Here is a 56,445-nt window from a genome sequence, read left to right as displayed (position 1 = left end):
AGCACGTCGAGCTTGGTAAGGCACATGCCCGACACGCCATTGATCTGGACCGAGCGGCGCAGCAGCGCGGCGTCGAACCAGCCGCAGCGGCGCGCACGGCCGGTGACGGTGCCGAATTCATGGCCGACCGACGACAGGTGATGGCCGACGCCGGCATCGGTTGGCAGTTCCGACGGGAACGGGCCGGAGCCCACGCGCGTGGTGTAGGCCTTGGTGATGCCCAGGATGTAGTGCAGCATGTTCGGGCCGACGCCGGCACCGGCGGCGGCATTGCCGGCCACGCAGTTCGACGAGGTCACGTACGGATAGGTGCCGTGGTCGACGTCGAGCAGCGAACCCTGCGCGCCTTCGAACAGCAGGTTGCCGCCGGCCTTGTGCGCCGCGTACAGCTGCGAGGAGACGTCGCCGACCATCGGTTTGAGGCGCGGCACCAGGGCCATCGCGTCGTCGAAGGTCTTCTGGAAGTCGACCGCGTCGGCTTTCAGGTAGTTGGTCAGCACGAAGTTGTGGTAGTCGAGGTTTTCGCGCAGCTTTTCGGCGAAGCGCTCTTCGTTGAGCATGTCGGCGATACGGATCGCGCGGCGTGCCACCTTGTCTTCGTAGGCCGGGCCGATGCCCTTGCCGGTGGTGCCGATCTTGTTGGCGCCGCGCGCCACTTCACGCGCCACGTCGATGGCGACGTGGTACGGCAGGATCGCAGGGCACGCCTCGGAGATCTTCAGGCGCGACACCACTTCCACGCCGATGGCCTGGAGCTTGTCGATTTCGCGCATGACGTCGGGAACCGACACCACCACGCCATTGCCGATGTAGCAGGCCACGCCTTCGCGCATGATGCCCGACGGGATCAGCTGCAAGGCGGTCTTCTGACCCTTGATGACCAGGGTATGGCCGGCATTATGGCCACCCTGGAAGCGAACCACGCCCTGCGCGTTATCGGTCAGCCAATCGACGATCTTGCCCTTGCCTTCATCGCCCCACTGGGTACCGATGACAACGACGTTCTTTGCCACGTTTTTCTTTGACATCACACTTAGCCTAAGTTTTTGAGAATCCAGTTACTGTTGTCGAGGACGAGTACGCGATCGCACTCGAACTCGTCCTGCTCATTGTCGTGACCCGGCAAACTCTGGATCACAACCTCGCCTGCTTTGCGCAGTTGAGCGATTTTTTCACGCAGCTCGGGGGCATTGCCCCACGGAGCACGGATCGAATGTTTGCGCTCGGCGGTCGGCAGGAGCCGCGCCAGTTCGCGCAAATCGAGCGAAAAGCCGGTCGCGGGCCTGGCCCGTCCGAATGCTTCGCCCACATGGTCGTAACGTCCGCCGCGCACCACCGCATTCGGCAGGCCGGGCACGTACAGCGCGAACATCGCGCCGCTTTCGTATTGGTAGCCGCGCAGGTCGGCCAGGTCGATCGCCACGTCGGCGCGGCCCAGGGCCGATCCGGCCAGCGCCGCCAGTTCGGCCAGCGCGCGCGTGATGCCCGGCAGCGCCGGCAGCACTTCGCGCGCCCTGGCCAGCACGTCGATGTCGCCGTACAGGCCGGGCAAGGCCTTGAGGGCGGCGCGGGTGGCCGGCGCGTACGCCGCGCTGATGGCGTCCAGGCCCGGGCTGTCCTTGGCGCGCAGCAGGGTGTACAGCGCCGCTTCGTCCTTCTTGGCGGCGCCGTCGTCGGCCAGCAGCGCGCGCAGGACGCCCGCGTGCGACAGGTCGAGGCGCACCTGGTCCGCGCCGAAGCCGGCCAGGGCCAGCGAGGCCAGCGCCAGTTCCTGCACTTCGGCGTCGGCTTCGAGGCCGGCGTGGCCGTAGATCTCGGCGCCGATCTGCAGCGGCTCGCGGGTGGCGTGCAGGCCGCTCGGGCGGGTATGCAGCACGCTGCCGGCGTAGCACAGGCGGGTGACCGAGTCGCGGTTGAGCAGGTGGGCGTCGATGCGCGCGACCTGGGTGGTCATGTCGGCGCGCAGGCCGAGCATGCGGCCCGACATCGGGTCGACCAGCTTGAAGCTGCGCAGTTCGGTGTCCTGGCCGGCGCCGGCCAGCAGCGACTCGACGTATTCGAGCAAAGGCGGCATCACCAGCTCGTAACCGTAGGAACGGAAGTTATCGAGCATCAGGCGGCGCAGCTCTTCGGTCTTGCGCGCTTCGGACGGCAGGACGTCGGCAATATTTTCAGGCAGGAGCCAGTTCGGCATGGGCAACGGGAGATAGTTAAAAATCGGACAATATGGCGCGCACGGTCGTGCTAAATGTAGCGCCGAATCAGCGATTTTACAGGAAAATGGTTTAAGAGCGCCAACAAATGTGCGGGAAGCAGTTGTGGGCTTGTTACGGTTGCTGCGGCCGCCACCCTTCCTGGCGTCGTTGCGCGCAGGCGCGAATCCAGGGCGCCGCGGGAGGCCCGGGCGTGCCGCACAAGGCAAACGGGCGTACCTGCAAGGCAGGCACGCCCGTCATTCATCCCGGCCGCTGCGATTACTTCTTGGCGGCAGCCGCGGGCGCCGATGCCCCGCCGGGCGCGCGGAAGTACTTGAAGAACTCCGAGTTCGAATCGAGCACCAGCACGTCGCCGTGGGTCTTGAAGGTCGCGCGGTAGGCTTCCAGCGAGCGGTAGAACTTGTAGAACTCCGGGCTCTTGCCGAAGGCTTCGGCGTAGATCGCCGAGGCGGCGGCATCGCCCTCACCCTTGATCTGCTCCGCTTCGCGGTAGGCCGCGGCCAGCAGTTCGATGCGCTTGCGGTCGGCCGCCGCGCGCAGCTTCTCGGATTCGGCCGAACCGGTCGAACGCAGCTCGTTGGCCACCTTCAGGCGCTCGGCGCGCATGCGGTCGTACACCGAGGCGTTGATCTTCTCGTCGTAGTCGACGCGCTTGAGGCGCACGTCGACGATCTGCACGCCGATCTGCCTGGCCTCGTCGACCACCTTGCGCTGGATCGCTTCCATCACCTTGCCGCGCTGGCCGGAAATGACTTCGCGCACCGTGCGCTTGGTGATTTCCTCGTTCAGGGCCGCCTTGACGATCTGGCCCATGCGCCCGCGCGCGCTCGCTTCGTTGCCGTTGAAGCTGATGTAGTACAGGCGCGGATCCATGATGCGCCATTTGACGAAGGCGTCGACCATGACGTTCTTCTTTTCGGACGTCATGAAGCGGTCGGCGTCGGGCGTGTCGAGCGTGAGGATGCGCTTGTCGAGGTAGATCACGTTCTGGAACGGCGGCGGCAGCTTGAAATGCAGGCCGGGCTCGCTGATCACTTCCTTCATCTCGCCGAACGCGAACACCACCGCGAACTTGCGCTGGTCGACGATGAACACCGTCGACGACAGCAGCATCAGCGCGATGAAGGCCGCAACAAAAAAGGATACGAGGCGGTTCATTAACGGGTCTCCCGATCACGTGAGGATTCGCGGCTGCGGCTGTCGCGCTGGCGCACTTGTTCGAGCGGTTGCAGCACGTCGGCCGGCAGGGCCTGCGGCTGTTGCGGCGCGGTCTGCGCCGGCGTCATCATCACCGGACCGGACTTGGAACCGATGGCGGCGTCGTTGGCGGCGGTCTGGGCGATCAGTTTGTCGAGCGGCAGGTACAGCAGGTTGCTGCCGGCCTTGACGTCGACCATCACCTTGCTGGCGCTGCTGAAGATCTGCTGCATGGTGTCGAGGTACATGCGGTCGCGCGTGACGCCAGGCGCCTTCTGGTACTCGGTCATCACCTGCGTGAAGCGGGCCGCGTTACCGGTGGCGTTTTCGGTCACCATCGAGCGGTAGGCGCGCGCTTCTTCCAGCAGGCGCACGGCATTGCCGGCGGCGCGCGGCACCACGTCGTTGGCGTAGGCTTCGCCCTCGCTCTTGGCGCGTTCGTTGTCCTGGCCGGCCTTGTTGGCGTCGTCGAAGGCGCCCTGCACCTGCTCCGGCGGTTGCACGCCCTGCATGGTGACATTGCTGATCTGCGCGCCCAGTGCGTAGCGGTCGATGATCTGCTGCATCAGCAGCTGCGTGTCGAGCGCGACTTTTTCACGGCCGACGTACAGCACGTAGTCCATCTTGCTCTTGCCGACCACTTCGCGGATCGCGGTTTCGGCGACCTGGCGCACGGTTTCGTCGGGTTCCAGGTTGTTGAACAGCCAGGCCTTCGGATCCTTGAGCGTGTACTGCACCGCGAACTGGATGTCGACGATGTTCTCGTCGTCGGTCAGCATCAGCGACTCTTTCAGGTTCTTCGAGCGCACATTGCCGCTGTAGCCGATTTCCATGGTCCGCACTTCGTTGACGTTGACCTTTTCATGGGTCTGGAACGGATACGGCATGTGCCAGTTCAGGCCCGAACCGGTGCTGTGGCTGTATTTGCCGAAGGTCGAGACGATCCCGGCCTGGCCTTCGCGCACGCTGAACACGCCGCTGGCCAGCCAGATGAAGCCGACCACCGCCACCGCGGCGCCGACCGTGATGCCGGCGCCCTTCATGTCGGGGCGGTACGGACCGCCACCGCCGTTGGCGTCGCCGCCGCCCGGGCCTTTGTTGCCGAACAGGCGATTGAGGCGCTGGTTGAAATCGCGCCACATCTGGTCGAGATCGGGCGGGCCGTCACCGGGACGTTTGCTGTCCTGCAGCAGGACAGTGGGCGGCGGCCGGATGCCGACGCGTTTGAGTAATGAAGCAAGCATGCTATCGAGGTCCGACGTTGGTGGAGGTTAGAATTTCGGCCGCTTGCGCGTCCTGCCGCTCGTGCGCATCGTCCGCGCCGGCGCCATCGTCGGCGTCGTACGCATCGTCCGCGTCGCCGGCGCCGGTCGCGTCAACCGGTTCGGCATCGTCCTGCTCGTCAAAAAGATGGCTGCGCGCCGGCGCGGCCCTGGCCGCTTCGACCACGGCATCGCGCAGCATGTCGAGCCCGGCGCCGGTATGGGCGCTGATGAAGACGCGCGCAATCCTGCCCGCTTCATCGCGCTCGACCGCAGGCTCCAGGCCGGCGGCGTCGATCTTGTTCCACACCAGGATCTGCGGAATGTGATCGGCGCCGATTTCCTTGAGCACCAGGTTGACCTGTTCGATCTGTTCCATGCGCACCGGGCTGGCGCCGTCGACGACGTGCAGCAGCAGGTCGGCGTGGATGGTTTCTTCCAGCGTGGCGCGGAAGGCCGCCACCAGCTGGTGCGGCAGTTCGCGCACGAAGCCGACCGTATCGGACATGACCACATTGCCCACTTCTTCGCCCAGGTAGACGCGGCGCGAGGTCGTGTCCAGCGTGGCGAACAACTGGTTGGCGACGTACACGCCGGCCTTGGTCAGGGCGTTGAACAGGGTCGACTTGCCGGCATTGGTGTAGCCGACCAGCGAGACCGAAAAGGTATGGCTGCGTCCGCGCGAACGGCGCTGGGTCTCATGCTGCTTGCGCAGCTTGGCCAGGCGCGCGCGCAGGGCCTTGACGCGCTCGCCGATCAGGCGGCGGTCGGTCTCGAGCTGGGTTTCACCCGGACCGCGCAGGCCGATACCGCCCTTTTGCCGTTCCAGGTGAGTCCAGCCGCGGATCAGGCGCGTGGCCAGGTGCTGCAGCTGGGCCAGTTCGACCTGCAGCTTGCCCTCGTGGCTCTTGGCGCGCTGCGCGAAGATGTCGAGGATCAGGCTGGTGCGGTCGAGCACGCGGATATTCAGGCGCTTTTCCAGGTTGCGCTGCTGGGCCGGAGACAAGGCGTGATTGAAAATCACGATCTCGATGTTCTGGTCCACGCAGGCCAGGCCGATTTCGTCGGCCTTGCCGCTGCCGACGAAGTAGGCGGCGTCGGGACTGGAACGCTTGGCGGTGATGGTGGTGATCGGCTCGGCGCCCGCCGAACGGGCGAGCAGGGACAGCTCTTCCACGCTCGCGTTGAAGTCGCCCGCGCCGAAATCGATGCCGACTAATGCTGCGCGCATAGGCCTCCCTGCGGGGCCGGGCGACCCGGGGTGGCGACGCCCATGGCCTTACTCAGCTTCGGAATCAAGATTGAGGTTGACCGCGCGTGCCGGAACAACGGTGGAGATTGCATGCTTGTAGACCATCTGGGTCACCGTGTTACGCAGCAAGACGACGTATTGGTCGAAGGACTCGATGTGGCCCTGCAGTTTGATCCCGTTGACCAGGTAGATCGAGACGGGAACATGCTCTTTGCGCAAGGCATTGAGGAATGGGTCTTGTAACAGTTGCCCTTTGTTGCTCATAACAGCTCCGTGATGTTGTTGTAGTAAAGAATTGGAGGCGACTCGCTGGTTTTTCAAGTGCCGGGACCATCATTCTGTGGGTAGAACGATGTCCCTAATGTACTGTAACCTGTTTTGCAATTGTCTGTCGGACGGCGGGCGCGCCCGCCGTGACATCCGGTGCTACTTTGACGTCCGGGCGAACGGGTTCTTGCCCATGCGCAGCTCGATCCGCAGCGGCGTACCGACCAGATTGAAGGTGTCGCGGAAATGCTTTTCGAGGTAACGCTTGTACGGCTCGCCGATCGCGTCGAGCGCATTGCCGTGGATGACGATGATCGGCGGATTCTGCCCACCCTGGTGCGCATAGCGCATTTTAGGACGGATCGAGCCCTTGCGGCGCGGTTCCTGCTTCTCGACCGCTTCGATCAGCGCGCGCGTCAGGCGCGGCGTGGACAGGTCGGCGGTGGCGGCGGCGTAGGCCGCGTCGACCGATTTCATCATCGGCGCGATGCCTTGCGACTTCAGGGCCGAGATGAAGTGGGTCTTGGCAAACGAGAGGAAATCGAGCTTGCGGTCGATGTCGATCTTGATTTCGTCGCGCTGGTCCGATTGCAGGCCGTCCCACTTGTTGACGGCCACCACCAGCGCCCTGCCCGACTCCAGGATGAAGCCGGCGATGTGCGCATCCTGCTCCGAAATGTCCTGCTGGGCGTCGAGCAGCAGGATCACCACGTGGGCTTCCGAAATCGACTGCAGGGTTTTTACGACCGAAAACTTCTCGATCGCTTCGAACACCTTGCCGCGGCGGCGGATACCGGCCGTGTCGATCAGGGTGTAATTCTTGCCGTCGCGTTCGAACGGCACCTCGATCGAGTCGCGCGTGGTGCCCGGCATGTCGAAGGCGATGACGCGCTCTTCGCCGATCAGGGTGTTGACCAGGGTCGACTTGCCCACGTTCGGACGGCCGACGATGGCGATCTTGATCCCGCGCGCGGCCGGTTCCAGCTCTTCCTGGTCGTCCGGACGCTGGGCGAAGGCTTCGTTCAGCGCTTCCTCGACCAGGTCGACCACGCCGTCGCCATGGGCGGCGGAAATGACGTACGGGTCGCCCATGCCGAGTTCGTAGAAGTCGGCCACGACCGAGCTGTACTTCATGCCTTCGGCCTTGTTGACGACCAGCATGACCTTGCGGCCCGACTTGCGCAGGAAGTCGGTGATGGTCTTGTCGTGCGGGGTCAGGCCCTGGCGGCCGTCGACGATGAACACGACCACGTCCGCTTCGGCGACGGCCTGCTTGGTCTGCAGGGCCATCTGGAACATGATGCCTTCCTTGGCGACCGGCTCGAAGCCGCCCGTGTCGATGACGAGGAAGGGACGTTCGCCGACCCGGCCTTCGCCGTAGTGACGGTCGCGCGTCAGGCCGGGCAAGTCGGCCACGAGCGCGTCGCGCGAGCGGGTGAGGCGATTGAAAAGTGTCGATTTCCCGACGTTGGGGCGACCAACTAATGCGATTACCGGCTTCATGGTGTTTTTATTCGACCGCGATAGCGGTCACTGTCCCAGATTGTGTTTGAAAGATCAGGTTCGAACCGGCCACCATGGGCGCGGCCGTGACGGCGCTCCCGTCGGTGGCGGCACGCGCCAGAAAGGAACCATCTTCCCGTGACAGGAAGTGGATGAAACCCTGGTAGTCGCCGACGGCCACCGTGCGTCCGTAGGACACGGGGGTGGACAGGCGGCGATAGCTCAATTTGTCGTTTTTCCAGGCGCTGGCGCCGCCTTCGCGGTTAAAGGCCGAGACCGCGCCCTTGTCGTCGACGGCGAACACGAAGCGCTGGTCGACCGAGACGCCGACGTCGGAGGAGAGCTCCTTGGTCCAGCGCGCCGCGCCGGTGGCGATGTCGAAGCAGCCGACGCGGCCCTGGTAGGACACGGCGCACACTTCCTGGTCGATCACGACCGGGGTGCCGCCGATATCGGTGACGCGTTCGAGTTCGGTGGCGCCGCGCGATTCGCCGACCGCCACTTCCCAGCGCGCGTTGCCGGTGGCCAGGTTCAGCGACAGCAGCTTGCCGCCCGGCTGGGCCACGATGACTTCCTTGCCGACCACCACCATGCCCGGCGCATTACGCAGGGTCAACGGCGGCGACACGCGCTGCACAGTCCATTTTTTCTCGCCGCTCCTGGCGTCCAGGCCGACGATGCGGTTGTCGACCGAGCGCACCACCACGATGCCGTCGCCCACCACGGGACTGGACAGCACTTCGCTGGAGGCTTGCGCCTTCCACAGCAGCTTGCCTTCGAGGTCGTAGGCCAGCACGCCGCCCTTGGCGCCGCCGAAGACCAGCATATTGCCGTCGGTGCCGACGCCGGCGGTCAGGCCTGTTGCGGCCTTGATGCGCCACAGCTGCTTGCCGCTGGCGGCGTCGACCCGCGCGATGGCGCCGTCGGCGCCGGCCACCACCAGCGACTGGTTCACCAGCGCCGGGGTGAAGGTGTAATCCTGGGCCTTGCCGATATCGAGCTTCCAGGCGGTGCGCACGGCCATCGAGCCTTTCAGCTCGACCAGCGGCGCAGGCTGGTTGCCCTTGGGTTTGGAGGCGAAGGGATTAAGCGAACTCAGGGTGGAGCAGCCGGCCATCAGGGCCAGCACACTCACACCGATAAGTTTCTGGGTAATACGCATAGTCATGACCTTGTTCTGGGTACAGAGTCCGCTCAGGCGGCTGCTTTGGTTTCCGGCACGGTGCCGCCGATGGCTTCGAGCTTGATCTGCACCAGCGCGCGGCCCGGATGCTTGGCGTCCATCGCGGCCAGGGCGGCCGCGTAGGCGCTGCGCGCTTCGGCGATCTTGTTCTGCGCCACCAGGATGTCGCCCTTGCGGTCGGCCACGGCGCCGGCGAATTGCGGCAGGAATGGCGTGGCCAGCAGTTTCAGGCCGTCATCGTAGGCTTTTTCGTCGAGCAGCACGCCGGCCAGGCGCAGCTTGGCGATCGACTTGTATTCTTCGTTGCCGTTGTCGACCACCCATTGCAGATGGGTCTTGGCCGATTTCAGGTCGTTGGCGTCGAAAGCGCTCTTGGCCGCGGTCAGCGCGGTCATGGCGGCGTAGGCGCTTTTGGCGTACTTGGTGCGCACGTCGCCGGCGATGCGCTGCACCTTGGCGTTGTCCTTGGCGCTGGCGGCGGCCTGGATCTGCGTGTACAGGGCCGATGCTTCGGCGGCGTTGACGCGCTCGGCGCGCTTCCACCAGGTGTAGCCGGCATAGGAACCGGCGGCAATGATCAGCAACACCATCAGCATGTTGCCGTACTTGTTCCAGAAGGCCTGCATCGCGGCCAGTTGTTCTTGTTCTTCGAGATCGTATGCCATGTAATTCTCAACGGTGTTAGTTCAGGTTAATCGGATGATACCGGCGCGCCCGCGCGGGACGGGCCGGATGACGCCTGCTGCCGGGTGCTGACTTGGTGCTGACTTAGTGATGATAATGCACGTGTTCGTGGTCGTGGTCATGCTCGTGGGCGCCGACGATCTGGTTGACCAGGTAGTCGACCACGTCGTCGAACGGCACGCTGGCCTGCTGCTCGCCTTCGGCGCCGCGCATCGACTTGACCGCCGCCGTGCGCTTGGCGATTTCGTCGTCGCCCAGGATCACGGCGAAGGCCGCGCCGCTGCCGTCGGCTTTTTTCATCTGGCTCTTGAAGCTGCCCGGACCGCTCGCAGCGGCGCAATGTAACACAACATCGAGGCCGGCATCGCGGATGCGCTCGGCCAGCACGAAGGCCTGCATGCGCGCTTCCTCGCCCTGGTGCACCATATAGACATCGCATTCCGACGGATCGTTCGGTTCGCCCGCTTCTTTCATCAGTTCGATCAGGCGTTCGATGCCCATCGCGAAACCGACCGCCGGGGTCGGCTTGCCGCCGAAGCTTTCGATCAGCGGATCGTAGCGGCCGCCCGCGCACACGGTGCCTTGCGAGCCGAGCTTGTCGGTGACCCACTCGAACACGCTGCGGTTGTAGTAGTCGAGGCCGCGCACCAGGCGCGGGTTGACGGTGTACTGGATATTGTTGTGGTCGAGGATGCGCTTCAGGCCCTCGAAGTGGGCAACCGATTCGCCTTCCAGATAATCGAGCAGCTTCGGCGCCTTGTTCACCAGGTCCTGCATGGCGGGGTTCTTGGTGTCGAGGATGCGCAGCGGATTGGCGTGCAGGCGGCGCCTGGCTTCGTCGTCGAGCAGGTCGAGATTGGCTTCGAAATAGGCGATCAGGTCGGCGCGGTGGCGCTGGCGCTCGGCCGCGTCGCCGATGGAATTGATTTCGAGGCGGATGTTTTCCAGGCCCAGGTCGTCCCACAGGCGGCGGCACAGCATGATCAGTTCGGCGTCGATGTCCGGACCGGCGAAGCCGACCGCTTCCGCGCCGACCTGGAAGAACTGGCGATAGCGGCCGCGCTGCGGACGCTCGTGGCGGAACATCGGTCCCGAGTACCAGACGCGGCGCGGGCCGTCGTAGACCAGGTTGTGCTCGATGACGGCGCGCACCACGCCGGCCGTGCCTTCAGGGCGCAGGGTCAGTTCGTCGTCGTTCATCGAGTCCTTGAACGAGTACATTTCCTTTTCGACGATGTCGGTCACCGCGCCGATGGCGCGCTTGAACAGCGCCGTGTCTTCCACGATCGGGGTGACGATCTTCAGGTAGCCGTAGCTTTTCAGGACCGAGTGCACGGTGTTTTCGAACAGCTCCCACAGCGGCGCGTCGGCCGGCAGGATGTCGTTCATGCCTTTGACGGCCGTGATCTTCGTTGCTTTTTCTTTTTTGTTATCAGACATGTTCAGTTTGCTTACCGTAAGTGGTTTGTACGTAATTCAGGACGATGGCCTGGAATTCCTCGACGATCCTGTCGCCGCGCAGGGTGACGGTTTTCTTGCCATCGACGAACACCGGCGCGGCAGGCGATTCGCCCGTGCCAGGCAGGCTGATGCCGATGTTGGCGTGCTTCGATTCGCCCGGACCGTTGACGATGCAGCCCATCACGGCCACATTCATGGCTTCCACGCCCGGATACGCCTTTTTCCATTCCGGCATCTGCTCGCGCAGGTAGCTCTGGATATTGTCGGCCAGTTCCTGGAAGGTGGTCGAGGTGGTGCGGCCGCAGCCCGGGCAGGCGATCACCATCGGCGCGAACTTGCGCAGGCCCATGGTTTGCAAAATCTCTTGCGCCACCACCACTTCGCGCGTGCGGTCGCCGCCCGGTTCCGGGGTGAGCGAAATGCGGATCGTGTCGCCGATGCCTTCCTGCAGCAGCACCGACAGCGCGGCGGTCGAGGCCACGATGCCCTTGCTGCCCATGCCCGCCTCGGTCAGGCCCAGGTGCAGCGGATAGTCGCAGCGGCGCGCCAGTTCGCGGTAGACGGCGATCAGGTCCTGCACGCCCGAGACCTTGCACGAGAGGATGATCTGGTCGCGTCCGAGGCCGATTTCCTCGGCCCGCACGGCGTTCTCGATGGCCGAGGTGATCAGGGCTTCGTACATGACCGCCTGCGCGCTCCACGGCTCCGGGCGGCGGGCGTTTTCGTCCATGATGCGCGCCAGCAGCGACTGGTCCAGGCTGCCCCAGTTGACGCCGATGCGCACCGGCTTGTTGTACAGGATTGCCGCTTCGATCATCTGGGCGAACTGGCTGTCGCGCTTGGCGCCCTGCCCGACGTTGCCGGGATTGATGCGGTACTTCGACAGCGCGCGCGCGCACTCGGGGAAGTCGCGCAGCAGGGTATGGCCGTTGTAGTGGAAGTCGCCCACCAGCGGCACGTCGATTTCCATCCTGTCGAGCTGTTCGCGGATCAGGGGCACGGCGGCGGCCGCTTCGGGCTTGTCGACCGTGATGCGCACCATTTCGGAGCCGGCGCGGGCCAGTTCCTTGACCTGGATCGCGGTGCCGATCACGTCGGCCGTGTCGGTATTGGTCATCGACTGCACCACCACGGGAGCGTCGCCGCCGACCCAGATTTTGCGTTCGCCGTGCGCGACCAGCACGCGCCGGCTGAAGCGCCGCGCCAGGGGACCGGATGGAATCGCCAGATTCGAAGAAGACATGAACGAAGACCTATTACTTGAGTTTGACTTTTGCGGCGCGGCCGTTGTCCGGCAGGGCGACCGCCTCGCCGCGCAGGGTGGCGGAAACGCCGCCCGGCTTGCCGACGACCAGGGTGACCGGTTCGCTGATGTCGACCGTTTCCACGGTACCGGCCTTGACCAGGCGCGACAGCAAAGGCGCACCCTTGGCGCGCCGCACTTCGATCCAGGAATCGTCGCGCACGTTCAGCACCAGGGGATTGCTGCCCGCTACGGCGGCGGGCGCGGTGGTCGCCGTCCCAGCGGCGGCGGCAGGCGCGGTCGTCGCCGCCCCAGCGGCGGCGGCCGGCGCGGTGGTCGCCGCCCCAGCGGCAGCGGCCGGCGTCGAGCCTGCCGGCGGCAGCACCGACACCAGCGGCGGCGCCGCGGCAACGACCGGCTTGCGCTCGTCGGGCTTGACCAGGGTCGTTTCCAGCGGCGCCGGCGCGGCGGCAGGCTTGTCGCCCGCCAGCGGCGCCGGCAGCACCGTCACGCTCGCCTGCGAACCGGCGGCGGCGGCGGGAGTCGCCTGGCCGGCCGCGCCCAGCAGCGAGGCCGGCACCAGGCCGAACTGCCAGGCGCCGGCGGCGGCGGCCACCAGCAGCACGGCCGCGCCGATCAGGCCCAGCGGCAGGCCGGAGCGCTTGCCGTTGGTCGGGAAGCGCACTTCGGAAAAGGTGGCGGGCTTGTCGCGCCGCACGGTGCGGTTGCCCGGTTCGGCCAGCTCGGGCGTATCCAGCGAAATCATGGCCACCAGCGGCGCCGCGTCGAGCTTGACGACCTTGGCGTAGGCGCGCACGAAACCGCGCACCACGGCCGGTCCCGGCAGGTTGGCGTAGTCGCCCGCTTCCAGCGCCGTGACCTGGCGCACGGCCATCTTCAGCTGGTCGGCGACCTGTTCCACCGTCCAGCCCATCGCTTCACGCTGGGCGGCCAGGGCCTTGCCCGGCAAACCGTGGTTGGCGGCGTTGTTGCCGGCGCCCGGTGCCGCTTGTTCTGCCCACTCTGAACTCATTGTCGATCCTGTCTCACTCATCAAATGCACCGCGCTGGAAGGCTGCGAACTCGGGCGAACCGGGGTGGCGCCGGCGCAGTTGCGTCGCCAGGCTCGTCTCCGAGGCCTTGTCGCCCAGCTTGCGTTCGACGCGGATGGCCAGCCAGAGCACATCGGCGGGCAGGCTGTCCAGTTTCGCGACCGCTTTCACACGGTTGATATAATCTCCGGCGCGCACATAGTCGCGCCGCTCGTAATAGACCCGCGCCAGACCGGATTGCACCGGCAGCAGGTCGGGCTCGAGACGCAGGGCCTGCAGCAGGTAGCGCTCGGCCGCGTCGTAATTCTTTTGCTTGATGCTGCATGCGCCCGCATTGACCAGGGCCTTGACCGGCGACTGGTACATGGGGTTTCTCAGGGCGATTTCGAACTGGGCGATGGCCGGCGCGTAGCGCTCGGTCTGGCACAGGAAGGAGCCGTAGTTGTTGTTCAGTTCGGGATTGCGCGGCGCCAGGCGCATCGCGCGCTGGTAGTTTTCTTCGGCCAGGATGTCTTCGCCCATGGCGGTGTAGATCAGCGCGCGCACGCTGTAGGCGTCGGCCATCTCGGGATCGATGGCGATGGCTTGCTTGATCTCGTCGAGGGCCACCGTGTAGTTGCCTTCCTGATAATAGCCGATGGCCAGCTGCATGCGGATGCCGGCCCGCTTGTCCTTGCTGGTCTGGTCGGACGCGGTCTTCAGTTCCGTGGTGCTGCCCTGCAGGCCGGTCGCCTCGGCCGTGGCGTTGCGCGTCACGCTGGTGGTCGAACAGGCCGACAGGGCCGCGGCCACGACGGCCAGCGCCAGCAGGCGGTGCAGGCGCGCGCTCAAGAAGGAATCTCCACGATGCGCCCGAAATCGGCGCCGAACTTTTTCTGGTATTCAGCCATTTTTTCCATGCGCTCCTGTACGCGGGTACGGTCTTGCACTTCGCCGGCCAACTGGCCGCAGGCGGCGTCGATATCGTCGCCGCGGGTTTTTCGGATGGTGGTCACCAGGCCGCCGTCGATCAGCACCTGGGCGAACGACTTGATGCGCGGATTCTTCGAGCGCAACAGGCCGGACTCAGGGAAAGGATTGAAGGGGATCAGGTTGAATTTGCACGACACCCCGACCACAGGGTCGTTGACCAGGGCCAGCAGTTCGCGCGCATGCTCGTCGCTGTCGTTGACGCCGTCGAGCATGCAGTATTCGAAGGTAATGAAATCGCGCGGGGCGAATGCGAGATAGCGGCGGCAGGCGGCCATCAGCTCGCGCAGCGGGTATTTTTTGTTCAGCGGAATCAAGCCGTCGCGCAGGGCGTCGTTTGAGGCGTGCAGCGAGACCGCCAGCGCCACCGGCACTTCCTGCGACAGCTTGTCCATCATCGGCACCACGCCCGAGGTCGACAGGGTCACGCGGCGGCGCGACAGGCCGTAGGCGTTGTCGTCGAGCATCAGCTTGAGGGCGGTGACGGTCGGCTCGAAATTGAGCAGGGGCTCGCCCATGCCCATCATCACCACGTTGGTGATCTGGCGCTCGCCCTTGGGGCCCGGTTCGGTGCCCTTGGTGCGGCGCAGTTCGAATTCGGCCATCCACAGCTGGCCGATGATTTCGGCCACGGTCAGGTTGCGGTTGAAGCCCTGCTTGCCGGTCGAGCAGAAACGGCAGTTCACGGCGCAGCCGGCCTGGGTGGAAATGCACAGGGTGCCGCGGTTTTCTTCCGGGATGAACACGGTTTCGACCGCGTTGCCATTGCCGACGTCGACCAGCCACTTGCGCGTGCCATCGAGCGACGTGTGGTCGCTGATGATGGCCGGCGCGCGGATTTCGGCGCGCGTGGCCAGCTTGTCGCGCAGCGACTTGGCCAGGTCGGTCATGGTGTCGAACTCGCTGGCGCCGAACTGGTGGATCCAGCGTTGCAGCTGCTTGGCACGGAACGGCTTCTCACCCAAGTCGGCGCAGTAAGCGACGAGTTGCGCGGGATCGAAGTCCAGCAGGTTGGTGAGAGTCGTCATAGTATTCTTTATTGAGTCAGGTCAAAATGGTCTTGAGCAGGGCGCTCCGGGAGCGCCCCGCCCGCCCGGCGAACCGGACAGGCGGTGTGATGCGGGTCAAACAGTCACGGGTGACTGATTAACGGGAGTACACGTTCAGCGCTGGGAAGTAGTAAGCGATTTCCACAGCGGCGGTTTCGGCGGCGTCGGAACCGTGAACGGCGTTGGCATCGATCGAATCGGCGAAATCGGCGCGGATGGTGCCTTTTTCAGCTTTCTTCGGATCGGTCGCGCCCATCAGGTCGCGGTGCTTGGCGATGGCGTTTTCGCCTTCGAGCGCTTGCACCATGACTGGACCCGAGATCATGAAGTCGACCAGGTCCTTGAAGAATGGACGTGCGGCGTGCACGGCGTAGAAGCCTTCGGCTTCGGCGCGCGACAGGTGCATCATGCGTGCTGCGACGATTTTCAGGCCAGCGCCTTCAAAGCGGCTGTAGATTTGCCCGATGACGTTTTTTGCAACTGCGTCTGGTTTGATGATCGACAGGGTGCGTTCGATTGCCATTTGTAAAAACTCCAATAAAAAGAAAGGTTTAATGTTGAGTTATGAGACCCAATCAACCTTCGATTTTACCATACAACACCCCTTTCAGAGGGATATTGCACGGCGATCCGCAGAAGTGATAGAGTGGCGCTTGTAAAACTTCGCGGGCGCATGCGCGATTCTGCGCGTTTTTCCCGCGCTGTGCTATTCTTTTAGCGAGCGTTACTTTTTATCAATCGGAGGCACTATGTCAATCAGCTTGCAAGACTATGACCTGGCGGGACGCCAGGAAGTACGTCACCGCGTACTGCGCAATACTTACTGGCTACTGGCCCTGTCGATGATTCCGACGGTGCTCGGCGCCGCCCTGGGTGTGATGTTCCATATTCCGGTGCCACGCGGCATCTTCGGCTTCGTGCTGTTCCTGGCGATGTCGTGGGGGTTCATCTACGCCATCGAAAAAACCAAGCAAACCGCGATGGGCGTGGTGGTGCTGCTCGGCTTCACCTTCTTCATGGGCCTCTGGCTGACCCCGCTGCTGAGCCGCACCCTGGGCTTTTCCAACGGCGGCACCCTGATCATGATGGCCTTCGGCGGCACCGCCAGCATCTTCGCGGTACTGGCCAGTATCGCCACCGTGAGCAAGCGCGACTTCTCGATGCTGGGCAAATGGCTGTTCGCCGGCGTCATGGTGCTGATCCTGGCAACCCTGGCCAACTTCATCTTCCAGATGCCTGCCCTGTGGCTGGCGATCTCGGTGATCGCGATCGCGATTTTCTCGGCATACATCCTGTATGACGTGCAGCGCATCGTGAACGGCGGCGAAACCAACTACATCAGCGCCACGCTGAGCCTGTACCTGAACGTGTACTTCATCTTCCAGAACCTGCTGGCCCTGCTGGGCCTGGGCGGCGAACGCGAATAAGCGTTAATCGCCCGGCAATAAAAAACCGGCCCGCGGGCCGGTTTTTTTACGTCCGCGCCACTGCGGGCGCTGCCGCTCAGAAGTCCATCGCCAGCGACGCCCGGGCGCTGCGCGGCGTGCCGAAGGTCAGGGCGCCGCCGTTGGTATTGGCCAGGTAGCGCTTGTCCGCCAGGTTCTCGAGCGTCAGGCGATACACCAGGCGCCGGTTCGCCGCCAGTGCCTGCTCGTAGCGCACCCCGGCATCCAGGCGCACATAGGCGCTCGCCATCCAGCTGTTCTGCAGGTCGACCGCCTTCTTGCCGCCGTAGTAAACACCGCCATTGAGCGACAAGCCCTGCGCCAGCGCCGTCAGCGCGTAGTCGGCAAACAGATTGGCCTGCCAGGCCGGCACGCCCTGCGGCCGTTTGCCGATCAGGCTGAGGTTGGCCGTCCTGTCGACGCGCGCCTTGAGCCAGGCCGCGCCCGCCAGCAGGCGCAGATTGCGCGTCAGCGGCCCGCCCAGCGTCACTTCCGCGCCCTGGTGCAGCTGGCTGCCGTCCTGCACGTACAGCTTGTCGGCATTGGTATATTCGAGGCCCTTGTCGATCCGGAACAGCGCGCCGGTGAGCAAGGCGCCGCCGAGCTCGGCCTTGGCGCCGAGCTCGACCTGGCGGCTGTCGATCGGATTCATGACCTGGTTCTGGTTGCTGCTGCCGAGCGGCGCGGTGCCGCCCTGCTCCAGGCCCTCGGCGTAGCTGGCGTACAGCGACATCCCGGGGACCGGCTTGAACAGCAGCCCGAGGGCCGGCGTGGTGGCGGCCTTGTCGTAGGTCTTGCGCAGCACGCCCTTGGCGTCGCCGCCGTGGATATCGATGCGGGTGTGGCGCAGGCCGCCGAAGAGCTGCCATTGGGCGCCCAGGCTGATGGTGTCGGTGGCGAACACGGCGCGCTGGTCGGCCCGGTTGGCCAGGTAGGACGGGCCCACCTGCGGTGCCGGGACGGCGATCGGGCGCGGGGTGAACAGATTGCCCTGCCCGACCGGTCCCGAGAAGCCGTCGCCGTACAGCATGTCGCGCCGCACCGAGTCGACGCCGAGCGCCAGCGCATGCGCCAGCGCTCCGCTGCGCAGATCGCCCTCCAGCACCAGTTGCAGGCTGGTGTTGTTGCGCTCCTGGCCGGGACTGAAGTACAGGCTGGCGTCGTACTCGCCGTTCGGGCGCATGGCGCGCGGGTTGATCGAGCGCTGGTCGCGCGCCAGCTTGGCGCGGTGGCCGGCCAGTTGCAGCTTCCACTGCTCGCCCATCTGATAGGTGGCGCGCGCGCCGAGGTAGGTTTGCCGGTTCGGCTCGACCGCCCAGTCCTGCGCCGCATAGCTGCGCGCATCGAGGCGCGCAAAGGCGGCGCGCGCCTCGGCCAGGGTGTTCCACCACAGGATGTTGGGCGAACCGGGAGCCTGCTTTTCGGAACGCTGGTGCTCGACATCGGCTTCCAGCAGCAGCGCGTCGCTGGCCTGCCATTCAAAGGCGCCGCTCAGGAACTGCCTGTCGCCCCGGTAACCGGGCACGTGGTTGTCGAGCTTGTCGGCCGAGGCATTCACGCGCACCCCGACCTGCTGGTCCTGGCCGAAGCGCCGTCCGAGGTCGGCGTGGGCGCCCAGCGCGCCGTCGTCGCTGCCCGACAGGGTCAGGCGCGACAGGTTCTCGGCACCGGGGCGCTTGACGATGTAGTTGACCACGCCGCCGGGCGAGGTCAGGCCATGGCGCAGGGCCGACAAGCCCTTGGCGATCTCCACCGAGGCCTTGTTCTGGAGCGCGATCGAGCCCTGGTCGTTGATGGTCAGGCCATCGCGCTTGACCGCGTCGACGCCCAGGTAAAAGCCGCGCACCATCACCCGGTCGAACCACATCGGGTCCGAGGCCAGGGTGACCGAGGGATCGTTCTTGACCACGTCGGCCAGCGACTTGGCTTGCTGGTCCTGGATCAGTTCGGCCGAAAAGGCGCTCACCGAAAACGGCGTGTCGAGCAGCGCCTGCTCGCGGAAACCCGAGGCGGCCGAACGGCGCACCCGGTAACCGCGTTCGCGCGCCTGCGCCGGCTCCGCCAGCGGCGCGGCGCTGACCGTCAATTCCTGCATCAGCACCGGCGCGGGGGCGCCGGGCGCCGGGCGGATCACCACCGCGCCCTGCTCCACCTTGCCGGCCAGGCCGCTCCCCTGCAGCAAGCGGTCGAGCGCCTGCTGCGCCGTGTAGTGGCCGCTCACGGCGGGCGCGCTCTTGCCGCCGACCAGGGCGGGCGAGAAACTGAGCTGCAAACTGGCCTGGCGCGCCAGTTCGTTGAGGGCGTCGCCGAGCGGCCGGCTGGCCACGTCGAGCCGCAGTACCGGACCGGCCACCGGTGGCTGGGCCGGGGCCGCCACGGCGGTCGCCGACAGCAAGGTGGCGAACGCCAGGGGAAGGGGGATGAAACGCGCTTTGCGCATGAGCTTGACTCCACAGACAGATGTTAAAAAGATGGTTCTGTGGGGGAAGACGCAGCAGGCCGGCAAATCCTCACGTCGGAATGAGAATTATTCTCAATTTTTTTCGCGCGCCACGATCTCGCTATGGCCGCCGCGCGCCACCAGGCGCACCGGCAGGATTTCCGGCAGGGCGGCGGCAAAGGCCGGCAGTTGCCGCAGCGTGTAACTGCCGCCCACGCGCAGCGCGGCCACGGCCGGATCGCGCACCACCAGCCCGGTCTGGCCGTAGCGTTCGAATTCGGCGAGGGCCAGCGCCAGCGGGGTATTCCTGAAACTGATGCGCCCTTCGCGCCAGGCCGCGACCGCTCCCGGCGCGACGCTGGCCACGGCGCCGAGGCGGCCGTCGGCGGCGCTGCTGACGGCCTGCCCGGCGCCCAGCTCGGTTTCCTGGCCGGCGCCGGTGCGCACCCGCACCCGCCCTTCTTCGACCGCCACGGCGGCGCGGTTCGCCTGCAGGCCGGTGCGCGTATGGCGCACCGCGAAGCGGGTGCCGAGCACGGTCACGCGGGCGGCGCCGGCACTGACATGGAAGGGGCGCGCACTGTCGCGGCGCACCGAAAACAGGGCCTGGCCCTCGTGCAGGAGCACCTCGCGCCGGTCGCGGTACAGGCGCACCTCGATGCGGGTGGCGGTGTCGAGCGCGATGACGCTGCCGTCGGGCAGCGCCTGCGTCAGCTGCTGGCCGCGCGTTGTCGCATACGAGGCGCTAAAGCTGGCCTGGCCCTGCCGCTGGTCCCAGGCCAGCCAGCCGCCGCCGGCCACGGCCAGCGCCAGCGTGGCGCAACAGGCTTGCAGCACCAGGCTGCGGCGCGGCGCCGGTGGGGCGGCGGGAAGCGCCGCGCGCAAGCCGGCCACGGCCGACGGCGGCAAGGCGCGCACGCCGCGCAGGGTGGCGCGCATGGCCTCGTACGCGGCGCGGTGGCGCGGATCGGCGGCCAGCCAGGCGGCCAGTGCGGCCTGGTCCGCGCCTTCGCCGGCACGCACGGCCCAGGCGGCCGCCTCGCGCGCGATGCGCTCGCCGGCGGCCGTCATGCGCCGCTCCGTTCGCAGGCGCGGCAGGCCAGCATGCCGCGCACGATGTGCTTTTCCACCATGCTGGCCGAAATCCCCATGCGTTCGGCGATCTGCTTGTGGCTCATGTCGTCGAACACGTGCAGGATGAAGGCTTCGCGGCAGCGCGGCGGCAAGTCCTCGATCGCCCGCAGGTAGGCTTGCACGGACTGATCGGAGGCCAGCGCTTCATCGGGCTGGAGATGGACCGGGCCGGCATGGTCGGCGATGGCGTCGAGCGCATCGTGGCCGCGTACGCCGGCGCGCCGGTGGGTGTCGATGACCAGATTGCGCGCCGTGCGGTACAGCAGCGCGCGGGCGTTGGCGATGGCGCGCCCCGATTGCTGCGCCAGCAGCACGCGGACGTAGCTTTCCTGGGCCAGGTCGGCGGCGGCGTGGCGGTCGCCCAGCAGGCGATGCAGGAAATTGAGCAACTCGTGGTGATAGCGTTCGAACACGATGGCGGGCGGCTGGAAAAAGGTCGTTCCGACCCACGCTGCATAGCCGCGCCGCTTCTGGGAGGCCGCACGGCGGCGCGCGGCCGGAAATGAGAATGATTCCCATTATAGCAAACAGCGCGCCCTCCCCTGCCCGGTGTTTACACCAGGTTAAAGACTGCCATCGATTCCACGTGCGAGGTGTGCGGGAACATATTGACCACGCCGGCCTTGCTCAGCTCGTAGCCGGCTTCGTGGGTCAGGATGCCGGCGTCGCGCGCCAGGGTGGACGGGCTGCACGAGACGTACACTATGCGCTTGGGCATCATGTCCGGGTGGCTCAGTCTGAGGGCGGCCAGGGCTTGCACCAGCGCCATGGCGCCGTCGCGCGGCGGGTCGATCAGCATGCGGTCGAACTTGCCGAGCGCGACCAGGTCCTCGGCCGTCACCTCGAACAGGTTGCGCGTCGAAAAACTGGTCTTCTCCGACAGGCCGTTGGCGCGCGCATTCGACAGCGCCCGTTCGGTCAGGGTGGTGCTGCCTTCGATGCCGACCACTTCGCGCGCCTGGGTGGCCAGCGGCAAGGTAAAGTTACCCAGGCCGCAGAACAGGTCGGCCACGCGGTCGGCCGGCTGCACCTCCAGCAGGTTCAGCGCCTTGCCCACCAGTACGCGGTTGATGTGGTGGTTGACCTGGGTAAAGTCGACCGGCTTGAACGGCATCTTCACGCCGAACTCGGGCAAGGTGTAATACAGCTCCTTGTCGAGCGGATAGAACGGCGCCGCCGTTTCCGGCCCCTTGGTCTGCAGCCACCACTGGATCTGCCACTGGTCGGCGAAACTTTTCAGCAAGGTTTCATCGGCGCCCGTCAGGGGCGCCATGATGCGCAGCACCATGGCCGTGGTTTCTTCGCCGACCGCGATTTCGATCTGCGGCATCTGGTCGAAGATCGACAAGCCGCCCACCAGCGCGCGCAGCGGCAGCAGCATGGCGGCCACGTGCGGCGGCAGGATCTTGCAGTCGCTCATGTCGGCCACGAAGGCCGAGCGCTTCTCGTGGAAGCCGACCAGCACCGTATCTTTTTTGGCAACATGGCGCACCGACAGGCGCGCGCGGTAGCGGTAGCCCCAGGTCGGGCCGTACATCGGACGCATCACATTGCCCGGCTTGACCTTGCCGATGTGCCACAGGTTGTCTTCCAGCACACGCTGCTTCATCGCCACCTGGGCGCTCGGCTCCAGGTGCTGCATCGAGCAGCCGCCGCAATTGTCGAAATGCGGGCATTTCGGCGTCACGCGCATCGACGAGGCCTTGTGCAGCACGGTCATGCGCGCCGCTTCCCAGTTCTTTTTCTTTTTAAAGGTGTGGAAGCCGACCTGTTCGCCCGGCAAAGCGCCCTCGACGAAGATGACCTTGCCCGGCGAACCGTCCTCGTTGGCGAGGTGGCCGACGCCGCGGGCGTCCATGTCCAGTGATTTGATGTCGAGAATGGTGTCTTGCATGGCGAAAAACACGCGCAAGGCGTGTGCGGAAAGAGGATTAAGGGGAAAAGGAGGAGGCGCGCAGCCGGATCAGCCCGCGCGAATCATAGCAAGGAATCGCGCACCACGCCACGGGCGGCCATCGCCCGTTTCAGTTTGACCAGGGCTTCCTGCTGGATCTGGCGCACCCGCTCGCGCGTGACGCCCATCTCTTCGGCCAGGGTTTCGAGGGTGGCCGGGTCGTCGTTGTCGAGCCCGAAACGGCGCATGATGACGATGCGCTGCTTGTCCGGCAGGCGCGTGAGCCAGTCGCGCACCAGCACCGTCATTTCGTGGTGTTCGGCGCGGGCGTCGGGGCTGTCGTCGGCGTCGCCCGGCAGCATGTCCATCAGGCTCGACTGGGGATCGTTGTCGAGCGGGGCGTCGAGCGAGGTGGCGTGCTCGGACAGGGCCAGGATGTCCTGCACTTCCTCGACCGGACGCCCGACCAGGTGGGCGATGTCTTCGGCGGTGGCGTCCTTGCCGTCGTGGTGCTGGGCTTCGAGATGGTACTTGGCGCGCAGGATCTGGTTCAGCTCGCGCACCATGTGCACCGGCAGGCGCACCGTGCGCGCCTGGTTCATGATGGCGCGCTCGATGCTCTGGCGGATCCACCAGGTGGCGTAGGTCGAAAAACGGAAACCGCGCTCGGGCTCGAACTTGTCGATGGCGCGCATCAGGCCGATGTTGCCCTCCTCGATCATGTCGAGCAGGACCACGCCGCGGTTGATGTAATGCTTGGCGATCGACACCACCAGGCGCAGATTGTGTTCGATCATGGTCTGGCGCGCGCCGAAGTCGCCGGCCTTGGCCAGGGTGGCGAAGTGGACTTCCTGCGGCGCGGTCAGCAGCGCGCGCGTGCCGATCTGGTTCAGGTAGTGCTGGGTGGTATCGGTCGAGAGCTCGGCCGCCAGCACTTTCTTCAGTTCGTCGACGCTTTCGAGCACGGCGCCGGGCACCGGCGCGCCGCCGTCGGGGCCCGGGCCGGGGCCGTCGTCGGCATCGATCTCGATGTCGGCATCGAGCGGCGGATCGAGCGCGGCCTCGTCCGGATCGTCCTGGAAATCATCCGGATCCGGTCGGTCGCCCTGCTGGTAGCTCGAATGCGTCATGAAGGATCCACGGGGCCGGCGCTCGTCCGGCGATAATTTCTCAGCGGTTAGGCAGGAAACGCGAAGGATCGACCGGCTTGCCCTGCTGGCGGATCTCGAAGTGCAGCTTGACCGAATCGGCATCCGAATCGCCCATTTCCGCAATCACCTGGCCCTTGTTGACGCTCTGGCCTTCCTTGACCACGATTGAGCGGTTGTGGGCGTAGGCGGACAGCAGGCTGTTGCTGTGCTTCACAATCACCAGATTACCATAACCGCGGATGCCGCTACCGGCGTACATGACTTTTCCGGCGCCGGCCGCCATCACGTGCTGGCCCGCCTTGCCGGCGATATCGATGCCCTTGTTCTTGCCTTCATCGAAGGTGGCGACGATCTTGCCGTCGGACGGCCACATCCAGCTCAGCTTTTCCTCGTCGCTGGCGGCCGCCGGCGGCGCCGTCACGGCCGGCGGCGCAATGACGGTCACGGCCGGCGGATGCGGATCGCGCTCCGGTTTCTCGACCGGTTTCGCTTCCGGCCTGGCCGGCGCGCCGCCCTCGCCTTTTTGCAGCTCGGCCAGCGCGTTATCGCTGTAAGGACGCTTGTCGGCGCGCGGCGTGGTCTTTTTGACCACCACCGGGGCCGGCGGCGCCTTCGGTTCCGACGGCGGCGGCATGTCGATCTTGCTGGTCACGACCCCGCCGCTGGCGGCGCCGGCGCTGGCGCCGCTGTCCGGAGGCAGCACGCGCAGGACCTGGTCGACCTTGATGTCGTTCGGGTTGGACAGCTTGTTCCACTCCACCAGGTCGCGGTAGTTCTGGCCATGGTCGAGTGCGATGCGGATCAGGGTGTCGCCCTTGCGCACGGTATACATGCCGCGTTCATCCTTGGCGTCCTCGGCCGGGCGCGGCGCGCGGTTGTCGGCGGCAGGCAGGCGGTCGATCACGGGCGCCGGGCGGCGGGGGGCGGTATTACAGGCGCTGAGCAGGCCGAGAGTCAGGAACAGCAGGGGAAGATGGCTTGTGTATTTCATTCTCATGTCATGTGTGTCGTATTCTGTCAGCGGGGCGCGCACCGGAGGGTGCAGGCGCGCCGGACGCTTAAACGGTGCCCGGGCGCAGCGGCACGAAGTGGCAGCCTTCCAGGGTCTCGCTCATCCATTCAGCCTTGCCGGTGCGGGTGATCAGCTGCAAATGCTGGACCTGCGCGCCCACCGGGGCGACCAGGCGGCCACCCACGCTGAGCTGCTCCAGCAGTGCCTGCGGCACCTCCAGACCGGCCGCAGCCAGAATGATACCGTCGAATGGGGCGGCCTGGGGCAAACCTAGCATACCATCTCCGTAGTGCAAGCGCAGGTTCACGATGCGCAGGTGGCGCAGATTGGTCTTGGCCAGCTCGTGCAGCTGGCGGATGCGCTCGACCGAAAACACATCCTTGGCGATATGCGAGAGCACCGCCGCCTGGTAGCCGCAGCCGGTGCCGATCTCCAGCACCCGGGTCAGCGCGTTGCCGTTGCGCAGTACTTCGAGCATGCGCGCCACGATGTAGGGACGCGAAATGGTCTGGTTGTGGCCGATCGGCAGCGAGGCGTCGACATAGGCCTGGGCCGACAGCGCCGGTTCGATGAAGCGGTGGCGCTGCACGGTTTCGAGCGCTTTCAGCACCACCCCGTCCTGCACGCCCTGCTTGGCCACGCGCGCCACCATGGCGCGCCGGATCGCGTCCGACACGCCGGTGTCGGGGCGCGGCGCCGCCACCGGCAGCGGCTGGGCGCGCTGGTAGGCGTCGCCATGCGGCTTGGCCGGCGGCAGCACCACGCGCGGCACATAGCTGCGCGTGTCGCCCGGGCCGCCCGGGCCGCCCGGCACGCCGCTGCCGGCGGCATTCCGGGTGGCCGTTTGCGGGGTTGCCACCTTGGCAGGAGGAAACGCCGGACCCGCGCGCTTGCTCCCGGTCACCGACGACAGCGGCAGCGGAAAGGTGCTGCGCTTGTCCGGCTTGTCGCTCATGCCAATCCGCGCGTGAGCAGCGCCAGCTGGTCGCGGTGGGTCAGGTCGACCTGCAGCGGGGTGACCGAGACTTCGCCGCGGGCGGTGGCATGGAAATCGGTGCCCTCGCCGGCGTCGCGCGTGGCGCCCGGCGGGCCGATCCAGAAAATCTCGCGCCCGCGCGGGTCGCGCCCCCGGATCACCGGCTCGGCCTGGTGGCGCTTGCCGAGCCGGGTGGCGCGCACGATGCGCAGGGCTTCGTACGGCAGGTTGGGGATATTCACGTTCAGCAGGTAAGGCGCCGGCAATTCGTCGAAGCGGCGCAGCACGATGTCGCGCGCCAGCCGGGCCGCCGAATCGATGTGTTCCCAGCCGTGCGCGACCTGGGAAAAGGCGATCGCCGGAATGCCGAACAGATAACCTTCGGTGGCGGCCGCCACGGTGCCGGAATACAGGGTGTCGTCGCCCATGTTCTGGCCGTTGTTGATGCCGGAGACGACCAGGTCGGGCCGGTAGTCGAGCATCCCGGTCAGGGCCACGTGCACGCAGTCGGTCGGGGTGCCGTTGACGAAGTAAAACCCGTTGGCCGCCTTCTGCACCGACAGCGGGCGGTCCAGCGACAGCGAATTGGAGGCGCCGGAGCGGTTGCTGTCGGGCGCCACGACGACGATCTCGGCCACCGGCGCGAGCGCGTCGGCCAAGGCCTGGATCCCGGGGGCGAGATAGCCGTCGTCATTGCTGATAAGAATTCTCATGCCCAGATTTTAACCGAAGCCATGCGCCTCACGCTGTCCCGGCACCAACATTTTATGCTATTGGGCGCTCACCGGGCGCCCGCCGACCGCGTCGTTGAGCGCTTCCTGCAAGAACGACACCTCGTCCTGCGCAAGCGCCAGCAAGGCATCCTTGTCGTTGTGGCGCATATACACCTGGCGGATCAGGGCCATGCCGCGCTTGCGCAGCGGCTGCGGCACGTGGCGCCGCAGCACCGCCTTGCGCAGGCTGTCGGCCAGCGCGCGCGCCTCGCGTTCGCTGCAGCCGTCGATCAGCTCCTGCAGCTGCGCCAGCTTGTGGCTGAGGGTATCGGTCCCGCCGCTGTCGGGCGGGGCGTCGAGGATGCTGGTCGGACGCGCGCCGCCATCGAGGCGCGCCGCGCCGGGCGTGCCGGGCGGCGCGAACTGGCGCGCGCCGCCGTGGCCCGCTTCGGCCGGCTGGCGCGGCGCCGCCGTGGCCGCGGCCGGCCCCTGCCTGGCGCCGGCCGGGTCCGGATCGGCGCCGGCCAGCTTCTGGCGCAGGCGGCGCGCCGCGTCCAGGTCGCCCTGCTCGCTCAGGGTCGAGGCCAGCCGCAGCTGGCTGCTGAGGGTATCCGGATGGCCGGCGCCCAGGCTGCGCTCGCGGCTGCGCGCCACCAGTTCGAGCATCTCGCGCACGCCGGCCAGGTCGCTCTGGGCGGCCATGATCTCGGCCAGCAATTCGCGCGCCTGCATCGTCGCTGGATGGTCGGGGCCGGCATGGCGCTCGCGCGCCGCCAGCACGCCCTCCTGCAACTTGCGCGCATTGCCCAGGTCGCCCAGCTCGCGCAGCAGGGTCGACAGGTCCTGGGCGCAGCGCAGCGATTGCTCGTGTTCGGCGCCGAGCAGGCGTTCGCGCCCGTCCAGCACGCGCTCGTAGACCATGCGCGCACGGCTCAGTTCGCCGTGCCGGGCCAGCGTGCGCGCCTGTTCGGCCAGGCGGTCGAGGGTGTGCATGTGGGCCGCGCCGTACAGGCGCTCGCTGGCGTCGATGGTTTGCTCGTGCAGGGCCAGGGCGCGTCCGAAATCGCCGCGCCGGGCCAGGGTGGCGGCCAGGGCGGCGCGCGCCGCCAGGGTGTCCGGATGTTCGGGCCCCAGCAGGCGCGCGCAATCGTCGAGCAGCAATTCCTGCAGAAACTCGGCCTCGGCCAGGCGCCCGTCCTGGCCCAGCAGGGTGGCCAGCTGGGCGCGGCCGGCGCGGGTGTCGGCATGGTCGTCGCCCAGCAGGCGCTGGCGCAGGTGGATGCTTTCTTCGAGGCAGGCGATGGCGTCGGCGGCGCGGCCGGCGCACCGGTACAGCAGGCCGAGCTGGTGCAGGTCGCGCGCCAGCGGCAGCGACAGCGCCAGGTCGGGTCCGCCGCCGAGCCGCGCGCGCGCCGCCCCGATGGCGGCGGCCAGGCGCACTTCGGCATGCGATTGCCAGGGGAAATAGTTACCGAGGAACCAGTCGAGCAGGGTGTCGAAGGTGCGCGCCAGCGAAAAGCGGTCGGCGTCGCGTTCGCCGCCGTGGGCCGGCGGCCCGGCATCGGCCAGGGCGTGCAGCTGGGGCAGCTGGATTTCGTCGAAATAGCTGTCGAGCGAGACGCGCGCGACCCCGTAACACTGGCGCAGCAACTGTTCGATCACGCTCTGGTAGCCGGCCAGGGCCTTGTGCGGATCGCCGCGCCGCCACAGCAGGCGGCGCGCGCTGTCGGCGCTATCGATCGCGGCCGGCAGCGGGTACACCATCAGGGGGCGCTGCTCGGCTTCGTGGCTGCAGCGGTAATCGATGGCGCGCGTGACCACGCCGGCCAGGCCGTCCAGGCTGCGCCGGCTCGGCGTAAACAGCGCCACCAGCCGGCGCGGCAGCAAGGCGGTGCAGATGCTGACCTCGGCCGAACGTCCGCTGCGCGCGTCCACCAGCACATGGGCGAAGCGCTGCGTCATGAACTCGGCGAAACAGCGGAACAGCGCCGGACAGAGCTGGAACAAGCCATCCCAGTCGAAGCGGTCGGCGCGCTCGCCGTAGCTGTCGTCGAAGCTGCCGGCCCGCATCAGGTACAGCGGGCGGCTGAGGTCGACACGCTCGACGAACGGTTCCCAGTCGACCGCGTCGAGCACCTGGCGCGCCAGGGCGTTGTCGTCCTGCTCGTCGGCGTCCTGCGACCTGCGCACCGGATGGCCGCGCCCGAGCAGGCGCAACTGCTCGCGGCAGGCCTGGAAATATTCGAGCAGGCCTGGCCGCTCGCCGGCCAGCCCGAACGCATGGTGCAGGCCGGGCGAGACGGTGTCGAAATCGATCATCAGCACCGGCACGGTGGCGTCCTGGCGTCCGGCCAGCAGCACCGCCATGGTCGACAAGGCCACGCTGCGCGCGCTCGCGCTCTCGAACGAGTAGAACGTGGTCACGTCGCCGGGACCGGAACGCGGCGGCAGGGTAAGGCGTTGGATTTCCATGTTGCTCCTCTTATTTTTTCGGGAAAGACAGATCCGGCAGATCGCGCCACTCGGGTGGGACAGCGGGAAGCACGAATTGGTTGCAGTCATGGCACACGGGGGTGTACTTTTTTTGATACTGATAATGGATGACGATCCGGTCCACGATCCGCTTGATGTCGGGCAGGAAATCCGGGTGCGACTTCAGGTCGCCGGTGGCCATCGTGAAGTGCGAAAAATCCACGTAAAAACTCGAGGCGGCGATCTGCGGCGGCAGGCGCGCCGGGTGCATGGTCATGATCACGGGGATGATCAGGTGGCTGGGCATCGGATACCACTGGCTGCGCTCGGCCTCGATCGCCTGCATCGCGGCGAACTCGCGCCGCGTGTAGCCGTGCGCCTCGTACCTGGGGGTGTAGATCACGATCATGGTGACGCTCTCGCACAGGGCGCGCGCGATGCGGCGGTCGAGGTCGTCCCCGCCGCCAAGTTGTTCAGTGTCAATGAACAAGGCCTCTTCATTGTCAAAATAGGGTTCCAGATAGCAGCGGATGGCATCGGACAGGGAAGCCTTGAACCGGTTCATCAGCTCATAGCGGCCGTGGGCGTAACTGAAGAAACAGCCGTAACGGATTGCCATGTCAGCCTCCTGTCCTGTGGTCCCACTGCGCGCTCGCGCTGTCGACTGTAACAAGCACGCCGGGCGCGGCCTTGCGCACGCGCAAACGGCCGAGCCTCCCCGGCGCCCCACCCGCCCGCGGCAAATTCAGGCATAATCAAAAATCAAACGGTCGTACTATTTTTCAATAAAACAATCGGAGACACCAATGAAAGCCGTGGTTTGCAAAGCGTGGGGGCTGCCCGACAGCCTGGTAGTGGAACAACTGGCCGCCCCGGTGGCGGGAGCGGGCCAGGTGCTGGTCGATGTGCAGGCGGCCGGGGGCAACTTCCCCGACGTGCTGATCATCCAGGGCAAGTACCAGTTCAAGCCGGAGCTGCCGTTCACCCCGGGCAGCGAACTGTCGGGCGTGGTCGCCGCGCTGGGCGAGGGCGTGGCCAACGTCAGGGTGGGCGAGCGCGTGATCGCGTTTTCCGCCCAGGGCGCGTTCGCGCAGCAGATCGTGGTGCCGGCCCAGGCCGTCATGCCGATGCCGCCCGGGATGGATTTCGACACCGCCGCCGCCATCACCCTCACCTACGGCACCTCGCACCACGCGGTGGCCGACCGCGCCGCGCTCAAGGCCGGCGAAACCATGCTGGTGCTGGGCGCGGCCGGCGGGGTCGGGCTGGCCGCCATCGAAATCGGCAAGGCCCTGGGCGCGCGCGTGATCGCGGCGGCGTCGAGCGACGACAAGCTGGCGGTCTGCCGCGAACACGGCGCCGACGCCACCATCAACTACAGCACCCAGGACTTGCGCGAAGCGATCAAGGCGGCCACCGACGGCAAGGGTCCGGACGTGATCTACGACCCGGTCGGCGGGGTGTACGCCGAGCCGGCCTTCCGCTCGATCGGCTGGCGCGGGCGCTACCTGGTGGTGGGTTTTGCCAACGGCGAGATCCCCAGGCTGCCGCTGAACCTGACCTTGCTCAAGGGCGCCTCGCTGATGGGCGTATTCTGGGGCGAGTTCGCCAAGCGCGAACCGAAGGCCAACCTGGCGGCCATGCGCGAACTGATGGGATGGCTGGCCGAAGGCAAGATCCGGCCGCGCATTTCAGGGCGCTACGCGCTGGAACAGACGGCCCAGGCGCTCAACGACATGGCGGCGCGCAAGGTCACCGGCAAAGTGGTGATCCTGCCGCAAACGTGACAGCTGCCGCCCTTAGCGGGCCTGCCGGGCGATCCAGGCATTCATCTTGGTCTCCAGCAGCGCCAGCGGCAAGGTGCCGTCGGACAGCACCGCGTCATGGAATGTCGCCAGGCTGAACTTCTCGCCCAGCGCCGCCTGCGCGCGCTGGCGCAGTTCCATGATCTTCAAGGCGCCCACCTTGTAGCCCAGCGCCTGGCCCGGCCACGCCATGTAGCGCTCGGTCGCGTTGCGCGCATCGTCTTCCGTATTGCCGGCCTCGTCGACCAGGAAGCGGATCGTCTGTTCGCGCGTCCAGCCCTTGGCGTGCAGGCCGGTGTCGACCACCAGGCGCGCGGCGCGCATCATGTCGAGCATCAGGTGGCCGGCGTAGGCGTTCGGATCGTCGTACAGGCCCATTTCCTTGCCCAGCGATTCGGCGTACAGCGCCCAGCCTTCGATATACGCGTTGTTGCCGCCGAATTTGCGGAACTTGGGAATCGGCAGTTCCTGCTGCTTGGACAGCTGGAAGTGGTGGCCCGGATGGCCTTCGTGCAGGAACAGCGAGGTCATGCGCGTGCTGGCGTAGCTGGCCGGATCGGGAATCACGGCCCAGAAAATCCCGGGACGCGAGCCGTCCGCCGCCGCCGCCGTGTAATGGTCGGACGCGGTATCGCGCGACAGCGGCGGCTCGGCGCGGATCTCCAGCGGCGCCTTGGGCAGGGTCGCGAACAGGCGCGGCAGCATCGGCAGGATGCGCGCGTTCAGCGCGCGGTAAGCCTGCAGCACCTCTTCCTCGGTCTTGAACGGACGGTATTTGGCTTGCTGCGCCAGCCAGCGCGGCAAGCCGGCCGGCGCCCCTGTGTAGCCGAGCTTGGGCGCCAGCTTGGCGAATTCGGCATTGATGCGCGCCATCTCGGCCAGCCCGATGCGGTGGATTTCTTCCGGCGCCAGGGCGCTGGTGGTCTGCGAAGCCACCCAGGCGCGGTACCAGTTGCCGCCGTCCGGCAGGCTGCCCCAGCCCGATGTGTCGCGCGCGGCCGGCAGGTACTCGGTTTCCAGGAAGCCGGCCAGCTTGCGCAGCGAAGGCAGCACCTGCACCCGCACGGTTTCGCGGTAGGCGCCCGTCAGGCGCGCTTTCTCGCCCTTGGAAAAGGCCTCGGGCAGCGCGCGCGACGGCGCCGCGTACGCGCTGCTGTCGACCGTCGCGGCGGCCAGCGCCTTGATCTGCGGCAGCAGCGACTGCACCAGCGCCTTGGGCAGCACCACACCCTGCTTGATGCCGCTACGCATATTGGCGATGGCGGCGTCGGTCCACTGCGGCAGCGCCGCCAGGCGCTTCAGGTAAGCCTGCTGCTGGGCCACGGTGGCCAGCGGCTGCGCGCCGTCGCCGGCGCCAAAATTGGCCAGCAGCACGGGCAGGCTGTCCATGTGGTTCATCGGCAGCAGGTAATCCTTGAGCGGCTCGAAGCGCAGCAGGTTATTGACTTCGAAACCGAGGATGTCGTAGGTGGTCAGGTCGAGCGCAGCGAGCTTGCTGCGGTCGATGCGGGCCAGCTCGTTGCGCACCTCGTGCAGCATGGCGAACTGGCGCGCGCGCACCGAGGGCACGATGGTCATCGGCAGCAGGTCGTCGAAGCGGTTGTCGCCGGCGAAGGTGGCGTTGACCGGCTCGTAGCGCGCCTGTTCTTCGTAATAGCGTTCGGCCAGCCGGGCCAGCTGCGCGGCGGGATTCGCGCCCGCTTTGTCGGCGCCGGCCAGCGGCGGCGGCGCGGGAACCCGGGCCGGCGCCTGGCCGGCGGCGCCGGCGGCCAGGGTCGTGCCCATCAAGGCGGAAAGTATCAGCGAGCGCAGCACGGTCATGGCTTAGTCCTGGGGTTCTTGAGGCGGTTTGAAAAAGGCGATCACGTCTTCCTGCAGGCGAGTGCGCTTGAACGACGGCAGGCTCTGCCACACGCGCTTGCCGTAGGACTTGGAAATCAGGCGCGGGTCGCAGATCATCAGCACGCCGCGGTCGGTCTCGTCGCGGATCAGGCGCCCCGCGCCCTGCTTGAGGTTGATGATGGCCTCGGGCAGGGTGTGGTGCATGAAGCCGTTCAAGCCCTGCTTTTCCATGACGTCGATGCGCGCGGCCAGCACCGGGTCGTCGGGCGGGGCGAAGGGCAGCTTGTCGATGATGACGAGCGAGAGCGCATCGCCGCGCACGTCCACGCCTTCCCAGAAACTCTGGGAGCCGACCAGCACGCCGTTGCCGGCATTGCGGAAGGAGTCGAGCAGTTCGGTGCGGCCGCGCTCGCCCTGCACGAACAGCGGGAAGTCGAGCCCGCGCTTGGCGAACTCGTCGCGCAAGCGTTCGGACACCTGCTTGACCGCCCGGATCGTGGTGCACAGGAAGAAGGTGCGGCCGCCGGCCGCCTCGATCACCGGCAGCGCGCAATCGATGACGGCGTCGGTGTAGCCGAAGGAATTCGGTTCCGGCAAGCCGTTCGGCACGTACAGCAAGCCCTGCTGCTCGTAGTTGAACGGACTCGGCCAGGTCTTGGCCGGCTCGCCGGTCAGGCCCATCTGGTTCGAGAAATGCTTGAAGTCGTTCTTGACCGCCAGCGTGGCCGAGGTAAAGATCCAGCTGCGCGGCGTGCCTTCGCGCTGGTTGTTGAAGATCGGCGCGATCGACAGCGGCGTCTTGTGCAGTTGCAGGGACGAGGAAAAGGCTTCCACCCACAGCACCGCCTGGTCGCCTTCGACCACTTTACCCTTGCCGTCCTGTTTCCAGCCGTCCAGCGCGGCGGCCAGCTCGACCGCGCGCACGCGCACCTGTTCGATGGTCTCGGCGCGCGCGGCCTGGTCTTCGAGCACGCCGATCATCTCGGCCAGCTTGTCCTTGAGCGTGTTCAGGGCCGGGAAAAAATCGGAGGACGGCATGATCTGCGCCAGCGACAGGCGCATGATGTCTTGCGGGAAAGTCAGGCGCAGGTCGCGCGCGGCCTTTTCCACCACCATCACCACCTTGGCCCAGTCCGGTCCGCCGCGCGCGTGCGCCAGGCCCTCGGCCAGCACGTCGCGGCACAGTTCCAGGATCTGCGAGGTGGAGACGGTCTGGCCGAAGAACAGGGTGGCCGTGTCGGGCAGCTGGTGCGCTTCGTCGAAGATGATGGTATTGGCCGAGGGCAGCAGCTCGGCCACGCCGGTGTCCTTCAGCGCCACGTCGGCGAAGAACAGGTGGTGGTTGACCACCACCACGTCGGCCTGCTGGGCTTCGCGGCGCGCCTTCATCACGAAGCAATCCTGGTAGTACTGGCACTCGGCGCCCATGCAGGTGTCGCGGGTCGAGGTGACCAGGTTCCAGATCTGCGCATTTTCGGGCACCTTGGCCAGTTCGGCCTTGTCGCCCGAGCTGGTCATCTTGATGAAGCGCGAGATTTCGCGCAGGTTGCCGACATCGTCGCGCGAGGTCATGCGCCCGTTCTGCAGGGTGCGTTCCAGGTGGTAGTGGCAGACGTAGTTCGAACGGCCCTTGAGCAGGGCCACCGATACCGGGGCCTTGAGCGCGGCGCGCACGGTCGGTATGTCGCGCAGGAACAACTGGTCCTGCAAGTTCTTGGTGCCGGTCGAAATGATGGTCTTGCCGCCCCACAGCAGCGCCGGGACCAGGTAGGCGAAGGTCTTGCCGGTGCCGGTGCCGGCCTCGGCGATCAGGGTGCTCTGGTCGGCGATGGCCTGGGCGATCGACTTGGCCATCTCGGTCTGCGAGCGGCGCGGGCTGAAGCTGCCGACGGAAGGCGCAAGCGGGCCGCCCGCGCTGAACAGGCGGTCGACTTCGGCATCGTGTTTGCCTTCCGGCAGGGCCGGCGCGGCGGGTTCGCCGTCGGCGTGAAGCGGCGCGACGGGCGCCAGTGTAGGGTCGGTCAAAGTGGCATTTCAGTGAAGCGAAGAAGGATCAGGCCGGAACATCGGGCACCAATTGCATTTTCAACAGGGTAATATGGTCTTTCAGTTGCAATTTGCGCTTTTTGAGGCGGCGCAGCTGCAACTGGTCGTGGTGCCCGTCCAGGGTCAACATGTCTATGACAGCATCCAGGTCGCGATGTTCCACATCGAGTTCGATCAGGCGGCGCTGGATTTCGTGGGCATCGTTCATGTGTGGCATTCCAGACAAGTTCATTTCAAAAATTTCATCAACTGCAGCCGAAAAACGCATACAATCTGAAACAATTTTTGTCGCACAGAAAATAGTCGCTGCTTGCAAGCAGCAGCATACTCGGTGCATAGTTTAATCTACGGCGCGGTTGCAGCCAACAATATAGAATACGGCAGCCACGAGAGCCGTATGGTAACGCAGCCAGGACTTTACCCCAAGCATATGAACGTATACAAGATAGAAGCCGGTACCGCGCAGCACATCGGTAACCGAGCGGAGCAGACCAACCGCACCGCCCTGTTCACCGGCGCCCGTTCGCCCGGCTACATGATGGCGGTGCTGGCCGACGGCGTTTCCGGCGGCTCTGCCGCAGCCGACCAGGCCCTGCTGACGGCCAAGCAGCAATTCGACCTGTTCAAGCCGGGCGACGCCCCCAGCATCGAGCGCCTGCAAGGGCTGCTGCGCGACATCGTGCTGGAAACCCACACCGTGCTCAAGCTCAATGCCCTGACCAGCAAGAGCGAGCCGCATTCGACCTTCGTGGGGCTGATCATCACCCCCAAGGGCACGGCCGTGTGGGCGCACGTGGGCGATTCGCGCCTGTACCGCTTCGTGCGCGCCGAGTGCGTGGTGCGCACCAGCGACGTGCCGTATATCGAGCACCTGGTCGGCACCGACAAGCTGCCGCTGGAAGCGGCCAGGAACCACCGCCACTCGAAGCTGCTGTTCAATGTGCTCGGCAACAGCCGCAAGGAACCGTTCGTGGCCGTCGGCCACCACGAGAACCTGGCGGCGGGCGACACCTTCCTGCTGGCCTCGGACGGGCTGTGGCACTTCTTCACCGATAGCGAACTCGGTGCGGTGACCAGCAAGAACACCCCGCGCCAGGCCTCGGAGCTGCTGATCAACAAGGCGGTGGAACGCGCCCAGGGCAAGGGCGGCAACTGCACCATGGCCATCGTCAAGCTGGTCAAGCCGCCCAAGGAAGTGCCGAACTACACGGTGGAACGGATGCGCCGCGCGGTATAATCCGTCGTTCCCGGCCTCGGCGGCCCCCCTTGGCGGGAACGACGCGTCATTTGGTCATCTTGACTTCCTTCGGCTGCGCCGCCGCCTCCGCATCCCTGGCCGCCTTCTCGGCCTTCCTGGCGCTGGCCGCCTTCTTCTCTTCCACCTTGCGCTGGCGCTTCTCGGAATCGATGCGTTTCTGCTCGAAGGCTTGCGCGTTGGCCGCCCGTTGCGGCACGGCGGCCCGCTCTTCGGCGGCGATCCGCGCCAGCTTGGCCGCCTGCGCCGCCTGGCGCGCTTCCAGGGTCGGCTTCTTCGACGGCCCCTTCACTTTCGGCGGCGCTTCCACCGGCGCCGGGGTCGGATTGGCCGCCAGGCGCGCTTCTTCCGCTTCCGCCACCCGGATCGATTCGGCCACCGCCGCGTCGCGCGCGTCGGCCGAGGCCTTGCGCTGGAAGTGCTTGGCCTCGTCTTCCACCGCGTTCAGGTAGGCCAGGGTCACGCGCCGGTACTCGCTCGCTTCGTCTAGGCAGTCGTTGACGAAGAATTTCTCGTAGCAGGTCGCTTCGCTGTTGGCGTAGCGCGCTTCGGCGGCGGCGCGCTGGGTGCGCACCTGTTCGAGCTTGAGCGCGGCCTGTTCCAGCGATTCGGTGGCCGGCACCGGCGGCGCCATGCTGGTCGGCTGCAGGCCGGGCGTGCAGGCGGCCAGGCCGGCGGCCAGCGCCAGCGCGGCAAGCCGGATCGGGAGAAAAGCAAAGCGGTTGTTCATGTTCGGTGTCCTGTGGGCTGGTCGGGCGAAGGTCAGGAAAGGGCGTCGGCCGCGCCGCGGCGCTCCGCATCCATGTAGTCGCGCGACTGCATTTCGATAATACGCGAGACGGTGCGGTGAAACTCGTTCGACAGCGTCCCTTGCGTGTACAGCTGTTCCGGCGGCACGGCGGCCGACATCAGCAGTTTAACCTTGTGGTCGTAGAAGACGTCGATCAGCCAGGTAAACCGGCGCGCCTCGGACGACTGCGCGGCCGACATGGCCGGAATCCCCGACAGTACCACGGTGTGGAAGCGGCTGGCGATTTCGAGGTAGTCGTTCTGCGAGCGCGGCCCGCCGCACAGGGTCGCAAAATCGAACCAGATGATGCCGCCGGCGTGGCGCAAGGCGCGGATTTCGCGCTCTTCGATGCGGATGCGCGGGTCTTCGTCGGCCGTCTCGGCGATGCGCGCGTAGGCCGTGCGCAGCGCCTCGTCGGAGGCGGCGCCCAGCGGCGTGTAATAGCTCTCGACCTGCTCCAGCGCGCGCTTGCGGTAATCGATGCCGGCGTCGACGTTCATCACGTCGAGCCTGTCCTTGAGCAGGGCGATGGTGGGCAGCATGCGGTCGCGGTGCAGGCCGTCCGGGTACAGCAGGTCGGGGTCGTAGTTCGACGTCATGATGAAAGACACGCCGTTGTTGAACAGCGCCGTCAGCAGGTTGTACAGGATCATGGCGTCGGCAATATCCGACACGTGGAATTCGTCGAAGCAGATCAGGCGGTATTTCTTGGCGATGCGGCGCGCGACCTCGTCGAGCGGATCGGCCACGCCCTTGAGCTCATCGAGCTCGCGGTGCACGCCGCGCATGAATTCGTGGAAGTGCAGGCGCGTCTTGCGCACCACCGGCACCACCGAGTAAAAACTGTCCATCAAAAACGACTTGCCGCGCCCGACTCCACCCCACAGGTAGACCCCGCGCGGCACGTCCGGGCGGTTGATCAGGCGCTTGAACGTGGACGAGCGCTGCGCCCGGAAATCGACCCATTCTTCAAAGGCGCGCTGCAGGCGGTCGACCGCGCGCTGCTGCGCCGCGTCCGAGGTAAAGCCGCGTTGGGATAAGGCGTGCTGGTAGAACTCTTGGACATTCATCTGGGGAGGCAATGCGGAAAGCCGGGCGGGCCAATGGCATGCATCGGCGCGCCCGGCGGGGTACGGATTTAGAAGTTCAGCGTACGCTTGTCGACGGCGAGCGCGGCTTCCTTGGTCGCTTCGGACAGCGATGGGTGGGCGTGGCAGATGCGCGCGATGTCTTCCGCGGAGGCGCGGAATTCCATCGCGACGACCGCTTCCGAAATCAGTTCGGACGCCATCGGGCCGACGATGTGCACGCCGAGGATTTCATCGGTGCCCGCATCGGCCAGGAACTTGACCATGCCCGAGGTGTCGCCCAGCGCGCGCGCGCGGCCGTTGGCCATGAACGGGAAGGTGCCGGCCTTGTAGGCCACGCCGGCCGCTTTCAGCTGCTGCTCGGTCTGGCCGACCCAGGCGATTTCCGGCGAGGTGTAGATCACCCACGGAATCGTGTTGAAGTTGGTGTGGCCATGCTGGCCGGCGATACGCTCGGCCACGGCAACGCCTTCTTCTTCGGCCTTGTGCGCCAGCATCGGGCCGCGCACCACGTCGCCCACCGCCCACACGTTCGGCAGGTTGGTCTTGCAGTCGTCGTCCACCGCAATGAAGCCGCGCTCGTCGAGCTTGAGGCCGACGCTGTCGGCGCCCAGGCCGATCGTGTTCGGCACGCGGCCGATCGAGATGATCAGCTTGTCGAACACGGCGCTCTGCGCTTCGCCGGCGGCGTTGGCGTACTCCACCGTGACCTTGTCGCCGGCGGCGCTGACCTTGTTGATCTTCACGCCCAGGTTGATCGCCAGGCCCTGCTTGGTAAACAGCTTGTGCGCTTCCTTGGCGATCTGCTCGTCGACCGCGCCGAGGAAGGTCGGCAAGCCTTCCAGCACCGTGACCTTGGCGCCCAGGCGGCGCCACACGCTGCCCATTTCGAGGCCGATCACGCCGGCGCCGATCACGCCCAGGTTTTCCGGCACGGCGTCGATGGCCAGTGCGCCGGTGTTCGACAGGATCAGTTTTTCGTCGAACGGCGCGCCCGGCAGTTCACGCGCGTTGGAACCGGTGGCGATGACGACATGCTTGGCGCTGAGCGTCTCGGCGGCGGGGCCGGTGACGCTGATCTGGTAGCCGCCTTCGGCCGCGCCCGAGAAGGCGCCACGGCCGTGGAAGAAGGCGATCTTGTTTTTCTTGAACAGGAACAGGATGCCGTCGTTGTTCTGTTTGACGACGGTGTCCTTGCGCTTCAACATTTGCGGCAGGTTCAGCGCCAGGCCGGCGACGTCGATGCCGTGTTCGGCGAAGGCGTGGCCGGCGTGCTCGAAGTGTTCGGAGGACTGCAGCAGCGCCTTGGAAGGAATGCAGCCGACGTTGGTGCAGGTGCCGCCCGGTGCCGGACCGCCCTTGGCGTTCGCCCATTCATCGATACAGGCAACCTTGAAACCCAGTTGCGCGGCACGGATGGCGGCGATGTAGCCGCCGGGACCGGCGCCGATGACAACCACGTCGAATTGTTTTGCGTCACTCATTATTGATTCCCTTGTTTTATTCTTCTGGTACGAATACCCACATCAGCAGGTAGATCAGCAGGCCGAGCAGGAAGTACAGGGTAAACACCGTAAACACCAGGCGCCATACCCATGAATCCATGCCCGAGACCCGGGCCAGGCCGCCGCACACGCCGGAGATCCAGCGGTCGCCGCGCGTGCGGCGCAGCCGGGAAAACTCGCTGGCGAGGTCGCCGTTGCCGGGACCGGGGCCGAGGCTGGCCTTCTCTTGCTCGGCCAGCAGGCGCGCCTTGGCCTGTGAAAATTCGGCGTCGGACAGCGCGCCGGCCTGGTGCAGTTCGTGCAAACGCTTGATTTCGTCGGAGATATTCAATTATCCACCTATCCAAAACAATGGCGACGCACGCGCTGCGGCCAGCGCGCCAGCGTGCACCTTGTGCTTACAGGTCCAGCAGCAGACGCGCCGGATCTTCCAGCGTTTCCTTCATCGTGACCAGGCCCAGGACGGCTTCGCGGCCGTCGATGATGCGGTGGTCGTACGACATCGCCAGGTAGTTCATCGGACGCACCACGACCTGGCCGTTTTCGACGACGGCGCGGTCCTTGGTCGCGTGCACGCCCAGGATGGCCGACTGCGGCGGGTTGATGATCGGGGTCGACAGCATCGAGCCGAAGGTGCCGCCGTTCGAGATCGAGAAGGTACCGCCGGTCAGGTCTTCCAGGGTCAGCTTGCCTTCCTTGGCTTTCTGGCCGAATTCGCCGATCTTCTTCTCGATCTCGGCGATCGACATCTGGTCGGCGTTGCGCAGGATCGGCACCACCAGGCCGCGCGGCGAACCGACCGCGATGCCGATGTCGAAGTAGCCGTGGTAGACGATGTCGTTACCGTCGACCGAGGCGTTGATGATCGGGTACTTCTTCAGCGCGGCGACGGCGGCCTTGACGAAGAAGGACATGAAGCCCAGCTTGACGCCGTGCTCTTTCTCGAACTTGTCCTTGTACTTGTTGCGCAGGTCGATCACCGGCTGCATGTTCACTTCGTTGAACGTGGTCAGGATGGCGTTGGTCGACTGCGACTGCACCAGGCGCTCGGCGATACGGGCGCGCAGGCGGCTCATCGGCACGCGCTCTTCCGGACGCTCGCCCAGGCTGGCGACGGCCGGTGCGGCCACCTGCTGCAGCGGCGCCTTGGCTGGCGCGGCTGGCGCTGCCAGCGGAGCGGGAGCGGCTGGCTTGACGCCGCCGGGCTGGGTTGCGGAACCCAGCGCGCCCAGGACGTCGCCCTTGGTCACGCGGCCGTCGCGGCCGCTGCCGGCCACGTCGGACGTGGTCAGATTGTTATCGGCCAGCAGCTTGGCGGCGGCAGGCATGGCGACATTGGCTTTCGAGGCGATCGCGTTGATGGCGGCGGCGACCGGATCGGCGGCGGCCGGCGCGGCCTGCACGGGGGCGCTCGAAATCTGCAGCGGGCTCACTTGCGCCGACGCTTCGGTATCGATGATGGCGATGACTTCGCCGGCCACGACGGTGCTGCCGTCGGCCTTGAGGATCTGGGTGATGATGCCGGCCGATGGCGCTGGCAGTTCGAGGACGACTTTATCGGTCTCGATGTCGATCATGTTTTCGTCGCGCGTGACGGGCTCGCCGACTTTCTTGTGCCACGACAGCAGGGTCGCTTCCGCGACCGATTCCGACAGGACTGGGACTTTGACTTCGATTTGTGCCATGTAAAACTCCGTGTATTGTTTTTAGCAAGCGCCCCGCCGGGTGATCGATGCGGCGGGGCGCTCCGTCATTATTTGGTCAGGATGAAACCCTTGAGCTTCGAGAATGCGGTTTCCAGCAATTCCTTCTGCTGCGCATTGTGCTTGTCGCCGTAACCGACGGCAGGCGATGCCGAAGCCGGACGGCCCGCATACGCCAGGCGCTGGCCCGATTCCATGCTCTCGAAGATGTTGTGCTGGATCTGGAACCATGGCCCCTGATTCTGCGGCTCATCCTGGGTCCACACCACTTCGGTCGCGTTCGGGAACTTTTTCAGTTCGGCCGCGAACGACTTGTGCGGGAACGGATACAGCTGTTCGATACGGATGATGGCAACATCGCTCTGGCCGCGCGTCTTGCGGCTGTTGACCAGGTCGTAGTAGACCTTGCCCGAGCAGGCGATCACGCGCTTGACCTTCTTGGCGTCGATTTTCTCGTCGACTTCGCCGATCACGGTGTGGAACATGCCCTTGGCCAGTTCGGCCAGCGGCGAGCTGGCGTCCTTGTTACGCAGCAGCGACTTCGGCGTCAGGATGACCAATGGCTTCCTGAACTGGCGCACCATCTGGCGGCGCAGCAGGTGGAAGATCTGCGAGCCGGTGGTCGGCTGCACGACCTGCATATTGTTGTCCGCGCACAGCTGCAGGAAGCGTTCCGGACGCGCCGACGAGTGCTCCGGCCCCTGGCCTTCGTAACCGTGCGGCAGCATCATCACCAGGCCCGAAGCGCGGCCCCATTTGACTTCGCCGGACGCGATGAACTGGTCGATCACGACCTGGGCGCCGTTGGCGAAGTCGCCGAACTGGGCTTCCCAGATGGTCAGGGTGTTCGGCTCGGCGGTCGAGTAGCCGTATTCGAAGGCCAGCACCGCTTCTTCCGACAGCACCGAGTCGATCACGACGAACGGCGCCTGGCCTTCCGACACATTGCACAGCGGGACGTAGGTGCCTGCATCCCAGCGTTCGCGGTTCTGGTCGTGCAGCACGGCGTGGCGGTGGGTGAAGGTGCCGCGGCCGGCATCCTGGCCCGACAGGCGGATGGCGTAGCCGGACGAGACCAGCGACGCGTAAGCGAGGTGCTCGCCCATGCCCCAGTCCAGGTTCAATTCGCCACGGCCCATGGAGGCGCGGTCGGCCAGCACTTTTTCGACCAGCGAGTGGACCTTGAAGTTTTCAGGCAGGGTGGTGATGCGGGTCGCCAGGCGCTTGAGTTCCGTCATCGGCACGGCGGTGTCGGCGCTGTCGGTCCATTTGCGGTTCAGGAACGGCAGCCAGTCGACCGCGTACTTGTTCTTGAAGTTCGAGATGACCGGATCGATCGTGTGCTTGCCGGCGTCCATGGCGTCGCGGTAGGCCGAGACCATCTTGTCGCCGCCGTCGGCCGCCAGGGTGCCCTGGGCGATCAGCTTGTCCGCGTACAGCTTGCGGGTGCCAGGATGCTGGCCGATCTTCTTGTACATCAGCGGCTGGGTCAGCGCCGGGGTATCCTGCTCGTTGTGGCCGAGCTTGCGGTAGCAGATGATGTCGACGACGACGTCTTTCTTGAACTGGACGCGGTAGTCGAGCGCGATCTGGGTGGCCAGCACGACCGCTTCAGGGTCGTCGCCGTTCACGTGCAGTACCGGCGCTTCGATCATCTTGACCACGTCCGAGCAGTACAGGGTCGAACGCGCATCGCGCGGATCCGACGTGGTGAAGCCGATCTGGTTGTTGATCACGATGTGCACCGTGCCGCCCGTGCCGTAGCCGCGGGTCTGGGCAAGGTTCAGCGTTTCCATGACCACGCCCTGGCCGGCGAACGCGGCGTCGCCGTGGACCAGGATCGGCAGCACTTGCGCGCCGTCCTTGTCGCCGCGGCGCTCCATGCGCGCCTTGACCGAACCCTCGACGACCGGGTTGACGATCTCCAGGTGCGAGGGGTTGAAGGCCAGCGACAGGTGCACCGGACCGCCGGCGGTCGAGATATCGCTCGAGAAGCCCTGGTGGTACTTGACGTCGCCCGACGGCAGGTCGTCGCCGTGCTTGCCTTCGAATTCTTCGAACAGTTCCTGCGGCGATTTGCCCAGGGTGTTGACCAGCACGTTCAGGCGGCCGCGGTGGGCCATGCCGATGACGATTTCCTGCACGCCCTTTTCACCGGCGCGCTGGATGGTTTCGTCGATCGAGGCGATGAACGATTCGGAGCCTTCCAGCGAGAAGCGCTTGGCGCCGACGTATTTGGTGTGCAGGTAGCGCTCCAGGCCTTCGGCGGCCGTCAGGCGTTCGAGGATGTGGGCTTTTTTCTCGGCCGTGAAGTTCGGGGTCGAGCGGATCGCTTCGAGTTTCTCCTGCAGCCAGCGCTTTTCCGCCGGATCGCCGATGTACATGAATTCGGCGCCGATCGAACGGCAGTAGGTATCGCGCAGCAGGTTCAGCAGGTCGCGCAGGGACGCGGTCTCGGGGCCGAAGTAGGTATTGCTGATGTTGAACACGATGTCCATGTCGGCATCGGTGAAGCCGTAGAAGGCCGGATCGAGTTCCGGGATCATCGGACGTTCCTGGCGCTGCAGCGGGTCCAGGTTGGCCCACTGGGAGCCGAGATAGCGGTAGGCGGCGATCAGCTGGGTGACGGCGACGCGCTTGCGCCCCATTTCGGCGTCGGCGGACGCGGTCACGACACGGATCGGGCCTGCCTTGGCGCGCTCGGCGAACGAGGCGATGACGGATGCATGGGCAACGTCGGGTTTGTTGGAGCCGTCGACCGCAGGGACGTTCTGCATGGAGTCGAAATAGGCGCGCCAGTTATCCGGCACCGAGCCTGGGTTGTCGAGGTAGGCCTCGTACAGCTCTTCAACGTACGGCGCATTACCACCGAACAAATAGGAGTTCGCGGTTTGTTCTTGCATCATCTTGCTCACCTTTCTTCGCGCTTCGCGAGTTTGGCGGGTTAATCTAACCTTCCGCGACACGGCCTGACCGGTTAGCGGATTGCACATCAAGTTGTGGGGAAGGACTTGTAAAGCTCGCAGCATTCTTACGAGGTCGGAAGAATAGCACGCGTATTGTAGCCTAACATTCCACCTCGCGAAAAAAGTTGCCGATCATCTTTTTTGATTGGGCGATGCCAAAACCACGACTTTGGCGCCAATAAATTGACACATCACAATTTTATCGCTAGTTAGCAGCGCGTTTTCTTGCGCCAGCGCAGGGACAAACCGGGTCCACTGTGCTTGGAGGCAAGCGATTGTTGCGTATTGTAAATGTCCGATGGCGCCATTGACCGAGCAAATGATAATAGTTATCATTTGCGTTTAGCTCCTTGACGGAAGTACCGATGTCCTCCCCTGCCACGCTCCCCAGCGCCAGCCGCGCCGCCTGGCTCAAGAACCTGCACCGCTGGCACTGGATCAGTTCGGCCTTGTGCCTGATGGGCATGCTCCTGTTCAGCATCACCGGCATCACGCTCAACCACGCCAGCCAGATCGAGGCCAGGCCGGCGGTCAGCAAGCGCAAGGCCACCCTGCCCGCGCCCCTGTTGCGCGACCTGGAGCAGGCGGCCAGCGAGCACGCCGACGCGCGCGCGCCGCTGCCGCCGCGCGTGGCCAGCTGGGCCGACCGCGAGTTCGGCCTCGACCTCGGCGCCGTCGACGCCGAATGGAGCGAGGAAGACGCCTATGTGGCGCTGCCGCGTCCGGGCGGCGACGCCTGGCTGAGGATTGCCGTCGACGGCGCCGCCGAATACGAAAAGACCGACCGCGGCATGGTGTCCTGGCTCAACGACCTGCACAAGGGCCGCAACGCGGGCCCGGTGTGGGGCTGGTTCATCGATATTTTTGCGGTGGCCTGCGTGGTGTTTTCGCTGACCGGTTTCCTGATCATGAAACTGCACGCCGCCAACCGCCCGTCCACCTGGCCGGTGATCGGCGCCGGCATCCTCATGCCGCTGCTGCTCGCCCTCTTGTTTACCCACTGACTGACCCCACGATGAAACTACAACACACGCTTGCCCTTACCCTCCCCATGCTGAGCGGCTGGGCCGTCGGCGCCGACCTCGCCGTCAAGTTCGAAATCCCGCAACTGAACGTGGCCGAATACCACCGTCCGTACGTGGCCATGTGGCTCGAGCGCGCCGACCAGAGCGTGGCGGCCAACCTGTCGGTGCTGTACGACGTCAAGAAGAAGGACAACGCCGGCACCAAGTGGGTCAAGGACCTGCGCACCTGGTGGCGCAAGGCGGGCCGCGACGTGGAACTGCCGCTGGACGGCGTGAGCGGCGCGACGCGCTCGGCGGGCGAGCAGAGCATCAGCTTCGGACCGGCGCGCACCGGCATCGACAAGCTGCCGGCCGGCGACTACAAGCTGGTGATCGAAGCGGCGCGCGAATCGGGCGGGCGTGAACTGGTGCGCGTTCCCTTCAGCCTGCCGCTCAAGGGCAAGCAAACCTTCAGCGCGCGCGGCAAGGAAGAACTCGGCGCGGTTTCCCTCCAGATCACCCCTTAATTGACGACCATGACCAACTTCACGATGAAAAAGACCCTGCTTGCCCTCGGCCTGGCCGCCCTGTCGCTGAGCGCCTCCGCGCACCGCGGCTGGCTGTACCCGCAAGCGACCATGGTCGAAGCGAAGGAACCGTGGGTGACCATCGACGGCGCCATTTCGGAAGGCCTGTTCGACATCGAACACGTCGCCCTCAGGCTCGACGCGGCCACCGTCACCGATCCGGATGGCGTGGTCACGCCGGCGCCGGCCGGCTACACCGGCAGGCAGCGCGCCACCTTCGACCTGAAGATGGCCAAGAGCGGCACCTACAAGATCAGTCTCGTCAGCCGCAACGTGATGGCCAGCTACAAGGACAAGGCCGGAGAAGCCAAGCGTTTCCGCGGCAGCGAGGACGCCTTTGCCAAGGAAGTGCCGAGCGACGCGCAGGAGCTGAAAACCACCTACGCCCACCAGCGCCTGGAGACGTTCGTGAGCGCCAACAAGACCAGCGACGGCGCCTTCAAGCCGAGCGGCGTGGGCCTGGAGATGATCCCGCTGACCAATCCGACCGACCTGCGCGCCGGCGAAACGGCCAGATGGCGCTTCCAGCTCGACGGCAAGCCGCTGCCGAAGTTCGCCTTCAGCCTGATTCCGGGCGGCGTGCGCTATCGCGGCGTGCTCGGCGAAGTGCGCCTGGAAACCGACGCCAAGGGCGAGGTGGCGGTGACCCTGCCGGCCCCCGGCATGTACTGGCTCAACGCCGGCTTCCCGGCGGCCCAGGCCAAAGGCGCGGCCCCGGCCGACGCACCGGCCGTGACGCGCCGCTACAGCTACGCCGCCACGCTCGAAGTGCTGCCAGAGTAAATGCGGCGCCGCGTTCTCGTCCCCCTCGCGATCGCGCCGGCCCTGCCGCCGCGCGCCAGCACCCTGCTCGACCTGGGCGGCAGCAGCATGGGCACCAGCTGGTCGGCGCGCGTGATGGCGCCGCCGGGCGCCGGGCCGGCCGTGCTGGAATCCCTGCAGCGCCAGCTGGACCTGGTGGTGGCGCAAATGAGCCACTGGGATCGCGACTCCAACCTGAGCCGCTTCAACAGCGCCCCGGCGGGCAACTGGCACCGCCTGCCTGACGCCTTCTTCACGGTGCTCAGCTACGCGCTGGAGGTGGCCGAGGCCAGCGGCGGCGCCTACGATCCCTGCGCCGGCGCCCTGGTCAACGCCTGGGGTTTCGGCGCGCGCCAGCGCTATAACGAAGCCAATTTTTATGCGCCGCTGCCGGCGGCCACGCAAGCCATCGTGGCGCGCGCCGACCGCCAGCGCCTGCAACTGGACCGCGCCAGCCGGCGCGCGCTGCAGCCGGGCGGCGTGCAGATCGACCTGTCCTCGGTGGCCAAGGGCTATGCGGTCGACCTGCTGGCGCGCTGCCTGGAAGCGCAGGGCCTGCACCACTACCTGGTGGAGATCGGCGGCGAATTGCGCGGCGCCGGCACCAAGGCCGACGGCCAGCCGTGGTGGGTCGCGCTGGAAGGCGTGCCGGGCGCGGGCGACGGCGCGGCGCCGACCACGGTGGCGCTGCACGGGCTGGCCATCGCCACCTCGGGCGACTACCGGCGCTACTTCGAGCATGGGGGCCGGCGCGCCTCGCACACGCTCGACCCGCGCACGGGCGCGCCGATCCGCAACGACGTGGCCTCGGTCACGGTGCTGCATGCCGAATGCATGGCCGCCGATGCCCTCTCGACCGCGCTGTCGGTGCTCGGGCCCGAACAAGGACTGGCGCTGGCCGAACGCCAGAACGTGGCGGCGCGCTTCCTGCTGCGCCATCAAGGCGCGCTGCGCGAAGTCGTCTCCACCGCCTACGAGGAATTACTCCAATGATCACTGTCGATCCGGTCCGCTGGGGCGGCGCCGCCGCCGCCGTGGCGGCCTACGCGGGCATGTGCCTGGCCCTGCTGCGCGCGCGCCGCGCCGTGCACAAGGACAGCGGCGGCGGCAAGGCCGACTGGCTGGTGGCCTATGCCAGCCAGACCGGCACCGGCGAAGCGCTGGCCGAACACACGGTGGCGACGCTGCGCACCGGCGGCCTGGCGGCGCGCGCAATCAGCGTCGAGCACCTGGACCAGGCCACCTTGCGCGGCGCGGCGCGCATCCTGTTCATCGCCAGCACCTACGGCGAGGGCGATGCGCCCGACAGCGCGGCGCGCCTGGCGCGCCTGCTCGCCCAGCCGGGCATGGCGCTCGGCCAGCTGCACTACGCCGTGCTGGCGCTGGGCGACAGCAGCTACGCCAATTACTGCGGCTTCGGGCGCCGCCTGGACGCCGCCTTGCGGCAGTGCGGCGCGCAGGCGCTGTTCGAGCGGGTCGAAGTGGACCGCGGCCGCAGCGCCGCCATCGAGGCGTGGCAGCATCACCTGAGCCACCTGGCCGGCACCAGCGACGCCCCCGACTGGAGCGCCCCAGGCTACGGCGACTGGCGCATCGCAGCGCGCCGCCTGCTCAATCCCGGCAGCGCCGGCGCGCCGGTGTACCGCATCGACCTGCTGCCGGCCGCCGGCCCCCTGCCCGCATGGGAAGCGGGCGACCTGGTGCAGGTGAGCGCGCCGGGCGACCCGGACTATCCGCGCGAGTATTCGATCGCCTCGACCATGGCTGAAGGGCGCCTGTCGCTGCTGGTGCGCCTGCACGCGCGCGAGGACGGCACCCTGGGCATGGCCTCGGGCTGGCTGTGCCGCGAGGCGCAGGAGGATGCGCCGCTGCTGCTGCGCGTGCGCCAGCACAGCCGCTTCCGGATCGGCGAGAATGCCGCGCGGCCGCTGATCTTGATCGGCAACGGCACCGGCATCGGCGGCCTGCGCGCGCACCTGCAAAGCCGCGCCGACGCAGGCCGGGCGCGCAACTGGCTGGTGTTCGGCGAGCGCCAGGCCGCGCATGACGATTTTTGCGCGGCCGATATCGCCGCCTGGCGCCAGGCCGGCATGCTGGAGGCCGTCAGCCTGGTGTTTTCGCGCGACGGCGGCAGCGAACGCTATGTGCAGCATGCGCTCGCCGCGCAAGCCGCCCGGCTGCGCGCGTGGGTGGCGGACGGCGCCGCGATCTATGTCTGCGGCAGCCTGCAAGGCATGGCCGGGGCCGTGCACGCGACGCTGGAAACGGTGCTCGGCAGCGACACCGTCGCCATGCTCGACGAGAGCGGACGCTATCGGCGTGATGTGTACTGATGACACTTTTTACGTCCGAAACTATGCCAATTGCATAAGCTTGCCGATTTCACCAAATACGAATACGAATCGTGTTGATAACGATTCTCATTTACATGCTTTTACATTTCTCCTACAATGACTAGATTGTTGGCAATTTATGTCCAACCTAACCACGTCGAAGAAGAGAAGCAGATGGCCCCGATCAAAAGCCGCAAGCACGCGCAATCCCGTTTCAATCAACACATGAGCGCCGCACTGGCCGCGCTGCTGGTCCCGGTCGCGGCGCATGCCGCCGCCGACGCTCCTCAGGCGAAGACCCTGCCCGAAGTCCAGGTCGTCAGCAAAACCGCCGAGGAAAGCACCAACGACTTCAAGGCCGACCGCGCCGCCTCGCCCAAGTACACCGAAACCCTGCTCAACACCGCGCAAACGGTGACCGTGATCAAGAAGGAACTGATCGCCCAGCAAGGCGCGGTGACCCTGACCGAAGCGCTGCGCAACACCCCGGGCGTGGGCACCTTCTTCCTCGGCGAAAACGGCAACACCACCACCGGCGACACCATCTACATGCGCGGCTTCGATTCGTCGACCAGCATTTTTGTCGACGGCGTGCGCGACATCGGCTCGATCTCGCGCGACGTGTTCAACGTCGAGCAGCTCGACGTGCTCAAGGGCCCGGCCGGCACCGACACCGGGCGCTCGTCGCCGACCGGCTCGGTCAACATGGTGACCAAGCAGGCGCTGATGGAGTCCGGCACCACCGGCTCGGTGGTGGCCGGCAGCGGCAAGCAAAAGCGCGCCACGGTCGATTACGCGACCATCCTGAGCGCCGAAAAGGGCATCGCCCTGCGCCTGAACGCGCTGGCGCAGGACAGCGGCACCCCGGGCCGCGACGTGGTCAAGAACAAGCGCTGGGCGCTGGCGCCCTCGCTCGCCTTCGGCCTGAACAGCCCTACCCGCGTCTACCTGAACTATCTGCACGTGGACCAGGACAATATTCCGACCGGCGGCGTGCCGACCATCGGCCTGCCCGGCTACAAGAGCCCGGACGCGCGCGCCTTCCTCACCACCGCGCCGCGCGTGAACCCGGAGAATTTCTACGGTTCGGCCAGCGATTACGACAATGTCAAGGCCGACATGTTCACCGCCAAGGTCGAGCATGATTTCTCGCCGGCCGTCAAGCTGCAGAACACCACGCGCTACGGCAAGACGGCGCAGGATTACCTGCTGACCGCCTTCATGGGCACCAGCGCCAACCTGAAAACGCCGAACGTCAACGATCTGTCGACCTGGACCATCACGCGCGGCAACCGCACCGTCAAGGACCAGACCAACACCATCCTGACCAACCAGAGCGTGGCGACCGTGAACCTGGACCTGGGCGGCATGAAGCACACCTTCGTGGGCGGCCTGGAGCTGACCAGCGAAGAGCAGACCAACTACAGCTACACCGGCGCCGGCACGATGGCGGTCGACTCGCTGTACGCCCCCAATCCGTACTCCGCGATTACCGGCCTGAACCTGGTGCGCAACGGCGTCGGCACCAATGCCAAGGTCGATACCCAGAGCGTGTACCTGTTCGATACCATCAAGCTGGGCGACAAGTGGATTTTCAACGTCGGCGGGCGCATGGACCACTTCAGCGTCAACTACCACGCCACCAGCCTGTCGACCGCGGCCGCCAACCCGACCTTGCCGGTGGGTACCCTGGTGCCGACCACCCTGAAACTGAGCGACACGGTCGGCAACGGCAAGATCTCGGCGCTGTACAAGCCGACCGCCGACAGCAGCGTGTACGCCCTGATCGCCACGTCGAAGCAGCCGCCGGGGACCAACTTCACGCTGTCGACGTCCGCCAACAGCGCTTCGAACCCGAAATACGATCCGCAGCAATCGACCACCACCGAAATCGGCACCAAGTGGGATTTCCTCAAGCAAAAGCTGTCGCTCACGGCAGCGCTGTACAAGACCACCGTCAAGAATGAGCTGGAGCAAGATCCGGTGGACCTGCTGTATTACCAGACCGGACGCAAGCAGGTGAAGGGGATCGAGCTGGGCGTGACCGGCGAAGTGGCCCGCAACTGGCTGGTCAGCGCCGGCTATGCCCGCATGGATACGGAAGTGAGCAACGGCAAGGTCGTCACCGCCAGCGGGATCAACAACCTGAATTACACGCCGAAGGATGCCTTCACCTCGTGGACCTCGTACACCCTGCCGATGGGCCTGAAAATCGGCGCCGGCGCGCGTTACGTCGGCAAGCTGCTGCGCGGCACCGACGGCGCGGTCGGCACCCCGGCCTTCGCCGACGCGTACTGGGTGGTCGATGCGATGGCATCGTACAGCGTGAGCAAGAACGTCGACCTGCAGCTGAACTTGTACAATCTGGCGGACAAGGAGTACATTGCCCAGATCAACAAGAGCGGTTACCGCTACACCCCGGGCGCGCCGCGCTCGGCCAGCCTGACCGCGAACTTCCGCTTTTGATGCCCGTCGTTCCGTCGGCTTTGCGATAACAAGCTGTCTCCTTTAATCCTTTAATCCTTCAATCCTTCAATCCTTCAATCCGTCATTCCCGCCATCGCGGGAATGACGGTGTTGAGGCCAACGCATAACAGTACTCGATAGCTCGCCTCCTCATCCATCACCCATTTCATGATGCTCCACATTCCCCAAGTGCTCACCCCCGACCAGGTCGCCGCCATGCGGCGCGCGCTGGACGACGCCGACTGGACCGATGGCCGCGCCACGGTCGGCGCCCAGGGCGCCCAGGTCAAGCACAACCAGCAACTGCCCACCGACGGCCCCCTCGCCGCCGAACTCGGCCGCGTCATCCTGGCCGCGCTGGCCGCCAATCCCCTCTACTTCGCCGCCGCCCTGCCCCTGCGCACCGTGCCGCCGCTGTTCAACCGCTACACCGGCGGCGGGCACTACGGCGCGCACGTGGACGGCGCGGTGCGCAACGTGCTTGGCAGCGCCCTGCCGCTGCGCACCGATGTCTCCTGCACCCTGTTCCTGTGCGAGCCCGAGGACTACGATGGCGGCGAACTGATCGTCAACGATACCTACGGCGTGCACGAAGTCAAACTGCCGGCCGGCGACATGATCGTGTATCCCTCGTCGAGCGTGCACAAGGTCGAGCCGGTCACGCGCGGCAGCCGCGTCTGCTCATTCTTCTGGGTCCAGAGCATGGTGCGCGACGACGGCCGGCGCGCCATGCTGCTCGAACTCGACCAGACCATCGTGCGCCTGCGCGCCAAACTCGGCGACACCGAGGAAACGGTCAGCCTGACCGGGCACTATCACAACCTGCTGCGCATGTGGTCGGAGATCTGAACTGGACTTTCGCATCTAGATAATTTATTCTAGGTGCATTCCCACCAGCGCCTTCCCCATGCCAGAGCCGACCGCCATCCCCAAGCCCACCGCAGCGGAACTGGAGATGCTGCGCCTGTTGTGGCAACTCGGACCGGCCAGCGCCAGGCAGGTGCACCAGGCGGCCGTGGCCAGCCGTCCCGACATGGCGTACGCGACCGTGCTGCGCCTGCTGCAATTAATGCACACCAAGGGCTTGCTGACCCGCGACGAGCGCGCCCGCGCGCATGTGTACGCGCCGGCGCAGCCGCAGGATTCGCTGCAGACCAGCCTGATCAAGGAGCTGATCCACAAGGCGTTTTCGGGCTCGGGCAAGGAACTGGTGCTGGCCGCCCTGCGCGGGCATGTCAGCGCGCGCGAACGGGCAGAGATCCAGGCGATCCTGGATGAGGAAAAAAAGTAACTCCTTCCCGCACCGGCAGACTCGCCCGCGCTCTTGGTGAAAAATTCACACTAAGTTAGTTGAGATTAATCACTAAGTGATTTATGATGGGTTCATTCAAGGAAAATGAACTCATATGCACACCACCATGCGCGTCGTCGAGAGAAACTCGGGAGCCTTCCTCATCGAACACTTCCTCAGCCCAGCCATGTGCCAGCATTACATCGCGCTGGGCGAAGAAGCGGGCTACGTACCGTCGGAAGTCAATTTCCGCGACGGCGCGCGGCGCGCGGAAGAGATCCGCAATAACGACCGCGTCATTCTCGACGATGCCGCGCTGGCCGATTCCCTGTTCCAACGCGCGCGCGCCCTGCTTCCCGCCAGGATCGACGGCTGGGAGCTGAGCGGCTTGAACGAACGCTTCCGCTTTTACCGGTATGGTCCGCGCGAATACTTCAAATGGCACAGGGATGGCGTGTTCGCCCGCTCGCCCGACGAAGAGAGCCGCCTGACCTTCATGATTTACCTGAACGGCGACGTCGAGGGCGGCGATACGGAATTCAGGACCGAATTCATCAAGCCGCAGGAAGGCGCGGCGCTGGTGTTCCCGCACACGCTGCTGCATCAGGGCACGGAAGTGGTCGACGGCCTCAAATATGTGCTGCGCACCGATGTGATGTACCGCCGCGCGCCATGACGATGGCTGCGGATATAAAAACGATTTGAAAGCGAAACATGACAGATAACACCATCGTGCTCTACCGCCCTGCCGGCCCGGAGGAACTGGCGCTGGTGCGCCAGAGCGGTTTCAGGCGCTGGCCGCCGCGGCTGCCGGAGCAACCGATTTTCTATCCGGTGACGAACGAAGCGTATGCGAAGCAGATTGCCATCGAGTGGAACATCGGCGCCAGCGGAGTCGGTTACGTGACGCGGTTTCACGTGCTGGCCTCCTTCATGGCGCGCTTCCAGGTGCAGAAAGTCGGCGGCGACATCCACACGGAGTGGTGGGTTCCGGCGGAGGAACTGGAAGAACTGAACGACCATATCGTCGGGCTGATCGAGGTCATCGGCGAATATCGCGATGGCGGGTCCGGCGAATAAGGTCGGTCGCGATATCGGCTCGCTTATGCAGGCCTCGCCTCCGACCATTCCCCGGCCACCAGGTTTTTCAGCGCGGCGGACAGCGCGCGCGCTTTGACGGCGCTGCTCGTCGCATTCGCTCCACGGGCGATCCGCAGAGCAGCCAGGGCAGGAAAGTGACGTCGAGCGCTTCGCCATGGAAGCGTCGATGGCGACCGATGTCGGACACCTGCAAATCGTCCTTAAACACGACTCCTGCAAGCGCATCCTGAATTGGTTTCACGATGTTGTCGACATCGGCAGGAGCGCTGCCGCAAAGATACACGATCGAACAGCGCAGCGCGCGCGACGACACTGGCGGACGGCCCGGCGTCCAGACCATCGTTGCTTGATCCCGAACAAATCTCTTCCACGCTTGAAGATGCTGACGATTCTTCGTTTGCAAAGAAACGGGGCGACCCGGGATCGGGAAGTCAACGGCTTGCATGAAGTCGTCGCACCAGAAGTGAGCGGTAACTTTCGAATCTGACACACATCAATTGTCACTCTTCCTGCATGCAGGCAGTCGCATGGCGCGCCGGCCGGAAATCCGCTCATTGCTCATTGTGCCGACAGCTTGCGCAGCACCCCGCCCGCATCGAGCTCGTAACTGGCAAAATCCTCCGCCAGGAACAGAGTGCCCGCGTAATGCAGGCGCGCCTCGGCTTCGAGCTCGGCCATGCCTTGCGGATTGTCGTAGCGCGCGCTGAAGTGGGTCAGGATCAGGTTCGGCAAACCGATTTCTGCTGCGAACTGCGCTACCCGCTGTACCGAACTGTGGGTCGGTCCCGGCCCGACCTTTTGCAGGATCGCCTCGGTATAGGTCGATTCATGCACCAGCACCTGGGCGCCGGCGCAGGCCTCGGCCAGCAGCGCCGGGTTATCGTTGTCGCCGCCGATCACCGCCACCGCGCGCTGCACATCGGCCACGCGGAAATCGGCGGCCGCCAGCACGCTGCCATCGTCGAGCACCACATCCTGGCCCGCCTGCAATTTGCCCCACAGCGGACCGGACGGCACGCCGCGCGCGCGCAGGGCGGCACTGTCGAGCTTCCATTTGCTGGTTTCGACGGCGAAGCGAAAACCGACGCTCGGGGCGCGGTGCGACAGGTGGTGGCGCTCGATGCTCAGGCCGCTCTCCTGGTGCACCAGCTGCTCGCTTGCGACATCCACATGGATCAGCGGGAACGGCAGGAACAGTTCCGTATGCAGGATGGTCGCGTCCAGCCAGGCCTTGACGGCCAGCGGCGCGATCAGGATCAGCGGGCGCTTGCGGCCGGTCATGGCGGCGCTGGCCAGCAGGCCCGGCAAGCCGTAGCTGTGGTCGCCGTGAATGTGGGTGATGCAGATGCCGGCCAGGTCGTGCACGGTCAGCGCGATGTGTTGCAGGCGGTGCTGGGTCGCCTCGCCGCAGTCGACCAGCCACCAGTCGCGGTTCAGGGAGGTTTGCAGCGCCAGCGCGGTGACGTTGCGGTTTTTGGTGGGCACGCCCGAGGACGTGCCTAGAAAGGTGAGTTTGAACATGCGGGGATTATCCGCCAACGCGCTCGACGGCGCCAGCGCAGCGCCGCCGATGGTGCCGCCTCAGCCGCGCCGCGCCCTGCGCGCGCGTGCGGCGCCGGCACCGACCACCGCCAGCCCCAGCGCGAGCATCGCCGTCGAACCCGGCTCCGGAACGGCGCTGGTGACGAACTGGCCGTTAAAGTAGGCATCGCGCGTGCCGCTCACGCCGCTCCAGTTGATTTCCACGTAGTCGGCGCCGACCGTCAGGCCATAACCCACCATATTGGTGTCGACCGTCAGCGATTGCAGCAAGGCGCCGTTGCTGAAATCGAGGTCGGTCAGGCGGAAGACGATGCCGGCGCCCCAGGCAAAGGAATTGCGGTAATCGATGGCGAAGCGGTCGGCATCGACATCGAGGGTGTAGGCGACACTGTAGCCTTTCCGGTCCGCACTGCCGCTCTCGACCACGAATGGACTGTCCAGGCCGAATCCGGTGATGCGGCCGACCCCGCGCCCGGTATCGATGGTGCGGTACATGCCGGCATCGACCGTATCTCCCAGCAAGGATGCGTCGGCGCGCGCATCGGCCAACAAAACAACGCCCAACAGTAATGGCAACAACTTCATTCCGTCTCCTTTATAGTTATTTTCATAATTTTCCTGCAGCCGCAAAGTAACATATAAAGCAGCTTGTATGTACAACTTTATTGACAGCATTTGGGCACGGTGCGCACGCGTGCACGAGCCATGTTTTTCCGCGTTTCTTTACAATGTGATAAAAATCCGGGAAAGGAAGACCCATGTTCGAGATGAACCTGCCATGGTGGGAATTCGTCGTGCGCGGCGCGGCCGTGTACCTGATCCTGCTGGTCATGGTGCGCGTGTCGGGCCGGCGTACGGTGGGCCAGTTCACCCCCTTCGACCTGCTGGTGGTGATGCTGCTCAGCGAAGCGGTGTCGAACTCGCTGACCGGCGGCGATCAATCGCTGGTTGGCGGTTTCATCGTCGCGGCCGTGCTGGTGGGGCTGAACATGACGATGGCCTTCCTGTCATCGCACAGCAAAAAAATGTCGGACATCCTCGACGGCAGCGCAGTGCTCTTGGGCCGCGACGGCGAACTGTACGAGAAGGTGATGAAGCGCTGCCGCATTTCACGCGAGGAAGTCGACCAGGCGCTGCGCTGTGCCGATTGCGACATCAAGGACATGCGCTGCGCTTTTCTTGAAGCGGACGGCCAGATCACCATCCAGAAAAAGTAAGGTCCTTGCCGCAAGGATCGATACAAAAAAATATCGCGCATGGCGGAAATCATCCTCCGCGCCCACCGGTCCAACCCTGGTAGCGCGTCGATGGCGTCCGCTGCGTGCGTCCTTCAGCTCCCCCGAGCCGTGACCTGGGCGCTGATGGCCCTGGGATTGGGCGTGCTGGGGGTGGTCGCGCGCGCAAGCCGGCTGAGGACGGCGCGGCGGGCCTGATCCGGTGTCAGGCGCCGGCGGAAGACAGCCCGATCCTGTCGGCCCAGGCGGGGATGGCGGCTTGCCAGAAAGCGCCGACCGAGCTTGCGCGCGCCTGTGCTACCGGCAATTGCAGGAAGGCGGCGGCGGCATGCAGTGCTTCCAGGGCCTGGCGTTCGTCGCCGGGAGCGACCGCCAGCGCACCGGTCTGCTTGGACAGCTTTTCGCCATCCGCATTGCGCACGACCGGCACATGCAGGTAGCGCGGCGTCGGTACGCCCAGCAATTGCTGCAGGTAGATCTGGCGCGGGGTCGAATCGATCAGGTCGGCGC

The 56,445-nt window shown here is 65.9% G+C and carries 53 protein-coding genes (2 of these 53 cut by a window edge); 14 read left to right on the top strand and 39 right to left on the bottom strand.

Annotation, left to right across the window (positions count from 1 at the left end):
- The 15 genes from EJB06_RS12235 to ndk all read right to left on the bottom strand — a co-directional run.
- A protein-coding gene (locus EJB06_RS12235; protein ID WP_126074289.1) for an adenylosuccinate synthase crosses the window boundary here: on the bottom strand, positions 1–1,028 show its 5' portion. 286 nt of this gene lie to the left of the window's left edge; only the first 1,028 of its 1,314 coding nucleotides appear in the window; its start codon is at positions 1,026–1,028; the stop codon falls past the left edge of the window.
- 5 nt (positions 1,029–1,033) lie between these two features.
- A complete protein-coding gene (locus tag EJB06_RS12230) occupies positions 1,034–2,194 on the bottom strand; it encodes an ATP phosphoribosyltransferase regulatory subunit (protein ID WP_126074288.1) in 1,161 nt (386 codons plus the stop codon).
- Between the two features lie 280 nt (positions 2,195–2,474).
- Positions 2,475–3,374, bottom strand: coding sequence for a protease modulator HflC (gene hflC, locus EJB06_RS12225; protein ID WP_126074287.1), 900 nt, complete (start codon positions 3,372–3,374; stop codon positions 2,475–2,477).
- Complete coding sequence (gene hflK, locus EJB06_RS12220) at positions 3,374–4,657, bottom strand: FtsH protease activity modulator HflK (protein WP_126074286.1); 1,284 nt, start codon at positions 4,655–4,657, stop codon at positions 3,374–3,376. Before hflK ends, hflC begins: the two co-directional genes overlap by 1 nt.
- A gap of 1 nt (position 4,658) precedes the next feature.
- Positions 4,659–5,906: a GTPase HflX gene (gene hflX / locus EJB06_RS12215; RefSeq protein ID WP_229427041.1), complete on the bottom strand. Its 1,248-nt coding sequence runs from the start codon at positions 5,904–5,906 to the stop codon at positions 4,659–4,661.
- A 48-nt stretch (positions 5,907–5,954) separates the two neighbouring features.
- Positions 5,955–6,191 (bottom strand): RNA chaperone Hfq, encoded by a 237-nt coding sequence (gene hfq / locus EJB06_RS12210; RefSeq protein WP_026354376.1) that lies wholly within the window; start codon positions 6,189–6,191, stop codon positions 5,955–5,957.
- A 162-nt stretch (positions 6,192–6,353) separates the two neighbouring features.
- Entirely contained in the window at positions 6,354–7,697 is a 1,344-nt protein-coding gene (gene der, locus EJB06_RS12205) for a ribosome biogenesis GTPase Der (protein ID WP_126074285.1), read from the bottom strand.
- A 7-nt stretch (positions 7,698–7,704) separates the two neighbouring features.
- On the bottom strand, positions 7,705–8,859 hold the full coding sequence (gene bamB / locus EJB06_RS12200) for an outer membrane protein assembly factor BamB (protein WP_126074327.1): 1,155 nt from the start codon (positions 8,857–8,859) through the stop codon (positions 7,705–7,707).
- A 32-nt stretch (positions 8,860–8,891) separates the two neighbouring features.
- Positions 8,892–9,545, bottom strand: a complete 654-nt coding sequence (locus EJB06_RS12195; protein WP_126074284.1) for a YfgM family protein — start codon at positions 9,543–9,545, stop codon at positions 8,892–8,894.
- A gap of 103 nt (positions 9,546–9,648) precedes the next feature.
- Positions 9,649–11,004 (bottom strand): histidine--tRNA ligase, encoded by a 1,356-nt coding sequence (hisS, locus tag EJB06_RS12190; protein WP_126074283.1) that lies wholly within the window; start codon positions 11,002–11,004, stop codon positions 9,649–9,651.
- Positions 10,997–12,268: a flavodoxin-dependent (E)-4-hydroxy-3-methylbut-2-enyl-diphosphate synthase gene (ispG, locus tag EJB06_RS12185; protein WP_126074282.1), complete on the bottom strand. Its 1,272-nt coding sequence runs from the start codon at positions 12,266–12,268 to the stop codon at positions 10,997–10,999. The genes hisS and ispG overlap by 8 nt, the downstream gene beginning before the upstream one ends.
- Before the next feature lie 13 nt (positions 12,269–12,281).
- Complete coding sequence (locus EJB06_RS12180) at positions 12,282–13,301, bottom strand: helix-turn-helix domain-containing protein (RefSeq protein ID WP_126074281.1); 1,020 nt, start codon at positions 13,299–13,301, stop codon at positions 12,282–12,284.
- Between the two features lie 13 nt (positions 13,302–13,314).
- Positions 13,315–14,151, bottom strand: coding sequence for a type IV pilus biogenesis/stability protein PilW (pilW, locus tag EJB06_RS12175; RefSeq protein ID WP_229427040.1), 837 nt, complete (start codon positions 14,149–14,151; stop codon positions 13,315–13,317).
- Positions 14,148–15,317, bottom strand: coding sequence for a dual-specificity RNA methyltransferase RlmN (rlmN, locus tag EJB06_RS12170; RefSeq protein WP_126074280.1), 1,170 nt, complete (start codon positions 15,315–15,317; stop codon positions 14,148–14,150). The genes pilW and rlmN overlap by 4 nt, the downstream gene beginning before the upstream one ends.
- A gap of 118 nt (positions 15,318–15,435) precedes the next feature.
- Complete coding sequence (ndk, locus tag EJB06_RS12165) at positions 15,436–15,861, bottom strand: nucleoside-diphosphate kinase (RefSeq protein ID WP_126074279.1); 426 nt, start codon at positions 15,859–15,861, stop codon at positions 15,436–15,438.
- A 226-nt stretch (positions 15,862–16,087) separates the two neighbouring features.
- Here ndk and EJB06_RS12160 point away from each other — a divergent pair, with 226 nt between their 5' ends.
- Complete coding sequence (locus EJB06_RS12160; RefSeq protein ID WP_126074278.1) at positions 16,088–16,765, top strand: Bax inhibitor-1 family protein; 678 nt, start codon at positions 16,088–16,090, stop codon at positions 16,763–16,765.
- A gap of 76 nt (positions 16,766–16,841) precedes the next feature.
- Here EJB06_RS12160 and EJB06_RS12155 read toward each other — a convergent pair whose 3' ends face one another.
- From EJB06_RS12155 to EJB06_RS12110, 10 genes are all read right to left on the bottom strand, one after another.
- Positions 16,842–19,223, bottom strand: a complete 2,382-nt coding sequence (locus EJB06_RS12155) for a TonB-dependent siderophore receptor (protein WP_126074277.1) — start codon at positions 19,221–19,223, stop codon at positions 16,842–16,844.
- A gap of 93 nt (positions 19,224–19,316) precedes the next feature.
- Positions 19,317–20,294: a FecR family protein gene (locus EJB06_RS12150; RefSeq protein WP_126074276.1), complete on the bottom strand. Its 978-nt coding sequence runs from the start codon at positions 20,292–20,294 to the stop codon at positions 19,317–19,319.
- Positions 20,291–20,770, bottom strand: coding sequence for a sigma-70 family RNA polymerase sigma factor (locus EJB06_RS12145; RefSeq protein ID WP_126074275.1), 480 nt, complete (start codon positions 20,768–20,770; stop codon positions 20,291–20,293). Before EJB06_RS12145 ends, EJB06_RS12150 begins: the two co-directional genes overlap by 4 nt.
- Before the next feature lie 140 nt (positions 20,771–20,910).
- Positions 20,911–22,251 carry a 23S rRNA (uracil(1939)-C(5))-methyltransferase RlmD gene (gene rlmD, locus EJB06_RS12140; protein WP_126074274.1) on the bottom strand — a complete coding sequence of 447 codons (1,341 nt, stop codon included), beginning with the start codon at positions 22,249–22,251 and terminating at the stop codon, positions 20,911–20,913.
- A gap of 83 nt (positions 22,252–22,334) precedes the next feature.
- Positions 22,335–23,381: an RNA polymerase sigma factor RpoS gene (rpoS, locus tag EJB06_RS12135; protein WP_126074273.1), complete on the bottom strand. Its 1,047-nt coding sequence runs from the start codon at positions 23,379–23,381 to the stop codon at positions 22,335–22,337.
- 40 nt (positions 23,382–23,421) lie between these two features.
- Positions 23,422–24,393 carry a peptidoglycan DD-metalloendopeptidase family protein gene (locus EJB06_RS12130; RefSeq protein WP_126074272.1) on the bottom strand — a complete coding sequence of 324 codons (972 nt, stop codon included), beginning with the start codon at positions 24,391–24,393 and terminating at the stop codon, positions 23,422–23,424.
- Between the two features lie 67 nt (positions 24,394–24,460).
- Positions 24,461–25,369 carry a protein-L-isoaspartate(D-aspartate) O-methyltransferase gene (locus tag EJB06_RS12125; protein WP_126074271.1) on the bottom strand — a complete coding sequence of 303 codons (909 nt, stop codon included), beginning with the start codon at positions 25,367–25,369 and terminating at the stop codon, positions 24,461–24,463.
- On the bottom strand, positions 25,366–26,103 hold the full coding sequence (gene surE / locus EJB06_RS12120; RefSeq protein ID WP_126074270.1) for a 5'/3'-nucleotidase SurE: 738 nt from the start codon (positions 26,101–26,103) through the stop codon (positions 25,366–25,368). Before surE ends, EJB06_RS12125 begins: the two co-directional genes overlap by 4 nt.
- A 57-nt stretch (positions 26,104–26,160) precedes the next feature.
- Positions 26,161–28,575, bottom strand: coding sequence for a tetratricopeptide repeat protein (locus EJB06_RS12115; RefSeq protein ID WP_126074269.1), 2,415 nt, complete (start codon positions 28,573–28,575; stop codon positions 26,161–26,163).
- Positions 28,576–28,585: 10 nt separating this feature from the next.
- Positions 28,586–29,194: a toll/interleukin-1 receptor domain-containing protein gene (locus EJB06_RS12110; protein WP_126074268.1), complete on the bottom strand. Its 609-nt coding sequence runs from the start codon at positions 29,192–29,194 to the stop codon at positions 28,586–28,588.
- Positions 29,195–29,381: 187 nt separating this feature from the next.
- Between EJB06_RS12110 and EJB06_RS12105 the strand changes: the two genes are divergently transcribed.
- Positions 29,382–30,362 carry an NADPH:quinone oxidoreductase family protein gene (locus tag EJB06_RS12105; protein WP_126074267.1) on the top strand — a complete coding sequence of 327 codons (981 nt, stop codon included), beginning with the start codon at positions 29,382–29,384 and terminating at the stop codon, positions 30,360–30,362.
- Between the two features lie 12 nt (positions 30,363–30,374).
- On the opposite strand, the gene EJB06_RS12100 is transcribed toward EJB06_RS12105, so the two are convergent.
- From EJB06_RS12100 to EJB06_RS12090, 3 genes are read right to left on the bottom strand one after another with little or no spacing between them, the layout of a single operon-like run.
- Entirely contained in the window at positions 30,375–32,201 is a 1,827-nt protein-coding gene (locus EJB06_RS12100) for a DUF885 domain-containing protein (RefSeq protein WP_229427039.1), read from the bottom strand.
- A gap of 3 nt (positions 32,202–32,204) precedes the next feature.
- Positions 32,205–34,232: a DNA repair helicase YoaA gene (yoaA, locus tag EJB06_RS12095; RefSeq protein ID WP_229427047.1), complete on the bottom strand. Its 2,028-nt coding sequence runs from the start codon at positions 34,230–34,232 to the stop codon at positions 32,205–32,207.
- Between the two features lie 43 nt (positions 34,233–34,275).
- On the bottom strand, positions 34,276–34,476 hold the full coding sequence (locus EJB06_RS12090; protein ID WP_126074265.1) for a YdcH family protein: 201 nt from the start codon (positions 34,474–34,476) through the stop codon (positions 34,276–34,278).
- A 222-nt stretch (positions 34,477–34,698) separates the two neighbouring features.
- On the opposite strand from EJB06_RS12090, the gene EJB06_RS12085 reads away from it, so the two are divergent.
- The gene (locus EJB06_RS12085) at positions 34,699–35,505 is read left to right on the top strand and encodes a PP2C family protein-serine/threonine phosphatase (protein ID WP_126074264.1); all 807 of its coding nucleotides are present in this window, start codon (positions 34,699–34,701) and stop codon (positions 35,503–35,505) included.
- 46 nt (positions 35,506–35,551) lie between these two features.
- On the opposite strand, the gene EJB06_RS12080 is transcribed toward EJB06_RS12085, so the two are convergent.
- The 7 genes from EJB06_RS12080 to EJB06_RS12050 all read right to left on the bottom strand — a co-directional run bounded on the left by EJB06_RS12080 (position 35,552) and on the right by EJB06_RS12050 (position 43,911).
- The gene (locus EJB06_RS12080) at positions 35,552–36,253 is read right to left on the bottom strand and encodes a hypothetical protein (protein ID WP_126074263.1); all 702 of its coding nucleotides are present in this window, start codon (positions 36,251–36,253) and stop codon (positions 35,552–35,554) included.
- Positions 36,254–36,285: 32 nt separating this feature from the next.
- Positions 36,286–37,383: a cell division protein ZapE gene (gene zapE / locus EJB06_RS12075; protein ID WP_126074262.1), complete on the bottom strand. Its 1,098-nt coding sequence runs from the start codon at positions 37,381–37,383 to the stop codon at positions 36,286–36,288.
- A gap of 68 nt (positions 37,384–37,451) precedes the next feature.
- Positions 37,452–38,885, bottom strand: a complete 1,434-nt coding sequence (gene lpdA / locus EJB06_RS12070) for a dihydrolipoyl dehydrogenase (RefSeq protein ID WP_126074261.1) — start codon at positions 38,883–38,885, stop codon at positions 37,452–37,454.
- A gap of 16 nt (positions 38,886–38,901) precedes the next feature.
- Positions 38,902–39,237 (bottom strand): PspC domain-containing protein, encoded by a 336-nt coding sequence (locus EJB06_RS12065; RefSeq protein ID WP_126074260.1) that lies wholly within the window; start codon positions 39,235–39,237, stop codon positions 38,902–38,904.
- A 67-nt stretch (positions 39,238–39,304) separates the two neighbouring features.
- Positions 39,305–40,591 (bottom strand): 2-oxoglutarate dehydrogenase complex dihydrolipoyllysine-residue succinyltransferase, encoded by a 1,287-nt coding sequence (odhB, locus tag EJB06_RS12060; protein ID WP_126074259.1) that lies wholly within the window; start codon positions 40,589–40,591, stop codon positions 39,305–39,307.
- A gap of 68 nt (positions 40,592–40,659) precedes the next feature.
- Positions 40,660–43,515, bottom strand: coding sequence for a 2-oxoglutarate dehydrogenase E1 component (locus tag EJB06_RS12055; RefSeq protein WP_126074258.1), 2,856 nt, complete (start codon positions 43,513–43,515; stop codon positions 40,660–40,662).
- Positions 43,516–43,707: 192 nt separating this feature from the next.
- Positions 43,708–43,911 (bottom strand): hypothetical protein, encoded by a 204-nt coding sequence (locus EJB06_RS12050; protein ID WP_126074257.1) that lies wholly within the window; start codon positions 43,909–43,911, stop codon positions 43,708–43,710.
- Between the two features lie 29 nt (positions 43,912–43,940).
- Here EJB06_RS12050 and EJB06_RS12045 point away from each other — a divergent pair, with 29 nt between their 5' ends.
- The 10 genes from EJB06_RS12045 to EJB06_RS12000 all read left to right on the top strand — a co-directional run bounded on the left by EJB06_RS12045 (position 43,941) and on the right by EJB06_RS12000 (position 53,137).
- Positions 43,941–44,579, top strand: coding sequence for a PepSY-associated TM helix domain-containing protein (locus EJB06_RS12045; protein ID WP_126074256.1), 639 nt, complete (start codon positions 43,941–43,943; stop codon positions 44,577–44,579).
- An 11-nt stretch (positions 44,580–44,590) separates the two neighbouring features.
- Entirely contained in the window at positions 44,591–45,106 is a 516-nt protein-coding gene (locus EJB06_RS12040) for a DUF2271 domain-containing protein (RefSeq protein WP_126074255.1), read from the top strand.
- A 9-nt stretch (positions 45,107–45,115) separates the two neighbouring features.
- The gene (locus EJB06_RS12035) at positions 45,116–45,949 is read left to right on the top strand and encodes a DUF4198 domain-containing protein (protein WP_229427038.1); all 834 of its coding nucleotides are present in this window, start codon (positions 45,116–45,118) and stop codon (positions 45,947–45,949) included.
- The gene (locus EJB06_RS12030; protein WP_229427037.1) at positions 45,950–46,960 is read left to right on the top strand and encodes an FAD:protein FMN transferase; all 1,011 of its coding nucleotides are present in this window, start codon (positions 45,950–45,952) and stop codon (positions 46,958–46,960) included.
- Entirely contained in the window at positions 46,957–48,300 is a 1,344-nt protein-coding gene (locus EJB06_RS12025; protein ID WP_126074254.1) for a sulfite reductase subunit alpha, read from the top strand. Before EJB06_RS12030 ends, EJB06_RS12025 begins: the two co-directional genes overlap by 4 nt.
- 174 nt (positions 48,301–48,474) lie before the next feature.
- Positions 48,475–50,766 carry a catecholate siderophore receptor Fiu gene (locus tag EJB06_RS12020; protein WP_126074253.1) on the top strand — a complete coding sequence of 764 codons (2,292 nt, stop codon included), beginning with the start codon at positions 48,475–48,477 and terminating at the stop codon, positions 50,764–50,766.
- A 168-nt stretch (positions 50,767–50,934) separates the two neighbouring features.
- Positions 50,935–51,615, top strand: a complete 681-nt coding sequence (locus EJB06_RS12015; protein ID WP_126074252.1) for a Fe2+-dependent dioxygenase — start codon at positions 50,935–50,937, stop codon at positions 51,613–51,615.
- Positions 51,616–51,673: 58 nt separating this feature from the next.
- Positions 51,674–52,057, top strand: a complete 384-nt coding sequence (locus EJB06_RS12010) for a BlaI/MecI/CopY family transcriptional regulator (protein ID WP_126074251.1) — start codon at positions 51,674–51,676, stop codon at positions 52,055–52,057.
- A gap of 115 nt (positions 52,058–52,172) precedes the next feature.
- Entirely contained in the window at positions 52,173–52,733 is a 561-nt protein-coding gene (locus EJB06_RS12005; protein WP_198420816.1) for a 2OG-Fe(II) oxygenase, read from the top strand.
- Positions 52,734–52,771: 38 nt separating this feature from the next.
- Entirely contained in the window at positions 52,772–53,137 is a 366-nt protein-coding gene (locus EJB06_RS12000; RefSeq protein WP_126074250.1) for a hypothetical protein, read from the top strand.
- Between the two features lie 67 nt (positions 53,138–53,204).
- Here the strand turns inward: EJB06_RS12000 and EJB06_RS11995 are convergent, their stop codons facing one another.
- The 3 genes from EJB06_RS11995 to EJB06_RS11985 all read right to left on the bottom strand — a co-directional run bounded on the left by EJB06_RS11995 (position 53,205) and on the right by EJB06_RS11985 (position 55,285).
- Positions 53,205–53,648 (bottom strand): RusA family crossover junction endodeoxyribonuclease, encoded by a 444-nt coding sequence (locus EJB06_RS11995; protein ID WP_126074249.1) that lies wholly within the window; start codon positions 53,646–53,648, stop codon positions 53,205–53,207.
- Between the two features lie 68 nt (positions 53,649–53,716).
- Positions 53,717–54,679 (bottom strand): ribonuclease Z, encoded by a 963-nt coding sequence (locus EJB06_RS11990; RefSeq protein WP_126074248.1) that lies wholly within the window; start codon positions 54,677–54,679, stop codon positions 53,717–53,719.
- Between the two features lie 60 nt (positions 54,680–54,739).
- Positions 54,740–55,285 (bottom strand): PEP-CTERM sorting domain-containing protein, encoded by a 546-nt coding sequence (locus EJB06_RS11985; RefSeq protein ID WP_164557901.1) that lies wholly within the window; start codon positions 55,283–55,285, stop codon positions 54,740–54,742.
- A gap of 173 nt (positions 55,286–55,458) precedes the next feature.
- On the opposite strand from EJB06_RS11985, the gene EJB06_RS11980 reads away from it, so the two are divergent.
- Positions 55,459–55,917 (top strand): DUF421 domain-containing protein, encoded by a 459-nt coding sequence (locus tag EJB06_RS11980; protein WP_126074246.1) that lies wholly within the window; start codon positions 55,459–55,461, stop codon positions 55,915–55,917.
- Between the two features lie 223 nt (positions 55,918–56,140).
- Here EJB06_RS11980 and gluQRS read toward each other — a convergent pair whose 3' ends face one another.
- Positions 56,141–56,445, bottom strand: partial view of a tRNA glutamyl-Q(34) synthetase GluQRS gene (gene gluQRS / locus EJB06_RS11975; RefSeq protein ID WP_126074245.1) — the 3' end only. 700 nt of this gene lie beyond the right edge of the window; 305 of the gene's 1,005 nt are visible here — the last part of the coding sequence; its start codon lies beyond the right edge, outside the window — the gene reads right to left on this strand; it ends in the stop codon at positions 56,141–56,143.

It is taken from the genome of Massilia atriviolacea (genome assembly GCF_003953935.1).
Lineage (GTDB): Bacteria > Pseudomonadota > Gammaproteobacteria > Burkholderiales > Burkholderiaceae_D > Telluria_A > Telluria_A atriviolacea.
The sequence above is the reverse complement of the archived record's forward strand: the minus strand, read 5'-3'. Positions and strand labels throughout refer to the sequence as shown.

Bases quoted from the DNA above. Each gene is read 5' to 3' on its own strand.
- EJB06_RS12230 (WP_126074288.1), bottom strand. From the start codon at position 2,194: ATGCCGAACTGGCTCCTGCCTGAAAATATTGCCGACGTCCTGCCGTCC.
- hflC (WP_126074287.1), bottom strand. From the start codon at position 3,374: ATGAACCGCCTCGTATCCTTTTTTGTTGCGGCCTTCATCGCGCTGATG.
- hflK (WP_126074286.1), bottom strand. From the start codon at position 4,657: ATGCTTGCTTCATTACTCAAACGCGTCGGCATCCGGCCGCCGCCCACT.
- hflX (WP_229427041.1), bottom strand. From the start codon at position 5,906: ATGCGCGCAGCATTAGTCGGCATCGATTTCGGCGCGGGCGACTTCAAC.
- hfq (WP_026354376.1), bottom strand. From the start codon at position 6,191: ATGAGCAACAAAGGGCAACTGTTACAAGACCCATTCCTCAATGCCTTG.
- der (WP_126074285.1), bottom strand. From the start codon at position 7,697: ATGAAGCCGGTAATCGCATTAGTTGGTCGCCCCAACGTCGGGAAATCG.
- bamB (WP_126074327.1), bottom strand. From the start codon at position 8,859: ATGCGTATTACCCAGAAACTTATCGGTGTGAGTGTGCTGGCCCTGATG.
- EJB06_RS12195 (WP_126074284.1), bottom strand. From the start codon at position 9,545: ATGGCATACGATCTCGAAGAACAAGAACAACTGGCCGCGATGCAGGCC.
- hisS (WP_126074283.1), bottom strand. From the start codon at position 11,004: ATGTCTGATAACAAAAAAGAAAAAGCAACGAAGATCACGGCCGTCAAA.
- ispG (WP_126074282.1), bottom strand. From the start codon at position 12,268: ATGTCTTCTTCGAATCTGGCGATTCCATCCGGTCCCCTGGCGCGGCGC.
- EJB06_RS12180 (WP_126074281.1), bottom strand. From the start codon at position 13,301: ATGAGTTCAGAGTGGGCAGAACAAGCGGCACCGGGCGCCGGCAACAAC.
- rlmN (WP_126074280.1), bottom strand. From the start codon at position 15,317: ATGACGACTCTCACCAACCTGCTGGACTTCGATCCCGCGCAACTCGTC.
- ndk (WP_126074279.1), bottom strand. From the start codon at position 15,861: ATGGCAATCGAACGCACCCTGTCGATCATCAAACCAGACGCAGTTGCA.
- EJB06_RS12160 (WP_126074278.1), top strand. From the start codon at position 16,088: ATGTCAATCAGCTTGCAAGACTATGACCTGGCGGGACGCCAGGAAGTA.
- EJB06_RS12155 (WP_126074277.1), bottom strand. From the start codon at position 19,223: ATGCGCAAAGCGCGTTTCATCCCCCTTCCCCTGGCGTTCGCCACCTTG.
- EJB06_RS12150 (WP_126074276.1), bottom strand. From the start codon at position 20,294: ATGACGGCCGCCGGCGAGCGCATCGCGCGCGAGGCGGCCGCCTGGGCC.
- rlmD (WP_126074274.1), bottom strand. From the start codon at position 22,251: ATGCAAGACACCATTCTCGACATCAAATCACTGGACATGGACGCCCGC.
- rpoS (WP_126074273.1), bottom strand. From the start codon at position 23,381: ATGACGCATTCGAGCTACCAGCAGGGCGACCGACCGGATCCGGATGAT.
- EJB06_RS12130 (WP_126074272.1), bottom strand. From the start codon at position 24,393: ATGAAATACACAAGCCATCTTCCCCTGCTGTTCCTGACTCTCGGCCTG.
- EJB06_RS12125 (WP_126074271.1), bottom strand. From the start codon at position 25,369: ATGAGCGACAAGCCGGACAAGCGCAGCACCTTTCCGCTGCCGCTGTCG.
- surE (WP_126074270.1), bottom strand. From the start codon at position 26,103: ATGAGAATTCTTATCAGCAATGACGACGGCTATCTCGCCCCCGGGATC.
- EJB06_RS12115 (WP_126074269.1), bottom strand. From the start codon at position 28,575: ATGGAAATCCAACGCCTTACCCTGCCGCCGCGTTCCGGTCCCGGCGAC.
- EJB06_RS12110 (WP_126074268.1), bottom strand. From the start codon at position 29,194: ATGGCAATCCGTTACGGCTGTTTCTTCAGTTACGCCCACGGCCGCTAT.
- EJB06_RS12105 (WP_126074267.1), top strand. From the start codon at position 29,382: ATGAAAGCCGTGGTTTGCAAAGCGTGGGGGCTGCCCGACAGCCTGGTA.
- EJB06_RS12100 (WP_229427039.1), bottom strand. From the start codon at position 32,201: ATGACCGTGCTGCGCTCGCTGATACTTTCCGCCTTGATGGGCACGACC.
- EJB06_RS12090 (WP_126074265.1), bottom strand. From the start codon at position 34,476: ATGAACGATGCCCACGAAATCCAGCGCCGCCTGATCGAACTCGATGTG.
- EJB06_RS12085 (WP_126074264.1), top strand. From the start codon at position 34,699: ATGAACGTATACAAGATAGAAGCCGGTACCGCGCAGCACATCGGTAAC.
- EJB06_RS12080 (WP_126074263.1), bottom strand. From the start codon at position 36,253: ATGAACAACCGCTTTGCTTTTCTCCCGATCCGGCTTGCCGCGCTGGCG.
- zapE (WP_126074262.1), bottom strand. From the start codon at position 37,383: ATGAATGTCCAAGAGTTCTACCAGCACGCCTTATCCCAACGCGGCTTT.
- lpdA (WP_126074261.1), bottom strand. From the start codon at position 38,885: ATGAGTGACGCAAAACAATTCGACGTGGTTGTCATCGGCGCCGGTCCC.
- odhB (WP_126074259.1), bottom strand. From the start codon at position 40,591: ATGGCACAAATCGAAGTCAAAGTCCCAGTCCTGTCGGAATCGGTCGCG.
- EJB06_RS12055 (WP_126074258.1), bottom strand. From the start codon at position 43,515: ATGATGCAAGAACAAACCGCGAACTCCTATTTGTTCGGTGGTAATGCG.
- EJB06_RS12050 (WP_126074257.1), bottom strand. From the start codon at position 43,911: ATGATAACTATTATCATTTGCTCGGTCAATGGCGCCATCGGACATTTA.
- EJB06_RS12045 (WP_126074256.1), top strand. From the start codon at position 43,941: ATGTCCTCCCCTGCCACGCTCCCCAGCGCCAGCCGCGCCGCCTGGCTC.
- EJB06_RS12040 (WP_126074255.1), top strand. From the start codon at position 44,591: ATGAAACTACAACACACGCTTGCCCTTACCCTCCCCATGCTGAGCGGC.
- EJB06_RS12035 (WP_229427038.1), top strand. From the start codon at position 45,116: ATGACCAACTTCACGATGAAAAAGACCCTGCTTGCCCTCGGCCTGGCC.
- EJB06_RS12030 (WP_229427037.1), top strand. From the start codon at position 45,950: ATGCGGCGCCGCGTTCTCGTCCCCCTCGCGATCGCGCCGGCCCTGCCG.
- EJB06_RS12025 (WP_126074254.1), top strand. From the start codon at position 46,957: ATGATCACTGTCGATCCGGTCCGCTGGGGCGGCGCCGCCGCCGCCGTG.
- EJB06_RS12020 (WP_126074253.1), top strand. From the start codon at position 48,475: ATGGCCCCGATCAAAAGCCGCAAGCACGCGCAATCCCGTTTCAATCAA.
- EJB06_RS12015 (WP_126074252.1), top strand. From the start codon at position 50,935: ATGATGCTCCACATTCCCCAAGTGCTCACCCCCGACCAGGTCGCCGCC.
- EJB06_RS12010 (WP_126074251.1), top strand. From the start codon at position 51,674: ATGCCAGAGCCGACCGCCATCCCCAAGCCCACCGCAGCGGAACTGGAG.
- EJB06_RS12005 (WP_198420816.1), top strand. From the start codon at position 52,173: ATGCACACCACCATGCGCGTCGTCGAGAGAAACTCGGGAGCCTTCCTC.
- EJB06_RS12000 (WP_126074250.1), top strand. From the start codon at position 52,772: ATGACAGATAACACCATCGTGCTCTACCGCCCTGCCGGCCCGGAGGAA.
- EJB06_RS11990 (WP_126074248.1), bottom strand. From the start codon at position 54,679: ATGTTCAAACTCACCTTTCTAGGCACGTCCTCGGGCGTGCCCACCAAA.
- EJB06_RS11985 (WP_164557901.1), bottom strand. From the start codon at position 55,285: ATGAAGTTGTTGCCATTACTGTTGGGCGTTGTTTTGTTGGCCGATGCG.
- EJB06_RS11980 (WP_126074246.1), top strand. From the start codon at position 55,459: ATGTTCGAGATGAACCTGCCATGGTGGGAATTCGTCGTGCGCGGCGCG.